The 56702-nt window shown below is 62.3% G+C and carries 53 protein-coding genes and 1 pseudogene (1 of these 54 only partly in view); 31 read left to right on the forward strand and 23 right to left on the reverse strand.

Going from position 1 to position 56702, the window contains the following annotated elements:
* Positions 1-427: 427 nt before the first annotated feature.
* Positions 428-1012: a Fe-S biogenesis protein NfuA gene (nfuA, locus tag E8F12_RS17825; RefSeq protein WP_280288860.1), complete on the reverse strand. Its 585-nt coding sequence runs from the start codon at positions 1010-1012 to the stop codon at positions 428-430.
* Positions 1013-1109: 97 nt separating this feature from the next.
* The gene (locus E8F12_RS17830) at positions 1110-3398 is read right to left on the reverse strand and encodes a fatty acid cis/trans isomerase (protein WP_280326542.1); all 2289 of its coding nucleotides are present in this window, start codon (positions 3396-3398) and stop codon (positions 1110-1112) included.
* Between the two features lie 173 nt (positions 3399-3571).
* On the opposite strand from E8F12_RS17830, the gene metH reads away from it, so the two are divergent.
* Complete coding sequence (gene metH / locus E8F12_RS17835; protein WP_280326543.1) at positions 3572-7264, forward strand: methionine synthase; 3693 nt, start codon at positions 3572-3574, stop codon at positions 7262-7264.
* Positions 7265-7655: 391 nt separating this feature from the next.
* Here the strand turns inward: metH and E8F12_RS17840 are convergent, their stop codons facing one another.
* Complete coding sequence (locus E8F12_RS17840) at positions 7656-8075, reverse strand: DUF1883 domain-containing protein (protein WP_280326544.1); 420 nt, start codon at positions 8073-8075, stop codon at positions 7656-7658.
* A 33-nt stretch (positions 8076-8108) separates the two neighbouring features.
* Between E8F12_RS17840 and E8F12_RS17845 the strand changes: the two genes are divergently transcribed.
* The 3 genes from E8F12_RS17845 to E8F12_RS17855 all read left to right on the forward strand — a co-directional run bounded on the left by E8F12_RS17845 (position 8109) and on the right by E8F12_RS17855 (position 10097).
* A complete protein-coding gene (locus tag E8F12_RS17845; RefSeq protein WP_280326545.1) occupies positions 8109-8717 on the forward strand; it encodes a hypothetical protein in 609 nt (202 codons plus the stop codon).
* 65 nt (positions 8718-8782) lie between these two features.
* Entirely contained in the window at positions 8783-9823 is a 1041-nt protein-coding gene (locus E8F12_RS17850; protein ID WP_280326546.1) for an RNA methyltransferase, read from the forward strand.
* Positions 9824-9878: 55 nt separating this feature from the next.
* The gene (locus E8F12_RS17855) at positions 9879-10097 is read left to right on the forward strand and encodes a DUF2970 domain-containing protein (RefSeq protein ID WP_280287976.1); all 219 of its coding nucleotides are present in this window, start codon (positions 9879-9881) and stop codon (positions 10095-10097) included.
* 3 nt (positions 10098-10100) lie between these two features.
* Here E8F12_RS17855 and E8F12_RS17860 read toward each other — a convergent pair whose 3' ends face one another.
* Positions 10101-11186: an ABC transporter substrate-binding protein gene (locus tag E8F12_RS17860; RefSeq protein ID WP_280326547.1), complete on the reverse strand. Its 1086-nt coding sequence runs from the start codon at positions 11184-11186 to the stop codon at positions 10101-10103.
* A gap of 450 nt (positions 11187-11636) precedes the next feature.
* On the opposite strand from E8F12_RS17860, the gene E8F12_RS17865 reads away from it, so the two are divergent.
* Together E8F12_RS17865 and E8F12_RS17870 are read left to right on the forward strand one after the other, a co-directional pair.
* Positions 11637-13295, forward strand: a complete 1659-nt coding sequence (locus E8F12_RS17865; protein WP_280326548.1) for a nitrite/sulfite reductase — start codon at positions 11637-11639, stop codon at positions 13293-13295.
* Positions 13279-13779: a DUF934 domain-containing protein gene (locus E8F12_RS17870; protein ID WP_280326549.1), complete on the forward strand. Its 501-nt coding sequence runs from the start codon at positions 13279-13281 to the stop codon at positions 13777-13779. The genes E8F12_RS17865 and E8F12_RS17870 overlap by 17 nt, the downstream gene beginning before the upstream one ends.
* Positions 13780-13955: 176 nt before the next feature.
* On the opposite strand, the gene E8F12_RS17875 is transcribed toward E8F12_RS17870, so the two are convergent.
* Positions 13956-14537, reverse strand: a complete 582-nt coding sequence (locus E8F12_RS17875; protein WP_280326550.1) for a TetR/AcrR family transcriptional regulator — start codon at positions 14535-14537, stop codon at positions 13956-13958.
* Positions 14538-14650: 113 nt separating this feature from the next.
* On the opposite strand from E8F12_RS17875, the gene E8F12_RS17880 reads away from it, so the two are divergent.
* Positions 14651-15088: a hotdog fold domain-containing protein gene (locus tag E8F12_RS17880; RefSeq protein ID WP_280326551.1), complete on the forward strand. Its 438-nt coding sequence runs from the start codon at positions 14651-14653 to the stop codon at positions 15086-15088.
* Between the two features lie 42 nt (positions 15089-15130).
* On the opposite strand, the gene sohB is transcribed toward E8F12_RS17880, so the two are convergent.
* Positions 15131-16156, reverse strand: a complete 1026-nt coding sequence (sohB, locus tag E8F12_RS17885; protein ID WP_280326552.1) for a protease SohB — start codon at positions 16154-16156, stop codon at positions 15131-15133.
* A 210-nt stretch (positions 16157-16366) separates the two neighbouring features.
* On the opposite strand from sohB, the gene E8F12_RS17890 reads away from it, so the two are divergent.
* From E8F12_RS17890 to E8F12_RS17905, 4 genes are all read left to right on the forward strand, one after another.
* Positions 16367-17077 (forward strand): histidine phosphatase family protein, encoded by a 711-nt coding sequence (locus tag E8F12_RS17890; protein ID WP_280326553.1) that lies wholly within the window; start codon positions 16367-16369, stop codon positions 17075-17077.
* Positions 17078-17136: 59 nt separating this feature from the next.
* The gene (locus E8F12_RS17895) at positions 17137-17451 is read left to right on the forward strand and encodes an SCP2 sterol-binding domain-containing protein (protein WP_077526001.1); all 315 of its coding nucleotides are present in this window, start codon (positions 17137-17139) and stop codon (positions 17449-17451) included.
* Between the two features lie 211 nt (positions 17452-17662).
* Positions 17663-18733, forward strand: coding sequence for a phosphotransferase family protein (locus E8F12_RS17900; RefSeq protein WP_280326554.1), 1071 nt, complete (start codon positions 17663-17665; stop codon positions 18731-18733).
* Positions 18734-18758: 25 nt separating this feature from the next.
* Positions 18759-19526 (forward strand): SDR family oxidoreductase, encoded by a 768-nt coding sequence (locus tag E8F12_RS17905; protein WP_280287508.1) that lies wholly within the window; start codon positions 18759-18761, stop codon positions 19524-19526.
* 144 nt (positions 19527-19670) lie between these two features.
* Here E8F12_RS17905 and E8F12_RS17910 read toward each other — a convergent pair whose 3' ends face one another.
* A complete protein-coding gene (locus E8F12_RS17910; RefSeq protein WP_280326555.1) occupies positions 19671-20321 on the reverse strand; it encodes a hypothetical protein in 651 nt (216 codons plus the stop codon).
* A gap of 100 nt (positions 20322-20421) precedes the next feature.
* Here E8F12_RS17910 and E8F12_RS17915 point away from each other — a divergent pair, with 100 nt between their 5' ends.
* A complete protein-coding gene (locus E8F12_RS17915; RefSeq protein ID WP_280326556.1) occupies positions 20422-21201 on the forward strand; it encodes a TSUP family transporter in 780 nt (259 codons plus the stop codon).
* Here the strand turns inward: E8F12_RS17915 and nudC are convergent.
* Genes nudC through E8F12_RS17930 form a run of 3 tightly spaced genes read right to left on the reverse strand, consistent with a single transcriptional unit; the run spans position 21175 to position 24540 of the window.
* A complete protein-coding gene (gene nudC / locus E8F12_RS17920; RefSeq protein ID WP_280326557.1) occupies positions 21175-22008 on the reverse strand; it encodes an NAD(+) diphosphatase in 834 nt (277 codons plus the stop codon). The genes E8F12_RS17915 and nudC overlap by 27 nt on opposite strands.
* 1 nt (position 22009) lies before the next feature.
* Positions 22010-23689: a ferrous iron transporter B gene (locus E8F12_RS17925; RefSeq protein ID WP_280326559.1), complete on the reverse strand. Its 1680-nt coding sequence runs from the start codon at positions 23687-23689 to the stop codon at positions 22010-22012.
* 38 nt (positions 23690-23727) lie between these two features.
* Positions 23728-24540, reverse strand: a complete 813-nt coding sequence (locus E8F12_RS17930; RefSeq protein WP_280326560.1) for a crotonase/enoyl-CoA hydratase family protein — start codon at positions 24538-24540, stop codon at positions 23728-23730.
* A 220-nt stretch (positions 24541-24760) separates the two neighbouring features.
* On the opposite strand from E8F12_RS17930, the gene nhaB reads away from it, so the two are divergent.
* Positions 24761-26263, forward strand: a complete 1503-nt coding sequence (gene nhaB, locus E8F12_RS17935) for a sodium/proton antiporter NhaB (RefSeq protein ID WP_280326561.1) — start codon at positions 24761-24763, stop codon at positions 26261-26263.
* On the opposite strand, the gene E8F12_RS17940 is transcribed toward nhaB, so the two are convergent.
* From E8F12_RS17940 to dnaQ, 3 genes are all read right to left on the reverse strand, one after another.
* Complete coding sequence (locus E8F12_RS17940; protein ID WP_280326562.1) at positions 26247-27608, reverse strand: amino acid permease; 1362 nt, start codon at positions 27606-27608, stop codon at positions 26247-26249. The two genes, nhaB and E8F12_RS17940, sit on opposite strands and share 17 nt — an antisense overlap.
* Positions 27609-27624: 16 nt before the next feature.
* Positions 27625-29880: an arginine/lysine/ornithine decarboxylase gene (locus E8F12_RS17945; protein ID WP_280326563.1), complete on the reverse strand. Its 2256-nt coding sequence runs from the start codon at positions 29878-29880 to the stop codon at positions 27625-27627.
* Between the two features lie 107 nt (positions 29881-29987).
* Positions 29988-30746, reverse strand: a complete 759-nt coding sequence (gene dnaQ / locus E8F12_RS17950) for a DNA polymerase III subunit epsilon (protein WP_280326564.1) — start codon at positions 30744-30746, stop codon at positions 29988-29990.
* A 125-nt stretch (positions 30747-30871) separates the two neighbouring features.
* On the opposite strand from dnaQ, the gene E8F12_RS17955 reads away from it, so the two are divergent.
* The 5 genes from E8F12_RS17955 to E8F12_RS17975 all read left to right on the forward strand — a co-directional run bounded on the left by E8F12_RS17955 (position 30872) and on the right by E8F12_RS17975 (position 37076).
* On the forward strand, positions 30872-32089 hold the full coding sequence (locus E8F12_RS17955; RefSeq protein WP_280326565.1) for a site-specific integrase: 1218 nt from the start codon (positions 30872-30874) through the stop codon (positions 32087-32089).
* Positions 32082-33716 (forward strand): site-specific integrase, encoded by a 1635-nt coding sequence (locus E8F12_RS17960; protein WP_280326566.1) that lies wholly within the window; start codon positions 32082-32084, stop codon positions 33714-33716. The genes E8F12_RS17955 and E8F12_RS17960 overlap by 8 nt, the downstream gene beginning before the upstream one ends.
* The gene (locus tag E8F12_RS17965; protein WP_280326567.1) at positions 33713-35788 is read left to right on the forward strand and encodes an integrase; all 2076 of its coding nucleotides are present in this window, start codon (positions 33713-33715) and stop codon (positions 35786-35788) included. Before E8F12_RS17960 ends, E8F12_RS17965 begins: the two co-directional genes overlap by 4 nt.
* A complete protein-coding gene (locus tag E8F12_RS17970) occupies positions 35781-36191 on the forward strand; it encodes a hypothetical protein (protein WP_280326568.1) in 411 nt (136 codons plus the stop codon). Before E8F12_RS17965 ends, E8F12_RS17970 begins: the two co-directional genes overlap by 8 nt.
* Positions 36192-36857: 666 nt before the next feature.
* Positions 36858-37076 carry a BPSL0761 family protein gene (locus E8F12_RS17975; RefSeq protein ID WP_280326569.1) on the forward strand — a complete coding sequence of 73 codons (219 nt, stop codon included), beginning with the start codon at positions 36858-36860 and terminating at the stop codon, positions 37074-37076.
* Here E8F12_RS17975 and E8F12_RS17980 read toward each other — a convergent pair.
* Positions 37073-37303 (reverse strand): helix-turn-helix transcriptional regulator, encoded by a 231-nt coding sequence (locus E8F12_RS17980; protein ID WP_280326570.1) that lies wholly within the window; start codon positions 37301-37303, stop codon positions 37073-37075. The two genes, E8F12_RS17975 and E8F12_RS17980, sit on opposite strands and share 4 nt — an antisense overlap.
* Before the next feature lie 103 nt (positions 37304-37406).
* On the opposite strand from E8F12_RS17980, the gene E8F12_RS17985 reads away from it, so the two are divergent.
* From E8F12_RS17985 to E8F12_RS18010, 5 genes are all read left to right on the forward strand, one after another.
* Positions 37407-38003 carry a hypothetical protein gene (locus E8F12_RS17985; protein WP_280326571.1) on the forward strand — a complete coding sequence of 199 codons (597 nt, stop codon included), beginning with the start codon at positions 37407-37409 and terminating at the stop codon, positions 38001-38003.
* Positions 38000-39391, forward strand: a complete 1392-nt coding sequence (locus E8F12_RS17990) for a DEAD/DEAH box helicase family protein (RefSeq protein WP_280326572.1) — start codon at positions 38000-38002, stop codon at positions 39389-39391. The genes E8F12_RS17985 and E8F12_RS17990 overlap by 4 nt, the downstream gene beginning before the upstream one ends.
* A 733-nt stretch (positions 39392-40124) precedes the next feature.
* A complete protein-coding gene (locus E8F12_RS18000) occupies positions 40125-40295 on the forward strand; it encodes a hypothetical protein (protein ID WP_280326573.1) in 171 nt (56 codons plus the stop codon).
* Between the two features lie 94 nt (positions 40296-40389).
* The gene (locus E8F12_RS18005) at positions 40390-40815 is read left to right on the forward strand and encodes a hypothetical protein (protein WP_280326574.1); all 426 of its coding nucleotides are present in this window, start codon (positions 40390-40392) and stop codon (positions 40813-40815) included.
* A gap of 189 nt (positions 40816-41004) precedes the next feature.
* Positions 41005-41361, forward strand: a complete 357-nt coding sequence (locus tag E8F12_RS18010; protein ID WP_280326575.1) for a histone-like nucleoid-structuring protein, MvaT/MvaU family — start codon at positions 41005-41007, stop codon at positions 41359-41361.
* A gap of 193 nt (positions 41362-41554) precedes the next feature.
* Here the strand turns inward: E8F12_RS18010 and E8F12_RS18015 are convergent, their stop codons facing one another.
* Positions 41555-42709, reverse strand: a complete 1155-nt coding sequence (locus tag E8F12_RS18015; RefSeq protein WP_280326576.1) for a methyl-accepting chemotaxis protein — start codon at positions 42707-42709, stop codon at positions 41555-41557.
* Between the two features lie 119 nt (positions 42710-42828).
* Here E8F12_RS18015 and E8F12_RS18020 point away from each other — a divergent pair, with 119 nt between their 5' ends.
* On the forward strand, positions 42829-42996 hold the full coding sequence (locus E8F12_RS18020) for a hypothetical protein (RefSeq protein ID WP_348532429.1): 168 nt from the start codon (positions 42829-42831) through the stop codon (positions 42994-42996).
* Positions 42997-43063: 67 nt separating this feature from the next.
* On the opposite strand, the gene E8F12_RS18025 is transcribed toward E8F12_RS18020, so the two are convergent.
* From E8F12_RS18025 to E8F12_RS18050, 6 genes are all read right to left on the reverse strand, one after another.
* A complete protein-coding gene (locus tag E8F12_RS18025; RefSeq protein ID WP_280326577.1) occupies positions 43064-43504 on the reverse strand; it encodes a hypothetical protein in 441 nt (146 codons plus the stop codon).
* A 231-nt stretch (positions 43505-43735) separates the two neighbouring features.
* Positions 43736-43909, reverse strand: coding sequence for a hypothetical protein (locus E8F12_RS18030; protein ID WP_280326578.1), 174 nt, complete (start codon positions 43907-43909; stop codon positions 43736-43738).
* Between the two features lie 263 nt (positions 43910-44172).
* Positions 44173-44979, reverse strand: coding sequence for an MBL fold metallo-hydrolase (locus E8F12_RS18035; RefSeq protein ID WP_280326644.1), 807 nt, complete (start codon positions 44977-44979; stop codon positions 44173-44175).
* Between the two features lie 625 nt (positions 44980-45604).
* Positions 45605-46738 carry an acyl-CoA dehydrogenase gene (locus tag E8F12_RS18040; protein WP_280326579.1) on the reverse strand — a complete coding sequence of 378 codons (1134 nt, stop codon included), beginning with the start codon at positions 46736-46738 and terminating at the stop codon, positions 45605-45607.
* Positions 46739-46749: 11 nt separating this feature from the next.
* The gene (locus E8F12_RS18045; RefSeq protein ID WP_280326580.1) at positions 46750-47943 is read right to left on the reverse strand and encodes an acyl-CoA dehydrogenase family protein; all 1194 of its coding nucleotides are present in this window, start codon (positions 47941-47943) and stop codon (positions 46750-46752) included.
* 29 nt (positions 47944-47972) lie between these two features.
* Positions 47973-49058, reverse strand: coding sequence for a Zn-dependent alcohol dehydrogenase (locus E8F12_RS18050; RefSeq protein WP_280326581.1), 1086 nt, complete (start codon positions 49056-49058; stop codon positions 47973-47975).
* A gap of 310 nt (positions 49059-49368) precedes the next feature.
* Here E8F12_RS18050 and E8F12_RS18055 point away from each other — a divergent pair, with 310 nt between their 5' ends.
* From E8F12_RS18055 to E8F12_RS18085, 7 genes are all read left to right on the forward strand, one after another.
* The gene (locus E8F12_RS18055) at positions 49369-50700 is read left to right on the forward strand and encodes an MFS transporter (protein ID WP_280326582.1); all 1332 of its coding nucleotides are present in this window, start codon (positions 49369-49371) and stop codon (positions 50698-50700) included.
* Between the two features lie 235 nt (positions 50701-50935).
* Complete coding sequence (locus tag E8F12_RS18060; protein WP_280326584.1) at positions 50936-51145, forward strand: hypothetical protein; 210 nt, start codon at positions 50936-50938, stop codon at positions 51143-51145.
* A gap of 152 nt (positions 51146-51297) precedes the next feature.
* Positions 51298-51672, forward strand: a complete 375-nt coding sequence (locus E8F12_RS18065; protein WP_280326585.1) for a hypothetical protein — start codon at positions 51298-51300, stop codon at positions 51670-51672.
* 144 nt (positions 51673-51816) lie between these two features.
* A complete protein-coding gene (locus E8F12_RS18070; protein ID WP_280326586.1) occupies positions 51817-53004 on the forward strand; it encodes a lipid-transfer protein in 1188 nt (395 codons plus the stop codon).
* 52 nt (positions 53005-53056) lie between these two features.
* Complete coding sequence (locus E8F12_RS18075) at positions 53057-53494, forward strand: MaoC family dehydratase N-terminal domain-containing protein (RefSeq protein ID WP_280326587.1); 438 nt, start codon at positions 53057-53059, stop codon at positions 53492-53494.
* Between the two features lie 10 nt (positions 53495-53504).
* The gene (locus tag E8F12_RS18080) at positions 53505-53921 is read left to right on the forward strand and encodes a MaoC family dehydratase (RefSeq protein ID WP_280326588.1); all 417 of its coding nucleotides are present in this window, start codon (positions 53505-53507) and stop codon (positions 53919-53921) included.
* 27 nt (positions 53922-53948) lie between these two features.
* Positions 53949-54782, forward strand: a complete 834-nt coding sequence (locus E8F12_RS18085; RefSeq protein ID WP_280326589.1) for an SDR family oxidoreductase — start codon at positions 53949-53951, stop codon at positions 54780-54782.
* 93 nt (positions 54783-54875) lie between these two features.
* On the opposite strand, the pseudogene E8F12_RS18090 reads toward E8F12_RS18085, so the two are convergent.
* A pseudogene (locus E8F12_RS18090) lies at positions 54876-55313 on the reverse strand (IS1595 family transposase); the annotation flags it as partial.
* Positions 55314-55499: 186 nt separating this feature from the next.
* Positions 55500-56702, reverse strand: the 3' portion of a protein-coding gene (locus E8F12_RS18095; protein WP_280326590.1) for a coniferyl aldehyde dehydrogenase. Its footprint extends 207 nt past the window's final position; only the last 1203 of its 1410 coding nucleotides appear in the window; its start codon lies beyond the right edge, outside the window — the gene reads right to left on this strand; its stop codon occupies positions 55500-55502.

A 56702-nucleotide genomic window follows, 5' to 3' on the forward strand; every position in this document is an offset into this window, starting at 1 on the left:
GCCACAACCTACGAACGTCTCCAACGCTTTTGTAGGTTGGGCCAAGTGCAGCGCGGCCCAACGCGGGGGCAACCTGGGCCACCAACGTTGGGCTTCGCGTAGCTCTGCCACAACCTACGAACGTCTCCAACGCTTTTGTAGGTTGGGCCAAGTGCAGCGCGGCCCAATGCGGGGGCAACCTGGGCCACCAACGTTGGGCTTCGCGCAGCTCAGCCACAACCTACGAACGTCTCCAACGCTTTTGTAGGTTGGGCCAAGCGCAGCGCGGCCCAACGCGGGGGCAACCTGGACGACCAACGTTGGGCTTCGCGTAGCTCAGCCACAACCTACCAGGCGTGCCTCCTCGCGATTGAAATCGCCCTCACAAGGAAAGCCGTGAAATGAAAAAAGGCGACCCGCAGGTCGCCTTCTTCGTGTCGCGCACGCCTTAGTAGTAGGCGTTTTCCTTGTTGCTGTGGTCGGTGACGTCGCGTACGCCCTTGAGCTCGGGGATACGCTCCATCAGGGTTTTCTCGACGCCGTCCTTCAGGGTCATGTCGACCATGCCGCAGCCCTGGCAGCCGCCGCCGAACTGCAGCACGGCAATGCCTTCCTCGACCACGTCCACCAGGCTCACCTGGCCGCCGTGGCTGGCCAGGCCGGGGTTGATCTCGGTCTGCAGGTAGTAGTTGATGCGCTCGGTGATCGGGCTGTCTTCGTTGACCATCGGCACCTTGGCGTTAGGCGCCTTGATGGTCAGCTGGCCGCCCATGCGGTCGGTGGCGTAGTCGACGATCGCGTCTTCGAGGAAGGGCTCGCTGACGCCATCGATCCAGGCGGTGAAGGCGGCCAGGGCCAGGGGGCTGTCCTCGGGTTTCTGCTCACCGGGCTTGCAGTAGGCGATGCAGGTCTCGGCGTACTGGGTGCCCGGCTGGGTGATGAAGACACGGATGCCGATGCCCGGGGCGTTCTGCTTTTCCAGCAGGTCAGCCAGATAGTCCTGGGCAGCTTGGGTAATGGTGATGGCGCTCATGGCAACTCCTCGCAAACATGGGCGCAGTGTACGCCAAAGGGGAACATGGGTTAAAGCCCTACCAATTTAGTAGGAATAATTCGCGTCCAGCTGATATTCAAAGGTTCTGATAGCGGTTCATGTCCAGCTCCCCCGCCTCCACCGGCTCGGTGTCGCGGATGTAGGCCGCCAGGTCGTGGAAGTAGAACCAGAACTGCGGATGAGTGCGGCGGATGCCCCAGCGCTGCACCAGCTTGTCGAATGCGGCACTGTCCCTGGCCTGCTCCATGGCGCCGACGAACGCCTCCACCTCCCCCGCCTTGAGATTGAAAACGAAGTTGGGGTAGCTGCTCAGCACGCCTGGATAAAGGGTCAGGGTGTCCAGCCCCGGCTGATAGCGCAACGCTTCGCCCATCATGAAGGCCACGTTGCTGTGGGCACGGTTGCGCAGCAGGCTGTAGACCTCGCGCCGGCCGTCGGCCAGTTCCACCCGCAGCAGGGTCGCTTCCGGCAGTTGCTCGATCACCTTGAGCCCCGCCGCTGGCCGGCTGACGAGGCGGCTGAAGGCCTGTTCAGCCTGCTGCAGCTCAGGAGCGATTCGCGGCCGGAAGCAGTGGGCACCCGTGCAGCGGTTGATCGGATCGGGCCGCGCATTGACGCCGGCGTAGCGCTGCAGCAGCTCCTGGGCGAACGCGCGCTGGGGGTCGCCCTCGGCCAGGGCCAGGCTGCTGGGGGTGTCCTTGTCGATGCGCTGGTAATCCAGCCACATCTTCACCTTGCCGCCGTTCTGGTACCAGTCGCCAAGCAGCGCCGCGCGAGATTCCGCCGGCATCAGGCGGAGGAAGTTGACCTCGGCACCATTGCGGATCAGGTCGAAGTAGAGCCGCGTCTGCGCCTGGTGGGAGAGGTTGCCGAACACGTCGAAGTTGACCACCAGCTGGTAATAGGTGCGCTCGAGCAACGGGTAGTCCATCCACCAGATGGTCTGGGGAATCTCGCCGATCAGGCCTTTGCGCACCGAGGCGCTGTCGTGCTGGCGGAAGATCGACAGCAGGGCGTTGTCGTTGCCGGTCCAGATGTGCGCCCAGCTGGGCGGCGGCGCACTCGCGTACGCATCCATGCGCATCGCCTCGTACTCATTGCGTTTGTCGCGGTAGGCGCGCCAGAGGCCGAGCAGGTCGCCGATCTCGTCGAACTGGCCGGGCATCGCCAGCAGCGGCGTGGCCTCGGCGCGGTACTCGGGGTCGGTGATGTAGAGGTCGTGGGCCGGGTCCTGGAACAGCGCCCAGAAGTTGTCGCGAATCACGTCGGTGGCGATTTGCCCGCGGCAGACCGGGCCACGGATGAAGGTGCGCACGAAGTACTCGGCGTTATCCAGCATGAACTGGTAACGCGCCTGGGCGGGGATGGCCTGGAAGGTCTCGAAGGGGTTGGCGCGGCGTTGCGCGCCGTAGCCGGGCACCTGCTCCGTCGCCCAGTCGCCAGAGAAGAACAGCTCCTTGACCCGCGCCAGCTTCGCCGCGCTGAGGGGATAAGTAATGTGGGTCTTGTGCACGATCACGCCCTGAATAGGCCAGAGGCGGTAATAGAAGGTGCTGCCCGGATCTTCGTTGGGCCGGCGGGTGGCGATGGGGTCGATGGGCTGGCCGCTGGGCGTGCGCGAGCGCACCAACTGGAAGAAATGGCCGGGCTCGCCATTCCCCTCGAAATACAGATGCGCGAGGAACAGGTGCTCGAACAGCCAGCGCCCGACCAACGCCTCGCGGGCGCCGGGAGCGTTCAGCAGCGCCTCCCACTGGATCACCTGGCGGGCCTCGGCCGCATTGGGCTGCACGGCCTGCTCCTCCACCTTCGCCCCCTCGGCCAGCCAGCGCTGCAGGGTCTGGTACTCCGCCTCGCTGAGGCCGGTGACGGCGAAGGGCATGCCCGCCTGGGCATGCTTGCGGGCGTAGACGTCGAACTCGCCAGGCAGGGGGCACTGGTTCTGGCGGTCGATGCCGATATCCAGACCGGCCGGCAGCTTGGCGTTGGGCGTCGGCGGGTTGGCCTTGCCCAGCTCCAGCATCCGCGCCATGAGCGCGGCCTGGGCGCCGTTACCGTCCAGCACCGAGTGAAAGCCCTTGCGCCGCCAGGCTTCTGCGCCCTGGGCATCGAAGTAGAGCCGGGTGGTGTCCTGGGCCCTGGTGCGACCGCCGTTGTAGACCGGCAGCTTGCTCGCGCCGCGCGCGGCACCTTCGGCGCTGCCCAGGTTGAGTTGGCATGGCGAGTCGTAGCAGGCGTGGCAGGCCACGCACTTCTGCGTGAAGATCGGCTGGATGTCGCGGCTGTAGGAAAGCTCGTCCGCCAGGGCCGGGCGGACCGGCAGCATGAACAAGACAAACAAGACAGCAAGCAGGCGCTGCGACATGACTCAATCCCTGAAGAGCAAATGGGCGGATTCTACTGGCTTGCAGCGCGGGACGACGAGCCCGCCCCGCCAGCAACATGAGCAGAATTCATGGAAATTGCGGACAAGCTAAAAATTACTAAGGTTTTGCTATCATCCTCGCCTTTGTTCACGCCACCCCTCAGGTAGTTCCTATGTCCGACCGCATCGCCCGCCAGCAAGCCCTGCAACAGGCGCTCAAAGAGCGCATCCTGATCCTCGACGGCGGCATGGGCACTATGATCCAGAGCTATAAGCTGGATGAGGCGGACTACCGCGGCCAGCGTTTCGCCGATTGGCCCAGCGACGTGAAGGGCAACAACGACCTGCTGCTGCTCTCCCGCCCGGACGTGATCCAGGCCATCGAGAAGGCCTACCTGGATGCCGGCGCGGACATCCTCGAGACCAACACCTTCAACGCCACCCGCGTGTCCCAGGCCGACTACGGCATGGAAGAGCTGGTCTACGAGCTGAACGTCGAAGGCGCGCGCCTGGCCCGAGAAGTGGCCGACGCCAAGACTGCCGAGAACCCGGCCAAGCCGCGCTTTGTCGCCGGCGTGCTCGGCCCGACCAGCCGCACCTGCTCCATCTCCCCAGACGTGAACAACCCCGGATACCGCAACGTCACCTTCGACGAGCTGGTGGAGAACTACACCGAGGCCACCCGCGGCCTGATCGAGGGCGGTTCGGACTTGATCCTGATCGAGACCATCTTCGACACCCTCAACGCCAAGGCGGCGATCTTCGCCGTGCAGGGCGTGTTCGAGGAGCTGGGCATCGAGCTGCCGATCATGATTTCCGGCACCATCACCGACGCCTCCGGCCGTACCCTCTCGGGGCAGACCACCGAGGCCTTCTGGAACTCGGTGCGCCACGCCAAGCCGATCTCCGTGGGCCTGAACTGCGCCCTCGGCGCCAAGGACCTGCGTCCCTATCTGGAAGAGCTGGCGAACAAGGCGGAGACCCATGTCTCCGCCCACCCTAACGCCGGCCTGCCGAATGCCTTCGGCGAGTACGACGAGACCCCGGCGGAAATGGCCGCGGTGGTCGAGGAGTTCGCCGCCAGTGGTTTCCTCAACATTGTCGGCGGTTGCTGCGGTACCACGCCGCCGCACATCCAGGCCATCGCCGAAGCCGTGGCCAAGTACCCGCCGCGGGCGATGCCAGAGATTCCCAAGGCCTGCCGCCTGTCGGGCCTGGAGCCCTTCACCATCGACCGCAACTCGCTGTTCGTGAACGTCGGCGAGCGCACCAACATCACCGGTTCGGCCAAGTTCGCCCGGTTGATCCGCGAAGAGAACTACACCGAGGCCCTGGAAGTGGCCCTGCAGCAGGTGGAAGCCGGCGCCCAGGTCATCGACATCAACATGGACGAGGGCATGCTGGACTCGAAGGCGGCCATGGTCACCTTCCTCAACCTGATCGCCGGTGAGCCCGACATTTCCCGTGTGCCGATCATGATCGACTCCTCCAAGTGGGACGTGATCGAGGCCGGCCTGAAGTGCATCCAGGGCAAGGGCATCGTCAACTCCATCTCCATGAAGGAAGGCGTCGAGGCCTTCAAGCACCACGCCCGCCTGTGCAAGCGCTATGGCGCCGCGGTGGTGGTGATGGCCTTCGACGAGGTCGGCCAGGCCGACACCGCCGCGCGCAAGAAGGAAATCTGCAAGCGCAGCTACGACATTCTGGTCAACGAAGTGGGCTTCGCGCCGGAAGACATCATCTTCGACCCGAACATCTTCGCCGTGGCCACCGGCATCGAGGAACACAACAACTACGCGGTGGACTTCATCGAGGCCTGCGCCTACATCCGCGACGAGCTGCCCTATGCGCTGTCCTCCGGCGGCGTGTCCAACGTGTCGTTCTCCTTCCGCGGCAACAACCCGGTGCGCGAGGCGATCCACTCGGTCTTCCTCTACCACGCGATCAAGAACGGCCTGACCATGGGCATCGTCAATGCCGGCCAGCTGGAGATCTATGACGAGATCCCGGCCAAGCTGCGCGAGAAGGTCGAGGACGTGGTGCTCAACCGCAGCCCCGAAGGCACCGATGCCCTGCTGGCGATCGCCGACGACTACAAGGGCGGCGGCGCGGTGAAGGAAGCCGAGAGCGAGGAATGGCGCAGCTACCCGGTGGGCAAGCGCCTGGAGCACGCGCTGGTCAAGGGCATCACCACCTTCATCGTCGAAGACACCGAGGAATGCCGCCAGCAATGCGCGCGCCCGATCGAGGTGATCGAAGGCCCGCTGATGTCCGGCATGAACGTGGTCGGCGACCTGTTCGGCGCCGGCAAGATGTTCCTGCCCCAGGTGGTCAAGTCCGCCCGCGTGATGAAGCAGGCGGTTGCCCACCTGATCCCCTTCATCGAGGCGGAAAAAGGCGACAAGCCGCAAGCCAAGGGCAAGATCCTCATGGCCACGGTGAAAGGCGACGTGCATGACATCGGCAAGAACATCGTCGGCGTCGTACTCGGCTGCAACGGCTACGACATCGTCGACCTGGGTGTGATGGTGCCGGCGGAGAAGATCCTGCAGACCGCCATCGCCGAGAAGTGCGACATCATCGGCCTGTCCGGCCTGATCACGCCGTCGCTAGACGAGATGGTCCACGTCGCCAAGGAAATGCAGCGCCAGGGCTTCCAGCTGCCGCTGATGATCGGTGGCGCCACCACCTCCAAGGCGCACACCGCGGTGAAGATCGACCCGCAGTACAGCAACGACGCCGTGGTCTACGTCACCGACGCCTCCCGCGCCGTGGGCGTGGCCACCCAGCTGCTGTCCAAGGAGCTCAAGGCCGGTTTCGTCGAGAAGACCCGCGCCGATTACGTCGAAGTGCGCGAGCGCACCGCCAACCGCGCCGCCCGCACCGAGCGCCTGGCCTATTCCGACGCCCTGGCCAACAAACCGCAGTTCGACTGGGCCGGCTACCGCCCGCAGAAGCCGAGCTTCACCGGCATGCAACTGCTGGAAGACATCGACCTGGCGGTGCTGGCCAAGTACATCGACTGGACGCCGTTCTTCATCGCCTGGGACCTGGCCGGCAAGTACCCGCGTATCCTCACCGACGAAGTGGTGGGCGAAGCCGCCACTTCGCTGTTCAACGATGCCCAGGCCATGCTCAAGCAGTTGATCGAGGGCAAGCTGATCAAGGCCCGCGCGGTGTTCGGCTTCTGGCCGGCCAACCAGGTGGACCACGACGACATCGAGGTCTACGACGCCCATGGCAGGCCGCTGGCCAAGCTGCACCACCTGCGCCAGCAGACCATCAAGCCCGACAGCAAGCCCAACTATTGCCTGGCCGACTACGTGGCGCCGAAGGAAAGCGGCATCACCGACTATGTCGGCGGCTTCATCACCACCGCCGGCATCGGCGCCGAGGAGTTGGCCAAACAGTACGAAGCCAAGGGCGACGACTACAGCGCGATCATGGTCAAGGCCCTGGCCGACCGCCTGGCCGAGGCCTGCGCCGAATGGCTGCACGAGCGCGTGCGCAAGGAGTACTGGGGCTACGCGGCCGACGAGCACCTCGACAATGAGGCGCTGATCAAGGAGCAGTACAAGGGCATCCGCCCCGCTCCCGGCTACCCGGCCTGCCCGGACCACACCGAGAAAGGCACCCTGTTCCGCCTGCTCGACCCGCACAGCAGCTCGGGCGTGACCCTCACCGAGCACTACGCCATGTTCCCCGCCGCCGCCGTAAGCGGCTGGTACTTCGCCCACCCCGAGGCGCAGTACTTCGCCGTCGGCAAGATCGAGCGCGACCAGGTGGAGAGCTACAGCAAGCGCAAGGGCCAGGACCAGGCCGTCAGCGAACGCTGGCTGTCGCCCAACCTGGGATACGAGTACTGATCCTGCGCCCTGTGCGTGCGAATTCACTCGCGAAAGGACCGCAGCGCGGTCCCGTAGGTTGGCGCTGAGAAACGAAGCCCAACACAGCGGCTCGACCGCGAACGTTGGGCTTCGCTTAGCTCAGCCACAACCTACAGGCAGGGCCGCGCGTCTGTGGGAGATTCTATGTCATTCAGCCGTAGCGCCCCGCGGGCGAATTCATTCGCGAATGAATTCGCTCACAGAAAGGCAGTCGGGCCACGGTCCGCATGTAGGGTGCGCCGCGCGCACCGAGCGGAGTTCCAGGCCGAACCTGGCGGTCCGGTTAGCGAATGAATTCGCCCCCACAAAGAGCAGGCAGCACCGAGAACGAAAAAGGCCCGCGCTTGCGGGCCTTTTTCATGCCGGTGAATCAGCTACCCGAACGGCGCACGAACTTGATCGACCACTCGAAGCTGGGCTTGCGTGTCACGCTGATGGCGCGGCGGCTCACGGTGTCGAGGGTGACGTTCCAGAAACCGGTGCTGGGCACCACGATCTTCGCCGGGAAGCGGTCGAAGGCGCCGCCGTGGTAGCTGTGCCGGCCGCCGTTCTTGAAGCTGCGGAAGTTCGCATCGTTCATCAGGCGGATATTGCAGGTCTGCGAACACTGGATGACGACCAGGTCACCCTCGTTGAGGTGCTCGCGCTGATGGATGAACTTCATGTACAGCTCCCAAATCGCTGAATCGAACAGCGCGCCAGAATAACACGGCGGACTTCGCCTACGCTGAAGTAGCCGACCGGCAAGGACGAATACGGCAGTCGGACGTCGCCCCCTCCACCCGGTCATTACCTGGAACCTGTGAGAACAAGGGGATCTCCCATGCGCAATGCCAAGCCCGTTCACGCCCTCCTGATCAGCATCGCCTTCCTGGGCGCCTGCAGCAGCCAGGCGGAAAACGATGGACTGAGCGCGACCGCCAGCGCCGCCGAAGCCTACACCCCGGGTGTGCCCGGCAGCGTCGAGTCGGAAACCGAGACGATCTCGGCGGTGGTCACGGCCGTCGATCAGCAGAAGCGGACCTTCACCCTCGAGGATGAACAGGGCAACCGCCAGACCTTCAACGCGGTGCCGGAAATGCGCAATTTCTCGCAGCTGAAAGTCGGCGACCGGGTCAATGCGGTGGTGACTCACGAACGCGTGATCCAGCTGCGTGCGCCTGGCGAAGTCCGAGAGGATGGCGCTGCCGGATTGGTGGCGAGGACTCCGGAAGGCAGCAAGCCGGGCATGCTGGTAGCCGATACCGTGGAAATCACCGCTGTGGTCAAGGCGATCGACACCACCCAGCACACCGCCACCTTGGAGTTCGCCGACGGCAGCCGCAAGGTGGTGAGGGTACGGCCCGATGTCGAGCTCAAGCCTTCGTATCTCAACCAGGAAGTGGTGATCCGGATGACCTCGGCACTGGCCATCAGCGTCGAGGCTCCCTGAGCACCGCAACCGGCTGGTCGGCGGGCCTGCCACCGCCCGGTGGACGGTGGTAGGATGCGCGCCCCATGCGTATCAGCGATATCCACCAGCATCTGGCCGAGCTCGGCGCCCTCCCCGTCCATAGCAGCCGGGTGGTGCGCGCCTGGCTGCAGGGCAAGCCCCTGGACGCCGGCACCCGCCGCCAGCACACCGAGCACTTCCTGCCCCTGAGCGTACGTGATGGCCTGCCGGCCTTGGCCGAACGCCTGGACGGCCTGGTCCGCCTGCGTTCGGAACATCCCGGAGCCGACGGCTCCGCGCGCCTGCTGGTGGCATTGAACGATGGCCAGATGGTAGAAAGCGTGCTGCTGCCCCGCGACGGCCTTTGCGTGTCGACCCAAGTCGGCTGCGCCGTGGGCTGCGTGTTCTGCATGACCGGCAAGAGCGGCCTGCTGCGCCAGGTCGGCAGTGCTGAGATCGTTGCCCAGGTCGCCCTCGCCCGCCGTTTCCGGCCAGTGAAGAAGGTGGTGTTCATGGGCATGGGCGAGCCGGCGCACAACCTCGACAACGTGCTGGAAGCCATCGACCTGCTGGGCACCGATGGCGGCATCGGCCACAAGAACCTGGTGTTTTCCACCGTCGGCGACATGCGCGTCTTCGAGCGCCTGCCTCAGCAGCAGGTCAAACCGGCCCTGGCGCTGTCCCTGCACACCACCCGCGCCGACCTGCGCGAACGCCTGCTGCCCAAGGCGCCGCGCATCGCCCCGGACGAGCTGGTGGAACTGGGCGAGCGCTACGCGCGCACCATCGGCTACCCCATCCAGTACCAATGGACACTGCTCAGGGGCATCAACGACAGCCAGGAAGAAATGGACGGCATCCTGCGCCTGCTCAAGGGCAAGTACGCGGTGATGAACCTGATTCCCTACAACAGCCTGGAAGACGACGAGTACCAGCGTCCCGAGGGCGAGCGTATCGTGCAGATGGTCCGCTACCTGCACAGCCGAGGCATCCTCACCAAGGTTCGCAACTCCGCCGGCCAGGACGTGGAAGGTGGCTGCGGCCAGCTACGCGCCCGCGCCGTGGAACTGGTCAATACCCGCCGCCTGCAGCGCCCCGCGCCCTGAGCGAACGGCCGGCATTCCCCGGCAAACGAGCTAAGCTCAGGCCAGGAGGTGTCCCATGGACGACAAGAACGACGATCAACCCCTGAGCTTTCGCGAGATGCTGCAGAGCGTGCTGGCCGCCGCCTTTGGCGTGCAGAGCGGGAAGAACCGCGCGCGTGACTTCAGCCGTGGCAAGCCCAGCCACTTCATCATCCTCGGCGTGCTATTCACTGCCGTCTTCGTGCTGGTGCTCTTCGGGCTAGTGAAGCTGGTGCTCGGCCTCGCCGGCGTCTGAGCCTCACTCGAGCAGCGGCTGCAGGGAAAAACCGTAGTCGCGCCGCCCTGGCTTGCCCAGCAGGCTGAAGGCGCGGAAGTCGAGGTCATGGCCGCGCCGCTCGATGTGCCGCAGGAGCCGCGCCGCCTTGTTCCGGTCCAGGGTCATGAACAGGCGTACCTCGCGGTCCTTGCCGCCGCGCTGGGCGAAGTCCAGGCCGGCGTCGTAGTCATGCAGCAGCACCATGGCCCAGCCGCCCAGGGTGAAGTGGCCACTGACCAGGGCGCTGACCTTGCCGTCGAGGTAGGCCCGCAGCACTTCCGGGGAATTGTTCAGGGCGGAGAAGCGCATGTCCTGCCCGGGCTTGCGGCCCAGCTCCGTAGCCGCGGCCATGGCGCCGAAGGCCATTTCGTCGTTGGCCGCCCAGACCAGATTCACGTCCGGATAGCGCGGTAACAGCTGCTGCGCCTGGGCATAGGCACGCTGGCGATTCCATTCGCTGTAGACCAGTTGCCGCAGTCGCGCCCGGGGGAACTCGGCCAGGGCCTTCATCAGACCTTGCTCGCGGCGCTTTGCGGCGGGGGTCTGCTTGACGCCCGAGAAGGCCAGCATGTCGAAAGGCTGGCCGGGCGCCACGCGCTGCTGCTGCTCCAGCAGCGTGCGCGCCATCAGGTAGCCGGCCTCCTCTTCGTTGGCCACCATGCTGCCGATCCAGTCGGGATACTTCTCACGGGTACCGCCGGCCAGGGTTTGTTGGTCCGCGGTCAGGGTGCTGTTGACGGTGAACAGCTTGACGCCGCTACCACGGGACAGGCGCAGGATCTCCGGGCCGGCGTACTGCTCGTTGACGAATACCAGGTAGTCGGGCCGATTCTCGCCTCGCAGCACTTCGCGGGCCTGGTCGAGCATGCGATGCAGGTCGCGCTCGGCATAGCGCACGTCGAGCGCCATGCCCAGGTCGTCCGCGGCCGCCTGCATGAACTGCGCATAGCTGGCCCAATAGGGTTCGTCGGTCCGCCCGGGATTGAGAAACACCACCGAAGCGGCGTAGAGCGTCTGGCTGAGACCCAGGCAGAAGCAAAGTAGAAGAGAGGCGAAGAGTCCTTTCATTCCATCACCCAGGAAAAATCGGCGGCGAAGTATAACCGCTTAGCGCAGGGTGATCGGAGGTTGCGGGGCTGGCCTGGCGAACCGGCCGGCCCCGCGCGTGCTTATTGGTGGCTGACCCAGTAAACGGCAGTCGACACAGCGATCAGGATAAGGATGAAAATGGCCCAGGCATCGACCTTGCTGTCAGGGTTCGAATTATCGGAATGTTCGTTCATGGCTCCCCCGTTGTTGTGGTTATAGGCGGCTTGCACTCCGAGTAAAGACCAGCCCCCGCCGCGCCTCAAGCCGAAGGGTTATGCCCCACCCCGCAATCATAACTTTTGGTTCTTTACATATACTCAAACATCACTTTTGCGCATAACCCCGAACTGGTATCTTCCACCGCCTCCGCGGGGAGTGCGCGGCCGTGCGCGCAGAAAAGCTGTAAGCAGCCTGATAACAGGACATTTCATGTACGTATACGACGAGTACGATCAACGGATCGTCGAGGACCGCGTCAAGCAGTTCCGCGATCAGACCCGCCGCTATCTGGAAGGCACGCTCTCGGGTGAGGAATTCCGCCCGCTGCGCCTGCAGAACGGCCTGTACATCCAGCGCTACGCGCCCATGCTGCGCGTCGCCGTGCCCTATGGCCTGCTGTCTTCCGTGCAGGTGCGCAAGCTGGCGCAGATCGCTCGCGACTACGACAAGGGTTACGCCCACATCAGCACCCGCCAGAACGTGCAGTTCAACTGGCCGGAACTGGAAGACGTGCCGGAAATCCTCGCCGAGCTGGCCACCGTGCAGATGCACGCGATCCAGACCAGCGGCAACTGCATCCGCAACACCACCACCGACCAGTTCGCCGGCGTTGCCCGTGACGAGCTCGTCGACCCGCGCCCCTGGTGCGAGATCATCCGCCAGTGGTCGACCTTCCACCCGGAATTCTCCCACCTGCCGCGCAAGTTCAAGATCGCCGTCAATGGCGCCGTGAGCGACCGCGCCGCCATCGAAGTCCATGACATCGGCCTGGAAGCAGTGAAGAACGCCGCTGGCGAGCTGGGCTTCCGCGTGTCGGTCGGCGGCGGCTTGGGCCGTACCCCGGTGGTGGGCAGCTTCATCAACGAATTCCTGCCCTGGCAGCACCTGCTCAGCTACCTCGACGCCATCCTGCGCGTGTACAACCGCTATGGCCGTCGCGACAACAAGTACAAGGCGCGCATCAAGATCCTGGTCAAGGCGCTGACCCCGGAAGTCTTCGCCGAGCGCGTCAACGCCGAGTGGGCCCACCTGAAGGACGGCCCCACCACCCTGACCGAAGCCGAAGTGCAACGCGTCGCCAAGCACTTCGTCGACCCGGCCTACAAGGCCCTGGAAGACCAGGATGCCGCCCTCGCTGCCCTGGATGCCGAGCACCCCGGCTTCGCCCGCTGGCGCACCCGCAACGTCATCGCCCACAAGAAGCCCGGCTATGCCGCCGTGACCCTGTCGCTCAAGCCCACCGGCGTGGCGCCTGGCGACGTCACCGACAAGCAGCTGGACGCCATCGCCGGCCTGGCCGATCGCTACAGCTTCAGCGAAGTGCGTAACAGCCATAACCAGAACATCATCCTGGCCGACGTCGAGCAGACCCAGCTCTTCACCCTCTGGGGCGAGCTGCGCGAACTTGGCTTCGCCACCCCGAACGTCGGCCTGCTGACCGACATCATCTGCTGCCCGGGCGGCGACTTCTGCTCCCTGGCCAACGCCAAATCGATCCCGGTGGCCGAAGCCATCCAGCGCCGTTTCGACGACCTGGACTACCTGTTCGACATCGGCGACCTGGACCTGAACATCTCCGGCTGCATGAACGCCTGCGGCCACCACCACGTGGGCCATATCGGCATCCTCGGCGTGGACAAGAAGGGCCAGGAGTTCTACCAGGTGTCCCTCGGCGGCAGCGCCGGCCGTGACGCCAGCCTGGCGCAGATCCTCGGCCCGTCCTTCGCCCAGGACGAAATGGCCGACGTGATCGAGAAGATCATCAACGTCTACGTGGAACAGCGCACCGAAGACGAGCAATTCCTCGACACCTTCCGCCGTATCGGTATCGATCCGTTCAAGGAGCGCGTATATGCAGCGAATCATTAAGAACGACCAGGTGATCGACGAAACCTGGCACCTGCTGGCCAAAGACGCGACCCTGGACGGTATCCCCAACTGCGATGACATCATCGTTCCGCTGGCCCTGTGGTGCGACCACGGCCACGCCCTGAAAGCCCGCGACGGCGGCCTGGGCGTATGGCTGGAAGCCGGCGAAGAGATCGAGGAGATCGCCGGCGACCTGGAGCACTTCCAGGTCATCGCCCTGAACTTCCCGGCCTTCACTGACGGCCGTCACTCTTCCACCGCCTATCTGCTGCGCCAGCGCTACGGGTACAAGGGTGAAGTACGCGCCATCGGCGATGTGCTGCGCGATCAGCTGTTCGCGCTGCGCCGTTGCGGCTTCGATGCCTTCGCCCTGCGCGCCGACAAGGACCCCTACGACGCCCTCAAGGCGTTCGAAGACTTCTCCGAGGTCTACCAGGCGTCCAGCGACCAGCCCCTGCCGCTGTTCCGCCGCCGCTCGGCCTGAGTGACGCGATAACGAAAAGCCCCGCATTTGCGGGGCTTTTTGTTGGGTGACGAATCGATTCTCTTGTAGGGGCGAATTCATTCGCCAACCGGACCGCAGGTTCGGCCGGCAATGAATCGAGGGCAGCTGAGCTGCCCTTGGCAAATGAATTCACCCCTACAGTCGCCCAGCCTGGCTCACGGCGCGCGGACCGCATCCCACGCCACCTGCATGAACAGCTCACGGCACTCCGCCAGGCTGGTGTGTGTGCGCCCGGCCAGCCAATTACGGGCGAAGTCCTGTGCCGGGCCTATGACCACCGAGGCGAAGCAGTCCGCCGGCATGTCCCTGAAGGCCCCGGCCTGGCGATATTCCTGCAGGGCCTCGAAGATGCGCGCATGGTGATCACGATTGGCCTCGCGCAATTGTTCGCCCACCTCCCCCGCCTCCACACGCCCGCGGCTGTGCAGGACGAAACGCGCCCAATCCGGATTGGCCACTACCCAGTCGACGTAGGCGCTGACCAGCAGCTTGACGCAGGCCTCGGCACTGGTGGCCTTGGCGAAGCCCTCTTGGAGCAATTGCGCGTACTGGCCAACCCCGGCCAGGTAGAGCGCGCCGATGATGCGTTCCTTGTTGCCGAAGTGGTGGTAGAGGCTGCCGATGCTGGCGCCGGAACGATCGCGGATCATCTCGATGGTCGTGGCACCCACGCCCACTTCGGTGAAGCACGCCAGAGCGGCCTGGAGGATCTCGTCTTTACGGGAGGAACGGGCCATGGAACTCCTTGGGAAGGCTATTAGAATAATTTTCTAGAATTGTTTTCTAATGTTCGTATACTGCAGCAGCGCGCGCTCATCTTCAATCCACAGTGACGAGAGAGTCGAAATCCATGAGCCAGATGTTGCAGATGTTCAAGCAGGCCGGCACGGAGCAGTTCAGCGCCATGATCGGCCAGGTCGCCCCCTACTTCGCCAGCATCGCCCCGCGCTTCGTCGAGCTGCGCCCGGGCTACGCCGAGGTCACCTTCCCAAAGCGCCGCGAGGTGCTCAATCATATCGGCACCGTGCACGCCATCGCCCTGTGCAATGCCGCGGAGCTGGTGGCTGGGACCATGACCGACGCCTCCATCCCAGCCGGCGTACGCTGGATCCCCCGCGGCATGACCGTCGAATACCTGGCCAAGGCCTCGGGCGATGTGCGTGCGGTGGCGGACGGCAGCGCGCTGGATTGGTCCGCCTTGGGCGACATCAAGGTCCCGGTCATGGCCTACGTGGGGGATACCGCGGTACTGCGCGCCGAAATCACCATGTATCTGAGCAAGGCCTGAAAATGGCGAGGCCCGGTTTCTACCGGGCCTCGCATCGCTGCCTTACTGCCAGAATCGTTGCTGGCTGAGGCGGCTCCACCAGTTCAGCAACACCCGGTCCAGCGCCACGCTGGCGGCGAGGCCGACGCGCTCCTGCAAGCTCTTGCGCGCGGCGAAGTGCAGATGGAACAGCTCCGCCTCCTTGGCCCGCTCGGCCAGGTAATCGTCGCTGGTACGCAGTTCGTCCACCAGCAGCTTCTCCTGCGCCGCCATGCCCAGCCAGATTTCGCCGGTGGCGACCTCCTCCATGTTCAGCTGCGGGCGGTAGCGGCCGACGAAGTTCTTGAACAGCACATGGGTGGTTTCCAGATCTTCCTGGAACTTCTGCCGGCCCTTCTCGGTGTTCTCGCCGAATATGGTAAGGGTGCGCTTGTACTCGCCGGCGGTGAGCACTTCGAAGTCGATGTCGTGCTTCTTCAGCAGCCGATGGACGTTGGGCAGCTGCGCCACGACGCCGATGGAGCCGATGATGGAGAACGGCGCGGCGAGGATCCTGTCGCCGATGCAGGCCATCATGTAGCCGCCGCTGGCCGCCACCTTGTCCACGCAAACGGTGAGCGGCACGCCGGCATCTCGGATGCGCGCCAGCTGCGACGACGCCAGGCCGTAGCTGTGCACCATGCCGCCGCCGCTCTCGAGGCGCACGACCACTTCGTCCTTGGCCGTCGCCATGCTCAGCAGCGCGGTGACCTCATGGCGCAGGTGGTCGGTGGCCGAGGCCTTGATGTCGCCATCGAAATCCAGCACGAACACCCGAGGCTTGTGCTCGGCGGATTTCTTCGCCCGCTTTGCCGCCTTGGCCTCGACCTTGCGCGCCGCCTTCAGGTGCGCCTTGTCCAGCACCGAGTGCTCCAGGCGCTCGCGCAGGTCCTTGTAGAAATCATTGAGCTTGCGCACGTCCAGATGACCGCTCGCCACGCGCCGGTTGCGGCCGCGCAGCGCGGCGATGGCCGCCAGCACCACCAGGATGGCCACCACCAGGGTCACGGTCTTGGCCAGAAAGCCTGCGTACTCGGCAAAAAACTCCACTTGTATCCCCCTTGTCTCGCCTACTGACGCCAGCCTTCCGGCGGCGCGGATAACGAGCAAGCATAACGGCGCCATCCCCGCCCCGCCAGCGGCTGGAAAGCGCTCCATAAGCCGCGGGAATGCATTCAAACAAGCGTATGTTTTTTCGTTGACAGGCCCAAGGCTTCCTCATACCCTCGCGGAACTTTCAACCTCGCGGGACGCCAGTACGTGGGCAGCATCTACCTGATTCGGCATGGCCAGGCTTCCTTCGGCGCAGACGACTACGATGTGCTGTCGCCCATCGGCATTCGCCAGGCCGAGGTACTCGGTGCGCACCTCGCACAACTGGGCCTGCGCCTGGATCGTTGCTACAGCGGCGACCTGCGCCGCCAGCAGCATACCGCCCAGGCGGCCCTCGCGCAGTTCAACGCCGCGGGCCTGGCAACGCCCCCGGTCGAGATCGATCCGGCGTTCAATGAATTTGATGCCGACGCGGTGATCCGCGCCCTGCTCCCCGACCTGCTTCCGGAAGAACCCGAAGCCCTGCACGTGCTGCGCAACGCCGCGCAGAACCGCGCCGAGTTCCAGCGGCTGTTTTCCAAGCTGGTACTGCGCTGGGTCTCGGGCGCCCATGACAAGCCCGGCCTGCAGAGCTGGCTGGCCTTCGTCGAACAGGTGCGCGGCGGCCTCGAGCGGGTCCTGGCCCAGGCGGACAGCAAGCAGAACATCGCCGTGTTCACCTCCGGCGGCACCATCACCGCCCTGCTCCACCTGGTTGCCGGCATACCCGCCGAGAGCGCCTTCGGGCTCAACTGGCAGATCGTCAACACCTCGCTCAACCGCCTGAAATTCCGCGGCAGCGAGGTGACCCTGGCTTCCTTCAACAGTCATGTGCACCTGGAACTGTTGAAGGCGCCGGAGCTCATCACCTACCGCTGAGCCCGGCCCACTGCGGCTGGAAAAGCCGCCAGAAAAAACCCTAGAAAAAGGAAAACACCATGACCAACGTTGCTGACATCGTCAAAACCATGCAGTCCAAGTTCAACGCCGGTGCCGCCGCTGGCCTGGACCTGGTATTCCAGTTCAACATCGAAGACGGCGACAACCACTACCTGGTGGTCAAGGACGGTACCTGCGACGTACAGCAAGGCGACGCCCCGAACCCGAACGTCACCCTGATCATGGACAGCGCCACCCTGGTTGGCATCATGACCGGCGAAACCGACGGCATGCAGGCCTTCATGGCCGGCAAGCTGCGCGCCGAAGGCGACATGATGCTGGCGATGAAGCTCGGCGAACTCTTCCCGGTCTAAGCTTTTCTCACGAAAGGCCATGCACCAAGAAAACCGGAGTCCCAAGACTCCGGTTTTTTTTCGCCCGATGCAGGCGGTACGGGCGAATCAGGCAGCCTGATTGTGCTGCAACACCTTTGTCTATAACGGCTCGTTCGGCTTGTGGCGCCCCCAAGGCGGCATTAGATTAACGAATAGTCTCGGGCACCCATCATAAACAGAAGGGATAAGCATGACGCTTACTGATCAGTCCACCCGCATCCGCGAAGGCGAAGAGCTCGACGCCGCCGTCATCGACCCATACCTCAAGGCGCATATCCCCGGCCTGGAAGGCACCCCGCGCATCAGCCAGTTCCCCGGCGGCGCCTCCAACCTGACCTACCTGCTGGAATACCCCAGCCAGGAATTCGTGCTGCGCCGGCCGCCCTTCGGCCACAAGGCCAAGTCCGCCCATGACATGGGCCGCGAATTCCGCATCCTCAACCAGCTCAACGCCGGCTTTCCCTACTGCCCCAAGGCCTACGTGCACTGCACCGACGAGTCGGTGATCGGCGCCGAGTTCTATGTGATGGAACGGGTCAAGGGCGTGATCCTGCGTGCCGACCTGCCGGCCGACATGCAGCTCGACGAAGGACAGACCCGCGAACTCTGCCTGAGCTTCATCGACAAGCTGGTGGAGCTGCACAACGTCGACTACCAGGCCTGCGGCCTGGGTGACCTAGGCAAGCCGGAAGGCTACGTGCAACGCCAGATCGCCGGCTGGAGCGACCGCTACGAAAAAGCCCTGACCCCGGACGCGCCGACCTGGGAACCGGTCAAGGCCTGGCTCAAGGACAAGATGCCGGCCGACCATCACAAGAGCGCCATCGTCCATAACGACTACCGCTTCGACAACGTCATCCTCGACCCGGCCAACCCGATGCAGATCATCGGCGTGCTGGACTGGGAGCTGACCACCATCGGCGACCCGCTGATGGACCTGGGCAACACGCTGGCCTACTGGATCGAGGCCAAGGACCCGGCACCCGTGCAGCTGATGCGACGCCAGCCGAGCCACCTGCCGGGCATGCTGACCCGCCAGGAATTCGCCGACTATTACGCCGAACGCGCCGGCCTGCCGCGCATCGACAACCTCGATTTCTACTACACCTACGGCCTGTTCCGCCTGGCCGGCATCGTCCAGCAGATCTACTACCGCTACTTCCATGGCCAGACCCAGGACAAGCGCTTCGCCCAGTTCATCGGCATGAACAAGCTGCTGGAGCAGATGAGTCTGCAGGTCATCAACCAATCACGGCTGTAAACCGGATCACAACAAGGGGAACCCCATGTCCAAGACCAACCTGTTCGACCTCGACGGCAAGATCGCCTTCGTTTCCGGCGCCAGCCGCGGCATCGGTGAAGCCATCGCCAAGCTGCTGGCCCAGCAAGGCGCCCATGTGATCGTTTCCAGCCGCAAGATCGAAGGCTGCCAGGCCGTTGCCGACGCCATCATTGCCGACGGCGGCAAGGCCACCGCAATCGCCTGCCATATCGGCGAGATGGAACAGATCCAGAGCGTCTTCGCGCAGATCAGCGAGCAGTTCGGCCGCCTCGACATCCTGGTCAACAACGCCGCCACCAACCCGCAGTTCTGCAATGTGCTGGACACCGACCTGTCGGCCTTCCAGAAGACCGTGGACGTCAACATCCGTGGCTACTTCTTCATGTCCATCGAAGCCGGCAAGCTGATGCGCAAGAACGGTAGCGGCAGCATCATCAACGTCGCCTCCATCAACGGCGTTTCGCCGGGCGAATTCCAGGGCATCTATTCGGTGACCAAGGCCGCGGTGATCAACATGACCAAGGTCTTTGCCAAGGAATGCGCCCAATTCGGCATCCGTTGCAACGCCCTGCTGCCGGGTCTGACCGACACCAAGTTCGCCTCCGCGCTGGTGAAGAACGACTCCATCCTCAACGTCGCCCTGCAGCGCATCCCGCTGAAACGCGTCGCCGACCCGAGCGAGATGGCTGGCACCGTGCTCTACCTGGCCAGCGATGCCTCCAGCTACACCACCGGCGTGGCGCTGAACGTCGACGGCGGCTTCCTCTCCTGAGGATTGGCGGCCATGAAGAAGGGAGCCTGATGGCTCCCTTTTTCAACTCCCCACGAATTCCCGTAGGTTGGCGCTGAGAGAAGCGAAGCCCAACATTGCCAAGTACCAGTCCGCACGTTGGGCTTCGCGGAGCTCAGCCGCAACCTACCGCCATTCCTTCAACGACTCCTTGGCCACCTGGTTCAGCGGCTGGGCCAGCAGGCCGGTGGGCGACAGGCTCACGGAATAGACCGCGCCATCGGCCATGGGCAGGTAGGTCACGCGCTGCGCTTCGGGCGCGAAGAGGAAGAAGTCGCGCTGGGCCAGGCGCAGCCAGCGCCAGAGGTCGACGCCATAGGGGCTCGAGGCCAGTTGGGCACGGGGATGCTGGGCCAGGGCCTGCTGTTCGATGGCCAGGAAGCGCCCCGACAGCCGCTCCAGGCGATAGCCCGGCTTCAGGCCGAGCAGTTCGCCCAGGCCCGTCCACTTGAAGAGGCGCGCATCCAGTTGCCAGAGGTCGCCATCCAGCAACAGCTCGCGCTCGTTGCCGCCTTCCAGCAGGGTGACCTGGTAGCTCTGCGGCGCCAAGGCCTTGAAGCTCAGGGTCACCAGGGGCTTGTCCTCGGGCAATGCGTCGTAGCTCCAGAGGTCCTTGGCGACCAACGCCACCAGCAGCGCCAGGGCGAGGAATGCCAGGCCACAGGTGCCGCGAAGCCAGCCAAGGAACCAGCTGCGGTCCCAGAGAATGCGTCCCGCCACCACCGCGACCAGCAATGCCAGGAGGGCGGTTGCCCAGGCCAGGCCGTCATACTGCATGGAGCCCATTCCTTATGCGTGAAAATGCCGGCATTATGCGCAACTCCCCAAGCCGCAGCCACAAGCCACGCGGCAGTTGTAGACACGGACCTCGTTTTCCATGCCATTCCCCTTCGAGCTGGCGGTCGATCCCGCCACCCTGGCGATTCTCGCCGCCGTTGCCTTTCTTGCCGGATTCATCGACGCCATCGCCGGCGGCGGCGGCCTGCTGACCATCCCCGCCCTGCTCACCGCTGGCCTGCCGCCGCACCTGGTGCTGGGCACCAACAAGCTCTGCGCCACCTTTGGCTCGGCCACCGCTAGCTACACCTTCTACCGACGCAAGCTGTTCGATCCGTCGAAATGGCGCAACGCCCTGATCGCCACCGCGATCGGCGCGGCACTGGGCGCGGTGATCGCCCACTGGCTGCCGGCCGCCTGGCTCAACCAGATGCTGCCCGTGGTGGTGTTCGGCTGCGGACTCTACCTGCTGTTCGGCAAGACGCCGGACGTCGCGCACAGCCAGGATGCGACCATCCCTCGCCGCCGCCAGTGGCCCCAGGGCCTGGGCCTCGGCTTCTACGACGGCGTGGCCGGCCCCGGCACCGGCGCCTTCTGGACCGTCAGCAGCCTGCTGATGTATCCCCTGGACCTGGTACGCGCCAGCGGCGTCGCCCGCAGCATGAACTTCGTCAGCAACGCCATGGCCCTGGCGGTGTTCATCGCCGCCGGCCAGGTGGCCTGGGCGCTGGGCCTCAGCATGGGGATCGCCCTGATGGCCGGTGCGTTCCTCGGTGCGCGCACGGCCATCCAGGGCGGCGCCAAGTTCATCCGCCCGGTGTTCATCCTGGTGGTCTTGGCGCTGACCGCGCGCCTAGTGTGGCAGCACTGGATCGGCTAGGCCGCGGCGCCGCGCCACATAGAGGTCGATGAGGTAACGGGCGATGGAGCGCGACGCGGGCAACGGTGGCAGCGCGTCGATGGAGAACCACTGGGCGTCTTCGATCTCGCCCGGCTGCGGGACTATCTCGCCACTGCGGTACTCGGCGTGAAAGCCAAGCATCAGCGAATGCGGGAAAGGCCAGTTCTGGCTGCCCATGTACTGGATGTTGCCGATCTCCACGCCGACCTCTTCCCGCACCTCGCGCGCCACGCAGTCCTCCACCGACTCACCCGGTTCGACGAAGCCGGCGAGGGTGCTGTAGACGCCGCTGACGAAGCGCGGCGAGCGCGCCAGCAACAGCTCATCGCCGCGCGTGACCAGCACTATCATGCTCGGCGACAGGCGTGGGTAATGGTGGACTTCGCAACTCGGGCAGCGCATCGCGCGCTCACCCGCCACCTGCTCCATACGCGAGCCACAGCTGCCGCAGAAGCGGTGCTGTTCGGCCCAGGTGCCGATCTGGCTGGCGAAGCCGAGCAGGCGGAAGATATCCGCATCGCCCTGCAGCATGAACTGGCGCAGGCCCTGCCAGAAGCAGCCGTCCACCTCGGCCGGATGGGCCAGCTCCAGCAGGTAGATGGGGTCGCCATCGAAATGGCCGATGCCGTGCTCACTGAGTACCGGCAACTCCTGGCGCTTCAGCCATTCCCGCGGGAAGAGGACGCCATTGCTGTCGGCAAGGAACTGCTGGCGGCAATGGGCAACCGCCCAACCCCCGGGCTGGGAAGCATCGAGCAGTCCGGACTGCCAGCGCTCGCCAGCCATCTCAGGCCGCCACCGGCAGGCCCAGGGCCCGCACGCTGTTTGCCGCCAGGTCCAGTATGTCGTCCTGGAAGCCACGGCGCATGCCGGCACCGCCTTCCAGGTAGTACTCGAGGCTGGTCAGGGCATCGGCCAGGGTTTCCAGCATCTGCTCCGAAGGTATGAGAGAAGACTCCAGCATCTGCTGCTGGATGTATTCGCCGCAGGCGCCCACCAGGAACGCGGCGCGCTCCTGGCCGAGGAACCAGAGGCCACCGCGAACCGCCTGCAGGCTGACCGGCACATTGGCCAGGTGCGGCTTGTCGCCGTTGGATTCCAGATAAGACGTGATGGCGCGCTTGGCCAGGGCCAGGCCTGCCTGGGCTTCATCGAGCACCACGATGCGGGCTTCGGCCAGTTGGTGGTTGGCGAAGGATTCCGCCTCGTGCCCCGGTTCGACCAGAGGACGCGGACCACGACGCTCTCCGCTGTCGAGGCCGGCCACCATGCTTTCGACATAGAGCACGGCATCGGCCAGCTTGAGCAATTCGTTGGACTCCACCGGATCGTGGGCGCTCCAGGCAGCGACCATGGACAGCTGCCCCTGCAGGGCGTTGCCCGGAGAGTTCAGGCCGACCATGACCAGGGTCTTGGCCAGTTTGCCGAGCAGGGCATGCAGGGTGCCGAAGGACCCGACCGGCGCAGTGCCGCGCTCGATCAGGTCGATCATGTCCTTGACGCTGTTGAGCTCCTCGAAAATGGCCGAGGACAGCGAACGCATCACTGCCTGCCCGGGGCCGGAGAGGCGCTGGTATTCCTGCTCGAGGAGCTGGTCGGTGAAGGGCAGCGCGGTCATGCCGAAGACCTCGCAGACGGCGCGGGCACGCGGCCCCCGACTGTCGGCCAGGGCCACTAGGTAGAGCAGCTCCTTCAGCAGGCTGCGCGGCGCTTCGTAGGTTTCGTTGGCCAGCAGCAGCTTCAGTTCGCGATCCAGGCGGGAGAACAGTTGCTTGCGCGACTTGCGCGCCAGCAGCTGGCCCTCCAGCTGCGACTCGATGGCGGCGGCGCCGATCCAGCAGAGGCGGCCACGGGGCTGGCTCGCATATATACGCTCCAGACCGCCGAGGGCGCGCTCCATCACGCGCAGTGCGCTGGGCGCCTTGTCGCCACGCAGGAAGCCGAGCAGCCCCTGCTGGTAGATCTGACGGAAGCGCCGGGCCAGGGCTGCCGGGTCGACACCCTCCTGCAGGCGGGCCGCCACGACGTCCTGGCGCGCCTGGTCCAGGCGCACGCCGAAGAAGTAGCTCTCCGGCAGAGGGGGCTGGCCGCCGGCCTGGCGCAGGTCGTTGATCGCCGGCAACAGCAGTTCGGGCATTTCCTGGCGATGCAGGTCGAGGTTTTCCAGGTAGCGGCGCAACACATACAGCGCATTGCTCAGGGCCGACAGCTGCACATCGCGCTCTTCGCCGGCACCGGTGGGAATGTCGGTGGCCTGGTCCAGCAGTTCCTGGGCCAGCAACTCGGCCCCGGTCAGCTCGATCAGGTTAAGGGTGCCGCGCACCTGGTGCATGGCTTCCACGGCCTGCTGCAGCAGGCTGCCGTTCTGTCGTTCGGCGATGAAGTGCTCGAGGCTCTGCTCGGCCTGTTCCATGGTGGCGAACAACTCGTCGCGCACCAGGCCCAATGATGTGACTCCGGTGACCATGCCTTAATGCGCCTCCCGCGCGTGGGTGCGGTACAGCATCAGTCAGCGAACTCTGGCTTCTGTTTGCTCATGTGGGCCGTCATGGCCACACGCAGGTCGGCGGATTGCAGCATGGCTGCGTTCCAGGTGGCGACGTATTCGAGGCCGTCGTCGACCCGGTGGTCGCGCATGTAGCGGATCATTTCCTTGGTGCCGCGCACGGCGATGGGCGACTTGGCGGCGATCTGGTGGGCGATGCCGAAGACGCCGTCGAGCAGGGCGTCCTGGTCGGCGTAGGTGCGGTTGACCAGGCCCATGCGCTGCGCCTCTTCACCGCCGATGCTGCGGCCGGTGTAGGCCAGCTCGCGCATCATGCCGTCGCCGATGATGCGCGGCAGGCGCTGCAGGGTACCGACGTCGGCGGCCATGCCGATGTCGATTTCCTTGATGGCGAATTGCGCGTCGACCGTGGAGTAGCGCATGTCGCAGGCCGAGATCAGGTCGATGGCGCCGCCCAGGCAGTAACCCTGGATGGCGGCGATGACCGGCTTGCTGCAGTTGTCGACGACGTTGAAAGACTCCTGCAATTCGAGGATCTTGCGCCGCAGGGTGCGCGCGTTGCGCCCGGCGTCCGGGCCCAGCTGGGCGCCGACCGAGGCGAGCAGCATCAGATCGATGCCGGAGGAAAAATGCTTGCCGGCGCCGGACAGCACCACGACCCGCACTTCGTCGTTGTCCTCGATCTCGCGAAAGATCTCGACGATCTCCTTCCAGAAATCGGCATTCATCGCGTTGATCTTTTCGGGACGGTTGATCTGCACATGGGCGATCTTGTCTGCCAACTCTACGCGGAAGGCTTTGTAGTCGAGCACGGGTCGATCCTCGGCGGGCGCCATAGATGAAGGGTCATTCAGGAAGCCCGGCAACTATAACAAGCGCGAAGTAAAAGTCGATGCCGCCCACTGTGACGCAGGCCACGCCATGTAATTGCCATCTCTCCACGAAATCCCCGGCACAAACGCTTGATCTACCGGGACCGGGCTGGCACCTTCCCTGCGCCCTCCAAACTATGACAAGACCAAGGACACCCCGATGCCCGCCTCGCCCGCCGCAGCCTTCGGCCACAATTTCCTCGGCAGCTCGCCCCGCTGGTACAAGCTGTCGATCATCGCCTTCCTGGTGCTCAACCCGCTGGTGCTCTGGCTGCTCGGTCCGGTGGTCTGCTCCTGGCTGCTGGTCGGAGAGTTCATCTTCGCCCTCGCCATGGCCCTGAAATGCTACCCGCTGCTGCCCGGCGGCCTGCTGGTGGTGGAGGCGCTGCTGTTGGGCCTGGCGACGCCTGGGGCAGTGTACGAGGAGTTGCAGCACAACTTCCCGGTCATCCTGTTGCTGATGTTCATGGTGGCCGGCATCTATTTCATGAAGGACCTGCTGCTCCTGCTGTTCTCCCGCTTGCTCCTCGGGGTACGCAGCAAGGCGCTGCTGTCCCTGCTGTTCTGCATGCTGGCGGCCTTCCTCTCGGCCTTCCTCGATGCCCTTACCGTCACCGCGGTGATCATCAGCGTCGCCCTCGGTTTCTATGCCGTGTACCACCGGGTGGCGTCCGGCAAGGGCATGTGCGACGAGCACAGCCACGACTCCGACAATGAAGTGGCGCATCTGCACCGCGAAGACCTGGAGGATTTCCGCGCCTTCCTCCGCAGCCTGCTGATGCACGCCGCGGTGGGCACCGCCCTGGGTGGCGTCTGCACCCTGGTCGGCGAACCGCAGAACCTGCTGATCGGCCATGAGGCCGGCTGGCACTTCAAGGAATTCTTCCTGCGCGTGGCGCCGGTGTCGATGCCGGTGCTCGCCGCCGGCCTGCTGACCTGTGTGCTGCTGGAGAAGCTGCGCTGGTTCGGCTACGGCACCGAGCTGCCCGACAACGTGCGCCAGGTCCTGGCCGACTTCGCCCGCGAAGAGAACGCCCGGCGCACCCAGGCCCAGCGCCTGGCGCTGATGGTGCAGGGCGCGGCGGCGCTGCTGCTGATCCTCTGCCTGGCGCTGCATGTGGCCGAAGTGGGCCTGATCGGCCTGATGGTCATCGTGCTGATCACCAGCTTCAACGGCATCACCGACGAGCACCAGATCGGCCGCGCCTTCCAGGACGCCCTGCCCTTCACCGCGCTGCTGGTGGCCTTCTTCGCAGTGGTGGCGGTGATCCAGCAGCAGCACCTGTTCAGCCCCATCATCCACGCCGTGCTGGCAATGCCGACGGAGCAGCAGCCGGGCATGCTGTTCATCGCCAACGGCCTGCTCTCGGCCATCAGCGACAACGTCTTCGTCGCCACCATCTACATCACCGAGGTGAAGCAGGCGCTGGCCGCCGGCAACATGACCCGCGAGCACTTCGACACCCTGGCCGTGGCCATCAACACCGGCACCAACCTGCCCAGCGTGGCCACGCCCAACGGCCAGGCGGCTTTCCTGTTCCTGCTCACCTCATCCGTGGCGCCGCTGGTACGCCTGTCCTACGGGCGCATGGTCTGGATGGCGCTGCCCTACACCATCGTCATGGGCGTGCTCGGCTGGTGGGCGGTCAGCCATTGGCTCTGACGGCTGCGTCCGCCTGCACACGGTTGCGCCACTGGCGCCAGGTGTAGAGCGGAATGCCCGCCATCAGCACCAGGAAGCCCCAGAAGATGGCCTGCTCGCCGGTGCCGTAGAGCGCCCAGATGGAATAGATGAAGCCCAGCACGCCGATGGACGCCAGCCGGCCGCGCTCGCGGTCGGAGAAGTCGCCGGGCTTCACCGCCAGTTGCTGCAGCAGGGCCGCGGTGCAGAAGGCGTAGGGCACGACACCGGTCATGGTGCCGAGCAGGATGATCACATTGAACACATCCACCAGGTCGCCCTGCCCGTCCACCAGCACCAGCGCGGTGACCAGCACCCCGGACACCAGCAGGCCGTTGGCCGGCACGTCGTACTTGTTAGTCCGCGCCAGGGATTCCGGCAGCAGGCCGTCACGAGCGGTGGCCATGGGAATTTGCCCCTGCAGCAGCACCCAACCATTCAGCGCGCCGAGGCAGGCGATCACCGCGCCAGCCGCCACCAGGTGGTAGCCCCACTCCCCCACCAGCACCCGCGCGGCATCGGCGAAGGGCGCGGTGGAGCGCATCAGCACCTCGGGCGGCAGCACGCCTTGTACAGCAGTGATGGAGAGCATGTAGACGCCGGCCGCCACCAGGGTGCCGAACACCGTGGCGCGCGGGATAGTGCGCCTGGGATTGTCGACGTGGTCCGCCGGCACAGTGGCCGACTCCAGGCCGATGAAGGACCAGAGCGTCAGGGCCGCCGTGGTGGCGATGGCCTGGGCATAGCCGACACCGCCCGGCAGTTCGCTCGGCTCGGGAATGCGCAGGTACTCGGGGTTGAAGGAGAACCAGCCAAGCACGCCGACCAGCAGCAGTGGCACCAGCTTGAGCACGGTCAACAGGTTCTGCGCCAGGCCGAAAGCGCCTATGCCACGCAGGTTGATCAGGGTGCAGAGCCAGATGGCACCGATGGCGGTCGCCACCATCAGCACCGGGTCGCGCAGGGCCGGGATGAAGACTTGCAGGTAACCCACCAGGGTCACCGAGATGGCCGCATTGCCGATCCAGGCGGCCTTCCAGTAGGTCCAGGCGCAGAGGTAGCCGGCGAAGCTGCCGAAACCGTCGCGGGTATAGGCGTAGGGGCCGCCGGCCGAGGGATTGAGCCGGGCCAGGCGGGCGAAGGTCAGGGCCAGTATCACCGCCCCGGTGCTGGAGATCAGCCAGCCGAACAGGCTCAACCCACCATAGGCGGCCAGGCTGGACGGCAACAGGAACACCCCCGAGCCGATCATGTTGCCCACCACCAGCGCGGTGCAGGTCCAGAACCCCATGCTGCCGCGCTGCTTCACCGCTTCTCCTTGCGCCATCGATATCCCCGCTTGGCTATTCCTTGATGCAATCCACGGTATAGCAGCGCCCCGTGGGGCTGTCCTGATAGTGCAGGCCGTGCACGTCGATATCGAAGCCCGGGAAGCTCAGGTCGAAGGTGCGGGCGAACTCCAGGTAGTCGATGATCGCGCGGGTCTCCCGGGTGAAACGCTCGCCCGGCATGATCAGCGGAATGCCCGGCGGATAGGGCACCAGCATCACCGCGGCGATGCGTCCCGGCAGCAGGTCCAGGGGCACCGACTCCACCTCGCCGCGCACCAGCTTGTCATAGGCATCGGCCGGCTTTATGGCCAGTTCCGGCAGCTTGGTGTACATGCTCTTGAGCGCCTTCGGCGTGGCGCTGTTGCGGTAGCAGGCGTGCAACGCATCGCAGAGGTCGCGCAGGCCCATGCCGGCGTAGCGCGGTCCATGGGCCGCGGCAATCGACGGCAGGGCCTGGGCCAGGGGCTGGTTGGCGTCATAGCCGCGCTTGAACTCCAGCAGTTCGGTGAGCAGCGTGCTCCATTTGCCCTTGGTGATGCCCATGGAGAAGAGCACCAGGAAGGAATAGAGGCCAGTCTTCTCCACCACCAGGCCGTGTTCCCAGAGGAACTTGCTGACCACCGCAGCGGGAATGCCCTGCTCGCCCAGCTTGCCGTCGGCGCTCAGGCCGGGGGTGATCAGGGTGACCTTGATCGGGTCGAGCAGCACATAGTCGTCCGCGACATTGCCGAAGCCGTGCCAGTCGGCATCCCCGCGCAGCAGCCAGTCAGAGGTGGTGACGGCCGCGGCGCCCTCAGCCAGCGGCGGCTGCCAGATGCTGAACCACCAGTCGTCCGCCGCCTGGTTCCCGCGCACGTTGGCCAGGGCCCGGCGGAAGCGCAGCGCCTCGTCGAAGGTCTCCTGGATCAGCGAGCGCCCGGCCGGCCCTTCCATCATCGCGGAGGCCACGTCGAGGGAGGCGATGATGCCGTATTGGGGCGAGGTAGAGATGTGCATCATGAAGGCTTCGTTGAAGCGGTGCCGGTCGAGCTGGCGGGCGCCGCCATCCTGCACATGGATCATCGAGGCCTGGCTGAAGGCCGCCAACAGCTTGTGGGTGGAGTGCGTGGTGAACACCAGGGGCGAGCGTTCCTCGCGGCGAGTGCACATGCCGTACCGCCCGGCATAGAACTCATGGAAGGCAGCGTAGGCGTACCAGGCCTCGTCGAAGTGCAGCACCTCCACCGAGTCGCCCAGGGCTTGCTTGATCAGCTCGGCGTTGTAGCAGAGGCCGTCGTAGGTGGAGTTGGTCACCACGGCCAGCTTGACCTTGGGCGCACGCCCCTTGGCCAACGGGCTGGCGTCGATCTTGGCCTGGATCGACGCGGGGCTGAATTCGCTCAGCGGGATGGGTCCGATGATGCCCAGCTCGTTGCGCTCAGGCGTCAGGTAGAGGGGGATGGCGCCGGTCATGATGATTGAATGGACGATGGACTTGTGGCAGTTGCGGTCCACCAGCACCAGGTCGTCGCGGCCGACCATGGAGTGCCAGACGATCTTGTTCGCGGTGGAGGTGCCGTTGATCACGAAGAAGGTGTGATCTGCGCCGAAGTTCTGCGCGGCCCTGGCCTCGGCCTCCGCCAGCGGGCCGGTATGGTCCAGCAGCGAACCCAGTTCAGGCACCGACACCGACAGGTCCGAGCGCAGGGTGTTCTCCCCGAAGAACTGGTGGAACGCCTGCCCCACCGGACTCTTGCGATAGGCCACACCGCCGCCGTGGCCCGGCGTGTGCCAGGAGTAGTTGGACTGCGCGGTGTGCTCCACCAGGGCACGGAAGAATGGCGGCAGCAACCCTTCCAGGTAACTGCGCGCGGCCCGGGCCACCTGGCGGGCGAGGAAGGGCACCGTGTCTTCGTAGAGGTAAAGCAGCCCGCGTAGCTGGTTGAGGTCGGCCATGGCCTCGGCCGGCGCGTTCTCGATGGTCACCTGTTCGCCCAGGGCGAAGATCGGCAGCTGTGGCGCCCGCACCCGGGCGACCCGGATCAGCTCCACCATGTCCTGCAACAGCAGTTGGTTCTCCCCGGCGCCTTCGGCGGCGACCAGGATGCAGGCGAGGCCATGGTGGGTGGAGGCGACTATGCGCCCTTCGGCGGAGCTGGCGGTGGAAAGAATGGTGAAGCCGTCCTGCTCCAGTTCGCGGGCGATGCCGCGCACCCGCTCGCCGGCAACCGTGTCGGCCTTGATATCGCGATGGACGATGAGGATGGGGAACTTGAGCTCTTTGTACATTGTGGCCCCCTGAGGAGGCGGGCCCGGCCCACCTATGCCCTCAGGGTAGAAGCTCGATCGCGGGGGCGGTACCCCCCGCAGCCACAGGCTGTACGTAAAGGTCGCAATCAGGAAGCCGGCGGCGCGTCCATCTGCACCCAGAGCGCCGGCGCGCCGGCGGACTTCTCGATGGCCGCGAGGCGCGTGGCATGGGCGGCCAGCTCTTCATCGCTGGCACGGATCACCCGGCCGCGCGGGCGCTCGGCCGCCAGGCGACGGACCGGGCTGACATGGGCGCGGCCGCTGCCGTCGTCGCCACCGTCACCGGCCAGGGACAGGTTGGTCTGGCCACCGGTCATCGCCAGGTAGACGTCGGCGAGGATCTCGGCGTCGAGCAGTGCGCCGTGCAGCTCTCGGTTGGAGTTGTCGACGTCGTAGCGCTTGCACAGGGCGTCCAGGCTGTTGCGCTGGCCCGGGTGGCGCTCGCGGGCCATCATCAGGGTGTCGAGCACCGTGCAGTAGTCGCTGACGTCACTGCGCTCGGACTGCCCCAGCAGGGCGAATTCGTTGTTGATGAAGCCAACGTCGAACGCCGCGTTGTGGATGATCAGCTCGGCGCCCTTGATAAATTCGAAGAACTCGTCGGCGACGTCCTTGAAGCGCGGTTTGCCCACCAGGTATTCGTTGGTGATACCGTGCACCGCGATGGCGCCTTCATCCACTTCGCGGTCGGGCTGCAGGTAGACATGGAAATGACGCCCGGTCAGGCGCCGGCCTTCCAGTTCGACGCAGCCGATCTCGATGATCCGGTGGCCATCGGTGACCGGCATGCCGGTGGTTTCTGTATCCAGTACTACTATACGGCTGCCTGAAGATTGTCCACTCATAAAGCCCTGACTCTCTCTTAACTCATTGAAAATAAAGGGGTTCCAGTATCATTACTGGCTGCTCTAGCTATGGGCAGTGTGTAAACAGCCTAGGCGTTCCAAGCAAACTAACCAGATTTGTAAAAATGACATACGTAATTAGAACCTTCATTAGCAACGATGGCGAGCGCTTCTCCCAGCTCTACGACGAAGCGGCTAGGGGATTCCCTCTCTACTACCCGACAGCGTACATCGCTCGCACGGTCCGCCGCGACCGTACGCATGAGACACAGAAGGTTTACCTGGAAGCGATAAAGCGCGTGTGCGAGTGGGAATCAACTGATCGGATCGATCTTGTTGCCCGTTTCCAGAGCCACCAGTTCCTGCGTCCTGCAGAGATGGACAATCTAGATCGGCATCTCGGGGCAGCGCGCAACGGTCGGAAAGGAGAGGTCATAGGTCGCAGCAAGCACAATACGTACATGCGCTACGCCGCCGAATATCTGTGCTGGCTAGCCGGTGAAGTAATCACAGAATCCAATCTTCCACATGTTAAGGAAGCAATCGAGGCTCAGCAGCACGCCCTTTTGTTAAGAACCGCGCGTAAGAGCGGCTCCAAATCCGCAATGCGCCAGAGGATTGCAGCTACACGGCTGCCCGAAAATGCAAGGCATGCACTCAGAAGGCTATTTGAAGCACCCTTTATTGGGGTCAATCGGGAGGCCGACAAGGGGCCGCGCCTAAGGAATGCTGTGATGCTTCGTATCCTCTACGAGACGGGTATGCGCCGAGGCGAGTTACTGAGTCTGAAGCTTGGAAGTTTCGAGGAGTCTGGTGGCGGCGAAGGCGCCTTCCTAAAGATCAAGCGCAATCATCACGATGAATTCGACACTCGCTTGCGGCAACCCGTCGCCAAGACGTTAGGTCGCATAGTACCAATCTCAGACGAGCTTGAGGCGCAGCTTGTGGAATATCGAGATAACTGGCGTGCCGAAATTCCCGGAATCGGCTTCTCGAAAAACGACTTCCTGTTTGTCAATCACCGGGCCGGGCACTCTCAGGGCTCTCCTACTACAGACACTGCATTCCACTCTGCCCTGCAGCAACTCAAACGGCACCTTAAAGAAATTGAGCCAGTGCACCCCCACCTCCTCCGCCACGACTGGAATTATCGTTTCTCGGAAATGGTTGATGCGGAAGGTTGGGATTTTGAGAAAGAGAGGTCGGTACGCGAAAGCCTGATGGGCTGGAGGCCAGGTTCTGACATGTCATTGCTCTACAACCAACGACATATTCAAGAAATGGCCAACGAGATCGGGAAAAGGATTGCAGAGGACACAAAAAGGAAGCGCAATCATGAATAATCCCCAAGAACTGAACGCAATCCTGAACGACGATCTATATCGAACGCAGCGGCCTGACGATACAGTTTCTGAATTCTTCTGGGATGAAGACATCCTTCGAAATATTAACGGCACCAACCTGGACATGACAGGGGAGCTTTCCGCGCTAACTGCCAGCTTAAAAAGCTCTTTCAAAGCAGCAGCCATAAAGTTCTCAGCAAAAGGGGACTACTCACCCTCCACCCTCGACAGGTGCTTTTCCCTGATTCGCCTTTCACTTAGACACCACCCCGCAAGCGAATTCAACTCAACATGGACCGCCACTCTTCTAGGACTACGATCCTACGCAAAAAAAATCAACCCAATTAGAAGGTTCTTCATATTCTGGAAAGAACAAGACCCCTTAGCAATAAAAGAAGACGCACTACAACTTCTGATAAAATCAAAACCAAGAGGCGACAAATCTTGCAATGTTCTGTCTGACGACCCTGAGCTAAGCTGGCTAACTGACAGCGAATACGACTCACTGACCACTAAGATCTGGCGCTACTACGAAAACAAAGTATTTAGCGCACAACGAACGCTCATTTTACTTCTATCCATGCAGTACGCACGCCGCCCCATTCAACTCGCCCAGTTAAAAATCGGAGATTTCCGCATCGCCATAGCTGGAGACCCATCCGGACTGACAGGATTTGTTGTGGATTTTCCCGGCGTCAAAGATATAACAGCCAAAGATTCGTTTCGCGATAGCAAAATTGAAACCCACCCCTTGCCGGATCATCTCTGGAGTCTTTTCGAAACTCATCGCCACACACTTCAACAACTATACAACGACAAACTTGGAATACAATTGACAGGCAGCGACCTCAAAAAACTTCCTGCATTCACAAAAGCGAGTCGCATAGGCGATGCCATAAACACTTTAGCCAATCACTACTCCATCGACTGGAAAGACCAACTCGACCACAAAGCGTTTCATCTCCTGGGCCGTTCCATAACAAAAATAACCTCATGGAGGACGGCTGATCGCGATAATTCGAGATGGGAATTACCAATCAGTGAACGAACCGGGCTTCCTCTTGTTGTCAATGCCACACGTTTGCGGCACACCCGCGCGCGTCAACTCGCGCGCAAAGGCGTTCCCCGGCATGTAATCTCCCATTGGTTAGGCCACACAAGCGAGAAAAGCCTTAGTTCCTACTACAACGATCCAGCCGAAGACGCACGCCAATTAGACGAAGCGATGGCTCCTGTCCTAATCCCAATTTCAATGGCCTTCGCTGGAAACCTGCTTGACAGAGAAGAACAAGCGAGCCGTAAGGACGACCCAACTAGTCGACTTGAGTTCGCAGCGGATGGTGAACTGAAGTTTGTCGGAAATTGTGGAAAGCACAGTTTTTGCGCAACAACCTCAGTCCCTATTCCTTGCTATCGCTGCAAGCACTTTGAGCCCTTGATCACGGCCCCGCATTACGAGGTTCTGAAAGCTCTCCACTTTAGACAGGCGGAAGAGAAGCGAGCATTACGCATTGGAGGATCAAGAGTTCTAATGGTACCTATTGATTTAACATCCGACATACGAGCCGTGGAAAACTGCATCAACCGCTGCGAGAATCGAAAGTCCGAATTGGGAATTAAGAAATGACGCAGATCATTCAATTCACACCAAGAAAAGAGTTGTCTGCGCGGCGAAACCTCCAGAATCTTATAATCCTTGCCAAAGATCATCTAACCTTGTGGGCCAATCTTCCAGGCTTCACGTGGAAAGACAGTATCTGGCCCACCACTCACCACGGGGTCAGATTCACCAACCATGAGAACCGATTACTACATCCGAGCAAAAAACCTGAACCAGATCAGTTAATGCATCCAGATTTTTCTGATTTCGCCAAGGCTTATCTACGCTATCGACACACTATTAGCCCACACCGAAACATCCCTCGAGAAATGCAGGCTCTGCGAGTGATGGAAATGGTCCTTAGGCAGGACATGGCGATTCCTGAGATCACCAAGTTCAATCAGCGCCATTTCGATCAAGCCATCACGGAAATAAGTGTATTCAGCGGAGCACAGAATATCGCCACGGAACTATTAAATATACTAAAAACACTCGCCGACTTTTTTATCGTTACACATCGCACACACTATTGGAAACACCCCTACGTTGGAACGGCCTCGTATGATTTTAAAAATGGCGCACATGCAGACTTTGACACCAAAGAAGCAAAGTTACCGGATCAAGACTCACTTTTAGCAATTGCGGAGATTTTTGCGAAAGGTTACGAGGAGAGACTCGAAGATTCGGACACAATGATCACGAGCACTACATGCCTATTTCTATGCGCACCGATGCGTATAAACGAAACACTCCGACTCCGTGTAAACTGCCTTGACGACGATCTTGACAAGTATGGAAATAGCCAATCCTACCTCAAGTACTGGGTTCCAAAAATAAGTCTATTCAATCGCAAGCCCATACCTACTACCATGGCGACGCATGCCATTGAAGCAGTAAAGCGACTAAAAAACATTACGAATGAGGGACGTAAACTCGCGCTCTACATGGAGGGAAATCCGACCAAATTCTATCGACATGAGAATTGCCCAGACGTCCCAGATGATCAGCTCCTAACACGAGACCAAGTCGCACAAGCACTGGGCTACGCAAACGCACAAACTTGCCAAGATTTCGTTCGTAGGAGTACAGGAACTGGTTCCCTGATCGGATTCACGCTCGATTCTCTGTGGCAGGTTGTATTGGAAGAACATCGTAGGCAAAACCCACACTTTCCGTATCAAGAACCTGCCACCGATCTAGTGAAGCTTCCACTTAAAATGTCGGAATCTCTCTATTGCTTCCGACGAAATCAGTTTGGTATCAAAATTGGTGCAAGCCCCGTCCTGCTTACCCCTTTTAATTCAGACTATTTCGTAAAACGCCTCGATGCGTCAATAAAATCTGGACGTAAAAGCCAGCGCCCCTTGTGCTTTTTCTCCCGGCATGGATATAGGGCTACCAAGCTCAAATCACACAGTCTACGCCATTTTCTCAACCGTTTAGCCCGTCGCAGCGGCGTTTCCATCGAGACCATTACGGCTTGGAGTAGCCGCGCATCCTGCAAGCAAACACGTACCTACCTAAACGATGACCCCAAGGAAGCAGCAAGCAAGGTAGCAACCTTGATGGGTATGCACGAAGAACAGAAACCCAAGACTCCAATTACCGAAGCTGAGGCAGAGCTTCTTGGTCAAGGGCCAATTCACAGGAGTCGCTACGGCCTCTGTCGTCGAAGCTGGCGCTCAGGGCCATGTAACCGTTTTGCCGACTGCCTAAACTGCTCAGAGTTGCTCATGTGCAAAGGTGACAAGTTGGCAGCTGAAACCGTAGCAGCGGACCGAGAGCACCTAATTAACACCTATCGCGCTGCCATGGCAGCTATCGAAAGGGGTGAACGCTCGGCGTCTCGCTGGGTACAGGGAGCAGCCCTTCAGATTGAACGACTGACCCAACTACTCGAAATTCTCAATAATTCAGATATCCCTGATGGCAGCCCGATTGAGATCGCAGGCACCGACTTCAGCCATGAGCAAGTACTTGTTGAGGAGAAAGCTGCAGCAGCGGGCGTGAAGCTACTGAATCGGGGTGATTTGACCATTGAATACGGAAGCGAACTGATCGCGTGCCTTGATCTACTGAGGACTCCAGAATATGCCTAAGGCAATCACCCAATCGGAAACCAGCAAGATCGCGAAAATGATTCGTGAATGGCCACAAGAGGACGCGCTTACGTGGAACAATATCTGCGAGGGCTCCAAGAGCATCCTTGGGTATACACCAACCCGCCAAGCATTGTCCGGCAAGCCAATGCTGAAGAACGCTTACCAAATCAAACGTGAACACCTCAAGCGCGAGCTAGAGAAATTTAAGAATATTCCGCGACCACGAAACATGGTGGACGCGATGAAAAAGATTGAGCGCTTGCAAGCAGAGAATGACCTGCTTAGAGCAGAGTTAGCGAAGATGGCTGAAATAGCTCAGCGATTCATCCATAATGGCAGTAGCGCTGGCCTATCTCCAGAGAAACTTATGGCCCCCATTCCCAAGATTCAACGCACATAACATAAGAAGCTCCTGCTAATAACAGCTGAGCGGTCTGTTGATGGACTTCGAGTCCGTGCGGGAACGTCAAGTAAGTTTCAAATCCTTAATGGTTCCTCTGCAGATTCGCTCAGAAAGCTTTCTTTTTTCTCTGCCCCAAACGCCTGGAAAGCCCCGGAAGGCTGTAGTATTCACGCAGTGCTAAAAAGCTGCAATAGCCCTCGGTGCCCGCCAGACATAGCATGCGACTTGGCTTCAGCACACAGCCACTCTGCGACGTGGGAAGGACGCGCGGCCCACTTTGAGCAAAATTGGCCATAAAAGTTAGCGCCAAGATTTCCAAGATAGCCTGGGTTCTCGACAGTAAGGTCATGGACCTAACATGGCGCTAGCTGTAGGAGTCGCCTTGGAATTTTGCGAAAGTCTTAACTTACTGAATCTTTATATTTTATAACAAGTGTCAATTTACACTCCTTTTCTTTCAATAGAAACCGCTCGAATTGGCCAAGATTGGAACCGAGTGATCTACAATGCAACCCTTGCAGGTCTTTCACGACAGCGGCTGATAGCACCGCTACAGGCCATTCGTGAGCCGCAGAATAAGTCCAGGAGCGGGTAGGCCCGCCCACCAAAAGCATTCGGCCGAGGCCTGGAGGAGTTGGAAGTATGGAATGTGAGGAGATGGGTATGACAATGCCGCGTGAGCGCACTCGCTCAATCATTCAAACCCGAGAATTTCTGGTCGATTTGTCCAGTAACCAAGAGTTACCTGAGGCTGTCCGCAATGAGGCCCGTCGTCTATTGCGCCACTACCCAGCTGCCAATGAAGTGCTACTTGCCGGGAAAGTAGAGGAGCAGCGCGGAAGTGGCTTTCCGTTTGTTTTTCCGAGCGCCAGCATCGACTAGCCCGTCTGCAGTTCCGTTACGGGAGGCAGAAGAGAAGCTGGCTCGCAGGCCAGCACGCTGGCAATGCGGTACAGCTTCTCGACAGTGATGTTCATTTCACCGCGCTCGATGCGCCCCATGTAGCTGCGGTCAATGCTGCAGGCAAGCGCTAATGCATCCTGAGAAAGCCGACAGGCCTTTCTCTGCATCCGGATGCGTTTCCCCAACGCTTTCGCCAACTGATCCATGACCGCCTCAACTCCACTTGAGGCGGAACTATCTTGTGTTTACTGACGCACAAACCACGGATTATAATCCGCATTTTTACGCTACGACTCCTCGGGTACCCGCATGAAATCTGCCTCGTTCATCTTCGACAGGCGGCTGTATGAGCTGCTTCAGGAGGACGGGCGCACGCAGTTCACAACCCGTGACCTGCGGGATGCCTACGCCAAGCACCTGGAAGGCTTGAACTTTCGTCTCGGCGATGTGCGCCGGTATGTCTACGAGCAGATCCGTCGCATGCTCCGGGTGGGTTGGCTCGTGCCTGACGAAGAGCGCCGCACGCGAGGACAGATCTACCACCTGCAGCCAATCCCTGCGCATCTGCAGCTGGAGGTGATCGATAACGGATTCGAGAGCAGCCTTAAGACTGCGTGTGAGCGAGAGCGGGAGCGGGAGCCGTCAGTGCCCGAACTGAAAAACGTACCGTCCGAGCCTTCGTCCGATGCGGAACAGCATCTGGAGTCTCTTCTCAAAGAGATCCGAATGGACTTCCTGTCCTCGATGGGCGAGGCAGAGCGATACAAGCAGCTCCTCGATGAATTGCCACATCTCCGGGAAAAGGTCGAAGGTGAGTACCTAGAAGCCAGAGACCGCAGCTCGCGCCTGCTGGGACACCTCCGTGCCGTCGAGAAGACGCTCACAACACTTGCCTCTGCACGATGACCTCATCGCTGCGAGACTGGCAGCGCCGCTGTATCGAGACGGCGCTGGAGCACTTCATTACCACGCCGCACTTCTTCTGCCAGGCAACGCCGGGCGCCGGCAAGACGCGTATGGCGGCAGAGCTTGCACGCAGCTTGCTGGGGCAAGACAAGATCGACTTGGTGCTCTGCTTCGCGCCATCGTGCCAGGTCGTGGACGGTTTTCGCGCGACCTTTGCTGCGATACTCGGCAGGCGACTGGACGGTCTGCTCGGCGCTGTAGGGGCCGCGTACACCTACCAGGCCATGGATTACCGTGACGAGGAGTTCTGGCGGCTCCTCGATGACTACCGCGTATTCGCCGTCTTTGATGAGATCCACCACTGTGCCGGTCATGATCCGCTCCTGAGCAACGCCTGGGGGCAGCAAATCCTGCAACGGATACAGGATCGTGCCGCTTTCACCCTGGCCCTTTCCGGCACACCATGGCGATCGGATGACCGGGCCATTGCCTTGGCACGTTACTCGTCGCCCGAGGGGCATCTGATCTGTGACTATCGCTATGGTCTGAAGGAGGCCATTGCGGACAGGGTGTGCCGCTCCCCCCGCATCGTCCTCCTCGACAACCAGAGGGTGAAACTCACTGAAGAACTAGAGATCGAGAGCACCGTCAGGCTGTTTCCCAGCATCGCCAAGCTACTGGGGGAATCTCCCGTCACCTACGAAGACCTGCTGCGCCATGACGAGGTGATTGATCAACTGCTTGGCCTGGGATGCAACAAACTGGACGAGCTTCGCCGGATCAAGCCGGATGCTGCTGGCCTAGTGGTCGCCACCGATATCGAGCATGCCCAGCAGATCGCCCAGTCCCTGGAAGCCAGGGGTGAAAGTTGCCGGGTCGTGACCAACCGAACCCCGGATGCCCAACAGGTGATCAATGCGTTCAGGCACAGCGATTGCCGCTGGATCGTCGCCGTGGGAATGATCAGCGAAGGCACGGACATCCCTCGTTTGCAGGTGTGCTGCTACCTCAGTCGCATCCGTACCGAGCTGCACTACCGGCAAGTGCTGGGACGCGTACTGCGGCGCATGGGCGAGCCCGATGACCAGGCTTGGCTGTTCATGCCGGCGGAGCCCACGCTCAGACGCTTTGCAGAGCGCATTGCAGATGATCTGCCGGATGACCTGGCGGTGCTGAGCCAAGTTCAGACGCCTGCTGCTACGTCTGGCGCGACGTTTGGTGGAGTGGCAAATGCCCACAATGTCGATGGCAGCGGTGGTAGTGAGGCTGGGCAGGCTCTTGGGGCAGGCTCGGCGGGTATCTGCTCGCTAGGTGATTTTGCCGCTGAGCCGAGCTATCAAATCAGTTTCTCGCAGCACTACCGACAGTTGTTGTTGGCTTGTTTTTGACGGTCGATTTGTAACGGAATCAAATTGAACGCAGCCGGCCACTCGCTGGCATACAGATGTCCATGGAAGGTGGCCCGACTGATGCAGGACGCGCCTCGGCTCGCGAGCCTTGGCGCCACGGCGCGACTCCTCGATCCTGGCGTCGCTCATGGCTTAACTCCGCCCCGATAGGGAGCCAAGGATGATGGTTCAACAAGCACCCCAGAGCGCTCGATACCAACCTCCGGTCTACCGCAATTGCTACTCGACGGTGATCAGGGCGGTTGATGCACGGTATGACATCCGTGGTTATCTGTTGGCGGAGTTGGTGATGTTATGCCTGAAGAATCGAGCGACAGTTCCCCTGTCCAGGCGCGCCTACTACGAACGCTTCGTTCAGCCGTAGGCCCTAACGTACCTGGAGCATTTCACAGCCCGCCTATTGTTTGGCCCAGGTGGACGATTTTCCTCCCACGAATACCGCTACATGGCCAGCGTCAGTTCCTATTGAACTGCTGAGCGACTGCATGTTTCGCCATCTGGTCGGAGCGCAACTAGACAGAAGCAGTCGTCGAGATAGCATTCAGGGCTTGTCACCGCCATTCATTCTCTCTCGGTACCGATCCTGGCGTCGCTCATGGCTTAACTCCGCCCCCGATAGCCGATAGCCGTCTGCAGTTGCTGAAATGCAGTCACTATGGGCATTGTCGTGTTGATGAAATACTCCCAATATCCGCCGCTGAGGAAATCGCTCATGCAACCCAAGGACCGTCAAGCTCTACTCTCGGCAATCGAGCAGTATGAAGCTGAAGCCCGTCGACTGGCCGGACGAGTCTCCGAGAATCAGCGCCACTTCCTTAAGGTCGCTCTGGAAAAAGGCAAAGAACTCGCACCAACTGGCAGGATGGCGGGCCCACGCATCTGAGCACTGTAAGGAGAGGGCCACGCCAAAACAGAAGCGCACATCTTCATGTGTCTTGTAGCGTGGGTACACGCCTCCCTTGTCAAATGGCACGCCTATGAAACTCAATACGGATCACACGGCGGCACAGATGCTGGCCAGGGCCAAACAGGGTGTACTGGAAAGCACTCGGTGGCTTGCTGCAGCGGAAATTGAGAGTCTTCGTGGTTGCCACGGCAAGGGCGCAGCTGATCAGACGTCGGGGTGGCTGCGGGAAGGGCGGATTTTCTCGATCCACCTCGATGGTGGCGAGTATTTTCCGTGCTATGCACTGGATGCGCTGGCCGACTATAGGCCATTGAGAGTTGTATCCGATGTCTTGGCAGCCTTTGGCACTACGAAGGACAGCTGGGGGGTTGCCTTCTGGTTTGCTTCAGCAAATAGCTACCTGGGCGGAAAACGACCTCAAGATCTACTAGTCACACAGCCAGACCAGGTAGTCGCTGCGGCGTATGACGAACTGCAGGGAGTCGCACATGGTTGAGGTCAGATCGATCTGACTCCATCTTGAGTAAAGTCCAACAGACTGGTTTTGATGCTGCCTATTAGCGTCCGATCAGATGCTTCGTTTGGGAGGAGTTCGAGTTGCGCTAACGGATTGCCCCGCCCTTTTTCTGAGCAGGCGGTTCTCTAACTGATAGACTGCGTCGAGCAAATACCATTAGGAGCAACAATGAGCAAACTCGCTGAATTCAAACGATTGGAAGCACAGCTGGCGGAGCAACTTGCCGCCCTGGACAGCCTCAAGAACGATTCGCAGCTCAAACGTGAAATTGAGTTCGAAACCAAGCTCAAGGCTCTTCTTGCCGAATACAACTTCGGTCTCAAGGCGGTTGTTGGCATCCTTGACCCGAAACAGTCCCGCCCCGCGCTTGCTCCATTGGACGGGAGACGTCGTGAGCGAGCAGTGAAGCGTTACAAGAACCCTCACACGAATGAAGTCGTTGAAACGAAGGGTGGTAACCACAAAACGCTCGCGGCATGGAAGGCTGAATATGGAGCAGAAGCCGTTCAGTCGTGGCTGCAGTAGGCACCGGAATCTGAAGGCTGCGACTTCGCTTGTAAGGGCCATCGAATGCGGCCCTTACAAGTACCCCATGTGCAGTCAGTTAAACTCCCCAAGCGATCCAGCAAGCCGCTTGCCAGCCCGCCATCAGGCCCATCCTCTCCCCCAATTCCCCTATTGGCGTTTGCCAGCCCCTCCCGATGAAACCTCGCGACCATCAGGACAGCGTGAAGTGCTGAAGCACGACCCTCAGCTGCTCAGCAAGCTGCTCCAGCTCCCGTGAAGCTTGAAGCAATTGGTCGCTCCGCTGTCTCCCCTGCTCGGTAGCATCCCGAACACGCGCCATGCTTCGGCCGACCTCCCCGGACACGTGACTCTGCTCTTCAGTGGCAGCCGCCACTTGCAGATTCATAGCGTGGATGGTCGACACATCCTCGCTGACTTGGGCCAACGCCGCGCTGGCTTTAGCGGAGTGTTCCCGAGCTCGCTCCGACTCCTCTCGAGCACGTGCAACTCGACGCAGCCCATCTTTGCTCTCGCGCTGCAGAGCCTCGATCATCTCGGCGATCTCTCCCGCCGATGCTTGAGTCCGATTAGCAAGATTGCGGACTTCATCGGCTACGACGGAGAATCCACGCCCCATTTCTCCTGCCCTCGCCGCCTCGATCGCGGCGTTCAATGCCAGCAGATTGGTCTGTTCCGCGAGCCCCCGAATTACCTCCAGCACACGGCCGATTCGTTCGCTCTGCACATCCAATTCACCCATTCCGCGGCTCACTTCTTGGATTTGCTCGTTCAGTAGATCCACTTGGCGCATCACCGCCTGGGCACTCTCGCTGCCACCCTGGGCCTCATGTCGAGCCGAGTTGGCTGCACTGGATGCCTGGTCGGTGCGGTTTGCGACCTCACTGAGCGATGCGCTCATCTGCAGCATCGCAGTCATGACCTGATCAGCTTCAAGGGATTGTCCTTCGGCGCCTTGGACCAGGTCCTCGGTTACACGGGCCAGTGAGCCGGCGGCGCCTTTGAGCTGCGCACTCCCCTGCTCGATTCGACTGACGATGCCATGAAGGCTCTCCTTCATCCGGCGCATGGCGTCCAAGACTAGTCCGAGCTCATCGCTGCGAACGATCTGAACTGCATGGTTCAAACGACCATCAGCGACATGCCCCACCACCGAAGCGGTGTAGCGCAACGGCGTAATAATCTGGTTCCGGATCACAAGCGCGGCACTCGCACCAAGAGCGATGATCACAGCTGTCATGATCATCAGCCAGATGTAAGTGTCTCGGTTGAGGCGCTGCTGCTCCTCGGTCACCATCTGCCGTGCCCTACTGGAAATTTCCATCATCTCCCCGGCGATACGCTCCATCTCCTGCTCGGTGTCTCGGCTGATGACCGTACTCGCCCGGTACTCCTCGAACGCTGCGCGATAGGTCTCCAGGGAGCTGACTCAGTATCAACGCGGATGCTGCCACCAACAGAAAGGCGCTGGACAGCTGGATAAACAAGCGAGGCCAAGCAGTCCATCGCTCCAAGGTTGCCTCAAATGGCAACCCGCCGGCGCATCTGGTTCGGCGCGAAGAATTGGAAAAGATCATCCGGTTTTTAAGAATGCTGGTGGAGAAGACCGATCAGTACCTAGATGAGAAGAGGTAGTTCTTGGCTCCTGGAGGCGGGTGCTATCTGCCAGATTGAGGCCGCCCCATTCATTAGATCGTCCGCCTCACGCGCCCTTCCTCGCAGTCCAATCAGCCTCAAACCTAGCTCGGTGTCTGGCCTCGTTGGCCTGGCAAACCTCCACCATGCGCTGGGACTCCGGGATCTGGCAACGCTGAGTCGGCGTAAAGAACTTCGACCAGGCTTCTTCCTTCCGTTGGTCTTGAACTGCAGCCTCGGCACGCTCTGCGGCGATCCTGCGATCTAGCTCAGCTTGATGGCGCGCGGCTTCTTTGCGACCCGCCAACTCCTCGGGAGAGAGTTGAGGTGGCACTGGCGATTGAGGGGCTAGGTTGCGCTGCATCTGCTGCTGGATGCTGGTCATGAAGTGCTCCATCCGCAGCTCGCCTTTGTGGTGGCGCAGCTGGTAGTAAACGAGCGATGTAATCACTGCAATCACTACCCCGGCCGCCCATTGAGCAAAGGTTTTTGGTCTACGTCGGCCCATCTACTTCTTCCTTGTGTTTAGGGGAATCATCTGACACAACCATGTGCCAATGCCCTGTGCCGACAATGGAAACCTGCCACTCGGGACAGCATACACTCGCCAGGAACTGCGAGTGCTCAGCAGCTACCAGATTATCTGGCGATCAGCCATCGATAACGTCAAGCAGTGCCCACGGCCGGCAGCCGGTCGCACGTGCGGCCTTTTCAGCCTCAAGAATTGCTTCGGTCCTGCTCAGGGAGCGAAATCGATGCTCGTACCTGAATGCTGGGCCCCGTCACCTCGAGCACTCATAATGATCAGATAGCCGCGCATTTGATTGCTTGCTTCAAGGGTGGGTTTTAGCCGCTTAGCCGCGACTCCCAGCGCTTCTCGCATCTGGTGTTCAAGATCTTCGGTCTCGTTCATTCAGTGGGTTCCCAATGGTGGAAGCCAAAGTCTATCTGATTGCAGGAAATCATCATTCAGGCTCTCCTTTCCTTCTTCAGAAATCAGCGCGACCCAATATCAGGCGGTTACCAAAGTTTCCAAAGCCACAGCCACTCACGATCTAGGCGACTCGCTGAAATGGCTGCCACGCGCTTCTTACCGCAGTCACTATTTTCATCCAAGGCTCCTGATGAACGGGCCGCGAAGACCGAACGCCCTTGGCGGGACCTTGGGGGATGGGTTCAGCTGTCCAGCCGGCGTAGGGAAACATGGCTGTCGAAGGGTTTGTAGCGCGCCTGCCGGTCACGCATGACCTTGATCATCGCCACACCGGGGTCACGGGACAGCAAGAGGCGCCCACCATTGGCTACCAGGTAGTCAAACAGGCGTTCCTTCTCCTCGATGAGGCACTCCGGATTACGATCGAAGGCCGTGGTCACGTCGAGCTGCAACCACTGCACGGCGGGCACTAGGTCGCCAGCAAATACGACTGGACCGCCGGGCATGTCGATCTCCGGCAGCAATTGGCCGGGTGTATACCCGTCGCTGACATGGAAACGCCAACCGGGTCCCAGCCGCGGGCTACCCCGGTCATCCAGCAACTCCAGGCGGCCGCAGCCGTCCAGTTGGCGGATGATCTGTGGCACGAATAGGGCACGATCGCGAGGGTGTGGGTGCCGGGCCCGCCTCCAGTGGCGCCACCCCGTGAGGTAGCGCGCAGTGGGGAACAATAAGCGGGGAGTATCACCTTCATTGACAGCTTCGCGGATGTCGGCCGGCAGCATGGCATGCAGATGCGTGAGCACCACTAGATGAATCTGGCCTTCACCCAAACCATGTTGGGCGAGGCCATCCAGCAACCCGTGGGTGGGCAGCTGACAACGGCACGTGCGCGGCGGAGGTGCCAGTAGTGCGTCGGTACCAGCCAGCACGAGGATATTCTGGCCATCCTGTTGTACCAACATGGCCCGGGTCGCCAGCTCTACCTGATTTTCGTGATCAGGATGGATCCATTCGACCCAGTCACGACGTGGCGTACTGCCGAACATCGTGCCTCCGTCAAGCTTGCGGCTTCTTCCGGTAAGGGTTGAAATGTTTCGACTCACTGCATAGGCCTCTTCGATTTCCCCTTGGGAATCGGCCAAGGGCATCTGGTCCTGACAGGTTATTGTAGGACCGCCGCGTTTTCCCCTCCCTGTAAAGGGTGGATCCGATGGGGTCGGTCACGCCGTGGGGATGCCAATACCAGCAGAATGGCCATGGACTATTGCGTGGTTTCCCCGGGAAGCTGGAAGCAGCCTGCAGTGCGTTGGTCGGCGACCGCATAGATGTCCAGGTTGCCCACCACCATAACCTAGCGGGGACTGTTGACCAGCAGGCTTGCTGCTGCATCGCATCGCGGGCCCAGATTGTCAGCATGCTCTTCTCGATGCCGACATCCCTCAACCGACTGGGCAAGCCGCAGCGACTGTAATGTTTCGATAAAGGCCGCCCTTTCCATGCCGATGGAAAGCCTGGCTGTGGCAGCGGGACGGCCGGCGCCGACCCCGGCGGCAAAGGATGCTGGTGTGCCAGTACTCAATCCCCGGCGATCACCAGGTTGGCACCTGCCGCCATCTCCCCGGAAAAAAGCCGGTCCTTACAGGCCCCGGCAACGGAGGGTGACGCTAGGCATCAGGCGACTTGCATAAGCCGGCTGAAAGTTTGCAGGTGGTGGTCGTCATCGCCGAACTGGCGGGCGACCATCAGCAGGTGCTTGGCGTGGTGGGACAGCACGTACTCCCAGGTCAGACCGATGCCGCCGTGGAGCTGGATGCTCTGGTCGGCAACGAAGCGCGCCGCCCGGCTGACGATGAACTTGGCCGCGGCGAGGCTGCGGCTGCGCGCATCGCTGTCGGGCTCGTCGGCCACGCAGGCGGCCAGGATCGCCATGGAAGTGGCCTGGTCCAGTTCGATGCTCATGTCCACCATGCGGTGCTGCAACGCCTGGAACTTGCCGATTGGCTGGCCGAACTGCTGGCGGGTCTTGAGATAGTCCAGGGTCAGCGCGCAGGCCGCCTGCATGCTGCCAACGGCCTCGGCGCACTGTGCGGCGATGGCGCGACCCTGCTGGTAGCGCAGCGCGGCCAGGGCCTGTTCCGGCTCACCCAGGAGCAGCGCCGGGGCCTTGTCCAGATACAGGTCGCAGGCCTTGCGGCCGTCGATGGTCGGATAGGCGCGGCGGCGCACGCCGTCTTCCCGCGGGTCGAGCAGGAACAGGCTGATACCCTCTTCGTCCCGCGATCCGCCGGCGGTACGTGCCGAAACCAGGACCAGGCCGGCGCTCTGCCCGCCCACTACCACGGACTTGCGCCCGGAAAGCGTCCAGCGGCCCCCGTCCAGGGTGGCGTGTGTCTCGACGTCGTGGAGGTTGTAGTGGCTTTGGGGCTCGTCGAGGGCGACCGCTAGCTGCAGCGATGCGCCGGCGACCTGAGGAAGGAGGTCCGCCTTCTGCGCCTCGCTGCCAAGCTGGGCGATTAGCCCGCCGCCGAGGATCACCGAGTGCAGGTAGGGTTCCAGGCACAGACCCCGACCCAGTTCAGTCATCACCAGCTGGCATTCCACACCGCCGCCCGCCATTCCGCCGTATTCTTCGGCGAACGGCACGGCGGTCAAGCCCAGCTCGCCGAGCCGCGCCCAGAAGCCAGTGCTGAAGCCGGCCTCGCTCTCGCGATAGCCTTCCCGCTGTTCGAAGCCGTAGGTATCGCGTACCAGGCGGGCGATGGTGTCCTGCAGCATCTGCTGCTCTTCGGTCAGATTGAAGTCCATGGTCGTTGCCCTTACAGCTCAAGGATCATCTTGGCGATGATGTTCTTCTGGATCTCGTTGGAACCGCCGTAGATCGAGGTCTTGCGCATGTCCAGGTACTGGCAAGTCGGCGTGGCGCTGTATTCGCCGTGGAGCGGTTCCAGGCTGCCGCCATAGCCCAGCTCATCTTCGAGGAACGGCATGGCGTAGGGGCCGATGGCCTTGTTCAGGAGATGGGTGATGGCCTGGCGGATCTCGCTGCCGCGGATCTTCAGGAACGAACTTTCCGCCCCCGGGGCCCCCTCGGACGCCTGGGCCAGGGTGCGCAGGTTGCTCATCTCGGCGGCCATCAGTTGCATCTCCACTTCCGCCACTTGGGCGCGGAACAGCGGCTCCTCGATCAACGGCCTGCCGTCGCGCAGTTCGCGGCTGGCGATGGCCTTCAGGCGCCCGAGCATGGCCTTGGCCGAACCGATGCCGGCGATGCTGGTGCGTTCATGGGTGAGCAGGTACTTGGCGCAGGTCCAGCCCTTGTTCTCCTCCCCCACCAGGTTCTCCACGGGCACGCGCACGTTGTCGAAGAACACCTCGTTGACTTCGTGTTCGCCGTCCAGGGTGATGATCGGCCGCACCGTGATACCCGGCGTCTGCATGTCGATCAGCAGGAAGCTGATGCCACGTTGCTGCTGGGCCTCGGGATCGGTGCGTACCAGGCAAAAGATCCAGTCGGCATGCTGGCCGGTGGTGGTCCAGGTTTTCTGGCCGTTTACGATGTAGTGGTCGCCGTCGCGCACCGCGCGGGTCTTCAGCGAAGCCAGGTCGGAACCCGCACCCGGCTCGGAGTAGCCCTGGCACCACCAGTCCTCGCAGGACAGGATGCGCGGCAGGAAGTGTGCCTTCTGCGCCTCGCTGCCGAACTTCATGATCACCGGGGCGACCATCTGCACGCCAAACGGGAGAATCCAGGGCGTACCGGCAAGGGCACATTCCTCGTCGAAGATATGCCGCTGCACGCTGCTCCAGCCGGTCCCGCCATATTCCACCGGCCAGCTGACGCCCAGCCAGCCACGCTCGTTGAGCAAGCGCATCCAGGTGACCTGGTCGCTCTTGTCGAAACCCTTGCCCTGGCGGCCGCGGGCCTTGATCGCCTCAGGTATCCGGTCGCGCAGGAATGCCTGCACTTCCTCGCGGAAAACCTGTTCGGCCGGGGTGAAATGGATATCCATCGAAAGGAACCTTCTATTGCGTCAGCGGTTTACTGGTCGAAGACGATCACCGAGCGGGCCAGTTCGCCACGGCGCAGCTGATCGAACCCCTCGTTGATCTGCTCCAGGCGGATGCGCTGGGAAATCATCTGGTCCAGCTTCAGGCGGCCCTGCAGGTAGAAGTCCACCAGCACGGGGATGTCCACCGGGAAACGGTTGGACCCCATGCGCGAACCCTGGATGCGTCGCTCGCCGAGCATTGCGTAGGGGTCCAGCTCCAGCTTCACCCCGGGCTTGATCACGCCGACCAGGGTGGCACTGCCGCCCCTGGCCAGCATGGCGAAGGCTTGCTCGGCGGTCTGCTTGAGGCCGATGCACTCGAAGGAGTACTGCACTCCGCCGCGGGTCATCTCCAGCACCTGCTGGACCACATCGCCCTCCCGGGCATCGATCACATCGGTGGCACCGAACTGCCTGGCGAGTTCCAGCTTGGCGGGAACCATGTCGATGGCGATGATCCGCCCGGCGCCAGCCAGGGCCGCACCATTGATCGCCGACAGGCCGATGCCGCCGCAGCCGATTACCGCCACGGTTTCGCCGGGGCGCACCTTGGCTGTGTTGATCACCGCGCCGGCGCCGGTGGTCACCGCGCAGCCTATCAGCGCCGCGCGGTCCAGCGGCATGTCCTTGCGGATGGCCACCAGGGCGTGCTCGTGCACCAGCATCTGTTCGGCATAGGACGACAGGTTGACGAACTGCATCATCGGCTTCTGCACATAGGTCAGGCGTGGCGCCTCGTCGCGCCCGCGCTGGGTTTCCGGCGATTCGCAGAGCGCCATGTGGCCCGTCAGGCAGTGCGGGCAGTGGCCGCAGTAGACGGAAAGACAGGTCACCACGTGGTCACCGGGTTTCACCGTGCGCACGTCGCTCCCCACCGCCTCGACTACGCCCGCGGCCTCGTGACCGAGTACCAGGGGGCCGGGATACGGCAGCATGCCGTCGACTATGTGCAGATCGGAGTGGCACATGCCAACCGCGACGGTACGCACCAGGACCTCGCGCGGGCCGGGCTTGCTGATGCCGATCTCCTCGATGGTCAGGGGAAAACCCGGCTTGTGGAAGACAGCTGCTTTCATGGGAACACCTCGAATTCTTGTTATCGGTGGAGCCAGCGAGGGCTAATGAGTAAGCCACGGAGCCGACGAGTTAGGCCCCGCTCCACCGCAGGCCGTCGAACGTTAATGAGCCGCCCCACCAGGATGCCCACCCCGATGTGGGTAGGTGGCCGTCTTCCAGCCGCCCACTCAGGACAGCCCCTCCCTTATTCGGGTAGGGACATTCGCTAGCGCAATCGGGATGGTGAAAGAAATGGCCAAACGCACTCCCGGCACCTCGCCCGGAACGTTCGCCACCAACAAGAAGAACGCACAGCGCCGGAGACATTCCATGACCCAATCAGCCGAACACTTCATGACGGCAGCCACCGACCACAGACGCGAAGAAGCCGGGGCGGTGTTTCGCAAGGCGCTCTGGAGGCTCCTGCCGTTCCTCTTCCTGGGCTACGTGATCAACACCATCGACCGCGCCAACGTCGCCTTCGCCAAGCTGCGCATGGCCGAGGACATCGCGCTCAGCGACGCCGCCTACGGCCTGGGCGCGGGCATCTTCTACCTGGGCTACATCCTCTTCGAAGTGCCCAGCAACATGGTCATGCAGCGCGTCGGCGCCCGCGCCACGCTGACTCGGATCATGGTGTTGTGGGGGCTGGTGACAGTCGCCACAGCCTTCGTCACCACGCCGAACCAATTGATCATCGCGCGCTTCTGCCTGGGCGTGGCCGAGGCCGGTTTCTTCCCAGGGGTAATCCTCTACCTCACCTACTGGTTCCCTGCCACGCTGCGCGCCCGCATCACCGCTGTGCTGCTGATGGCAGCGATGACCGCCGGAATGGTTAGCGGTCCTTTGGCCGGGTGGATAATGACCCACTTCCACGACTGGATGGGGCTGCGGGACTGGCAGGTGCTATTCATCGTGGAAGGCGTCCCGGCCATCCTGATGGGTGTGTTCGGCTGGTTCTGGCTGACCGACCGGCCGTCCGAGGCGCGCTGGCTGAACGAGCGGGAGAAGCGTGTGATCAGCGCAGCCCTCGCCGCCGGGACCACGACCGACGCGCCACACGGCCGGCTGCGAGACGTGCTTCGCGAGCCACGGGTATACATCGCCGGGCTGGTGTTCTTCTGCATCTACAGCGGTTCGAACACGGTGTCCTACTGGATGCCGACACTGATCCGCGGCTTCGGCCTGGAAGACCTCAAGACCATCGGTCTGATCTCGAGCCTGCCCTACATCTGCGCGGTGATCGGCATGTACCTGCTGGCGCGCAGTTCCGACCGGCACCTGGAGCGCCGCTGGCACGTGGCCCTGACCATGCTGGCCAGCGCCGCCTGCTTCCTGCTGCTGGGGCCCGCCCAGGGACACCTCACCCTCTCGGTGGTGCTGATGAGCGTGGGCGCCGCGGCCGCGCTGTCCGCCGTAGCACTGTTCTGGGCCATCCCCCCTGCCCTGCTGAACCCTTCCACGGCGGCCATCGGCATCGCCGCGATCAGCTGCATCGGCGGGCTCGCGGGGGTCATCAGCCAGGTGGTGGTCGGCGCCATCAAGACGGCGACCGGAAGCCTCTACCCGGCCTTCGACGTGATCGCTATCACCCTGGCCGTCGGCGCCCTGCTCCTGCTGGTGGGCATCCGCGCCACCCACCTCGCCGATCGCCGGCATTAAAATCCCACCCCCTTCAACAAGAGGACTGCTGCACCATGAGACGCAGAGGAAACTAGCCCTCGCGGCATCGCTGCTAAGCGGTGTGGCAATGGCCAGCGCGACCGACAAACCTAACTTCCTGGTGATCTTTGGCGACGATATCGGCTACTTCAACCTGAGCACCTACAACCGGAGATGAGGGGTTACGAGACGCCCACCATCGACCGCATCGCCAAGGAGGGCTCGCTGCTCACCCATGCCTACGGCATGGGTCGAGGACACCGGACCGCTGACCCGCAAGCGCATGGAAACCATCGACGACGAGCTGCTGCAGGCCACCGAGAACTTCATCGACAAGGCGCACAAGGCCGACAAGCCCTTCTTCGTCTGGTTCAACAGTACCCGCATGGATGTCTGGACCCACCTGAAGAAGGAATCCGAGGGCAAGACCGGCATAGGGCTCTAACTGGATGGCATAGTGGGACACGACAGCCAGATCGGCCAGTTGCTGAAGAAGCTCAATGACCTCGGCATCGCCGACAACACCATCGTCGTCTACAGCACCGACATCGGTGCGCAGAAGTTCAGCTGACCGGACGGCGGCACCTCGACCTCGATGTGACCCGCTCGAAGGAGTGGCGACTCAGCTTCACCGGTATGGATGGCGACTTCAGCACAGCTTCGCGCAAGGTCACCAATGTGCCGTCATTGACCAACCTGTTGGCCGCCTCCTTCCAGAGCGCGCGGGACGAGTCCAACATGTACCAGCGCTGGGCCGGCGACCAGGCCTGGCTGATGGCGCCCATACAGACGAAGGTCAAGACCTTCCTCGCGACGCTCTCGCAATACCCCTTCCAGGAGGCGTCAGCCTCACGTCGGCAACATCAACTACCAGAGCCTTTGCCTGAAGAAGCCCCTGGCGAACCTGCAACAGGGCAGGCAACCCACCGCAAACTGATGGTTCTGAGCGTTTCGTACAAGGGCAGCCAATGACTGCCCTTGTGCGTTTTCGTCCCCACCGAAACCGCCTACCCACTGTTGGGAGGTCCCCGCACCAGGCCGCTTTGCCAGCATTGGGATACGGCGGGGCGCCGCCCTGTGCGAACGCCCCGAACCCATTGAGAACCAGGAGTTAGCATGAGCGAGAAGGTAGTGGTTGCCGGTGTCGGCATGATCCAGTTCACCAAGCCCGGGGCTAGTCCGAGCTATATCGAGATGGGCGCCGACGCGGTGCGCCTTGCCCTGAAGGATGCCGGCCTGGAGTACAACCAAGTCCAGATGGCTTTCGCCGGCTACGCGGTGGGCGACACCACCTGCGGCCAGGCCGTGCTGTACCGCGTGGGTCGCACCGGTATTCCGGTGTTCAACGTCAACAACGCCTGCGCCAGCGGCTCCTCCGCGCTTTACCTGGCCCGTTCCGCCGTAGAGAGCGGCCAGGTGGAGTGCGCCCTGGCGGTGGGCTTCGAACAGATGTACGCCGGCCCCACTCGGTCGGCCTTCCCGGACCGCCCGTTCCCCCGTGCCGACGTGCAGCACATCCAGGATGAGCTCTGCGCCGATGCCGGCGAAATCCCGCGCAACCTGATCACCTTCGGCGGAGCCGGTCGCGAGCACATGCAGAAATACGGCACGCGCATGGAAACCTTCGCCGCGATCCGCGCCAAGGCCAGCCGCCATGCCGCCAACAACCCCCTGGCGCTGTTCAAGAAGGCGGTCAGCACCGAGGACGTGATGAACGACACCCTGATGTGGCCGGGGGTGATGACCCGCCTGATGGCCTGCCCGCCCACCTGCGGTGCAGCGGCGGCGATCATCTGCTCGGAAGACTTCGCCAAGCGGCGCGGCCTGCGTAGCGACGTGGCCATCCTCGCCCAGTCGCTGAGCACCGACCCGGATGACTCCTTCGAACCCAAGTCGATGATCAGTCTGGTGGGTTTCCACATGGCCCAGTCCGCCGCCCGGCAGGTCTATGAGCAGGCCGGCATCGGTCCGGGCGACATCCGCGTCGTGGAGTTGCATGACTGCTTCGCCCACAACGAGCTGCTGACCTATGAGTCCCTCGGCCTGTGCCCGGTGGGCGGCGCCGAGAAATTCGTCCTCGACGGCGACAACACCTATGGCGGCCGCGTGGTCACCAACCCATCCGGCGGCCTCCTGTCCAAGGGCCACCCGATCGGCGCTACCGGCCTCGCCCAGTGCTATGAGCTCACGCACCAGCTACGCGGCACCGCTGACAAGCGCCAGGTGGACGACGTGAAGATCGCCCTGCAGCACAACCTCGGCCTCGGTGGCGCCTGCGTCGTCACCCTGTACGGCAAGAACTGATTCCCTGACCCGGCGCGCTCCGGTGAGCGCGCACCCAAAAGAGGAGTGAAGCATGATCGATAAGAGTTTGATCGGGCACAAGCTCGGCACCTTCAACGTCGATGTTGAAAAAGGTCGCCTGCGCTTTTTTGCCAAGGCCACCGGCCAGGATGACCCGATCTATACCGACGAATCCGCCGCCAGGTCCGCGGGCCACAAGGGCCTACCGGTACCGCCGACCTTCCTGTTCTGCCTGGCGGGCGAAGGCATCGACCGTATTCAGATGCTGAAGCTGCTGAACTGGGACCTGGGCCGCATCCTCCACGCCGAGCAATCGTTCGACTACCACGGGATGGCTTATGCCGGTGATGTGCTGACCTTCGACACGCGCATTTCCGACATCTACGAGAAGAAAGGCGGCGCCCTGCAGTTCATGGTCCAGGAAACCCGCGTGACCAACCAGGACGGCATGCACATCGCCGACGTCCGCTGCTCGCTCGTCCAACGCTAAGGAGCCCGCCATGACCACGCAATTTTCCGATATCCAGGTCGGCGACGAGATCCCCCTGCTCAAGCTGCAGCCGGTCAACCGCACCACCCTGGCCCTCTATTGCGGCGCTTCCGGCGACCACAACCCGATCCACATCGACATCGACTTTGCCCGCAAGGCGCGCCAGCCCGATGTCTTCGCCCACGGCATGCTCTCGGCCGCCTACCTCGGCCGCCTGCTCACCAACTGGGTGCCCCAGCAGCAGGTGCGCAACCTGTCGATCCGCTTCACCGGCATCACCCAGCTCGGCCACATCCCCACCTGCACCGGCAAGGTGGTGGAGAAATTCGAGGCAGACGGCGAAAAGCGCGTCCGCCTGCAACTGCGCTGCGGCAATCAGTACGGCGAAGAAAAACTCGCCGGCGAAGCCGTCGTCGCCCTCAACTGACAACTCCAAAGCACCAGGAACAGCCCCATGAGCAAGCTCCAAGACAAAGTCGCCCTGATCACCGGTTCCGGCCGTGGCATCGGACGTTCTATCGCCCTGAAAATGGCCTCCGAAGGCGCCCGCGTAGTGGTCAACGACCTCGACCGTGAGCCGGCCGAAGAAGTGGTCGCGGAAATCATCGCCGCCGGGGGCCAGGCCGTGGCCTGCGTCGGCAGCGTCACCGCGCCGGACTTCGCCGAGCGCTTCGTCAAGACCGCGGTGGACAACTACGGCGGTATCGACATCATCGTCAACAATGCCGGCTACACCTGGGACAACGTGATCCAGAAGATGAGCGACGAGCAGTGGTACGCCATCATCGACTGCCACCTGACCGCGCCGTTCCGCATCCTGCGCGCCGCCCAGCCGATCATCAGCGCCCTGGCCAAGAAAGAGGCCGCCGAAGGCAAGGAAGTGCTCCGCAAGATCGTCAACATTTCCTCCGGCGCCGCCGCCGGCAACCCGGGCCAGGCCAACTACTCCTCGGCCAAGGCCGGCATCCTCGGCATGACCCGCACGCTGGCCAAGGAGTGGGGCCGTCTGAAGGTCAACGTCAATGCCGTGGCTTTCGGCCTGATCGAAACCCGCCTGACCCAGGCCCTGGCCGGTGAGGACAGCAAGACCGTCAACATCGAGGGTCGCGAGATCAAGGTCGGCGTGCAGCAGGCCATGCTCGACGGCGCAGCTCGCAACATTCCCCTGGGCCGTGCCGGTAAGCCGGAGGAAGCCGCCGGCGCGGTGTACTCCCTGTGCACCCCGGAAATGGACTTCGTCTCCGGCCAGGTGATCTATTGCTCCGGTGGCGTCATCGCCAGCCTCTGAGTCCAGCACTCTCGGCAAGGCCGGCATACGGAATCCGTGTGCCGGCCTTTTTGTTTGCGAACAGACCTGCGGCCTGCTTGGTGAGTGAATTGGCTATGTCTGCGTTAGTTGTTGCGGCGGGTACGACCCGAGCGACTCTCTGATGCGAATCAATGGCTTGATATCGTCTCCATAACGTTCGAGAAGACGTCGCCAGCCCAGGTAATTCACCCGGTACTTGGTCATCTCGCCATGGAAACGCCTCATCCAGGCCTTCAAGCGGCCGTGGTAGACGTGGACGTTCCGGATGTGGACAGCCCCGTCGACACGTCGCTTCTGGCGCAGGTTCACGCGATGGTGGGTAATGCCGTCGGCCTTGGCAAAGCTGTGGTAGATCGCCGCGCTGTCGGTGCACAGCACGGCTTCCGGATCCAGCTGTGGGCGTAGCGCGGCCACCACCTGAGCCGCATTAGCTGTTTCAGGTGGAAACCGCGTGCTGTCGCTGCGGTCACGCATGACCAGAACGGGAATCTGCTCGGCGGCGAAGCCCTTGCAAGGCTCCGATGGTGGATCGATGAAGCATGAACCACCCGCTACGATTCCCGGTCGTGCCTAGTGGAAGTATTTCAATCGCGAACGGATTCGCTCCCCACAGGAAAAGTCCCGGCGGACTCCCATATACAAGAACGCCCGCCGGATCTCTCCGGCGGGCGACTCAGGGGGGCTGACGGACAACCCTCAGCGCTTGATCATCGCCGCCACCATCTGGCGTACCTGCTCGTTGAACGGCGGCCGCGTCAGGTCCGGACCGTCCTCGGTGCGGTACACCGGCTTGGGATGGCTGAAGGTGACGAACCCGGCATGGCCCAGGTAGGTGCCCATGCCGCTGTTGCCGACCCCACCGAACGGCAAGCCCACGCCGGCATGCTTCGCCACGTCGTTGAGGGTCACCCCACCGGAAACCGTTCGGTCCAGAACGAATTTCTCCTCGGCCGCGTCGTTGCCGAAGTAATACAGCCCCAGCGGCCGCGGATGGGCGTTGATGTAGCTGACTACTTCCTGAATACGCCGGTAGGGCTTGGTTGGCAGCAGCGGGCCGAAGATCTCGTCCTGCATCACCTTGAGTTCATCGCCCGGATCCAGCAGCAGGGTCGGTGTGAGCTTGTGGTGCGGCTGCCGGGAAAAGTCCTCGCCGGCGGGGTTCAGTTCGACCAGCTCGACACCTGCCTCACGTGCTTCGCGCAGGTAATCCCGGAGGCGCTCGAAGTGGCGGGCATTGATCACCGAGGTGTAGTCCGGGTTGTCCTTGAGGGTCGGGTAGTGCCTGGCCACCACCTCGCGGGCGGCGGCGATGAAGTCCTCCACCATTTCCTCGGGCACGAACACATGGTCCGGCGCCAGGCAGACCTGGCCAGCGTTCATCAGCTTGCCAAGCATGATCTTGGTCGTCGCCGCCTTGAGGTCGGCGGAGCGCGAAATGATGGCGGGCGACTTGCCGCCCAGTTCCAGCGTCACCGGCACCAGGTTGTCGGCGGCGGCCCGCATCACGTGCTTGCCGATGCTCGAGGCGCCGGTGAACAACAGATGGTCGAACGGCAGACCGCAGAATGCCTGGCCGACTTCCGGACCGCCGGTGATGATGGCGATCTCGTCTTCGGCGAAGGTGGCGCGGAACATCCGCTGCATCAGCTCGGCGCTCTTCGGGTTGTACTCGGACACTTTCACCATTGCCCGGTTTCCTGCCGACAGCGCACTGGCCAGGCCCATGATCACCATGCTGACCGGGAAGTTCCAGGCCGTGAGGATGCCGACCACGCCCAGCGGCTGGTAGTGGATCCAGGCCTCGCCGCGCTCGGTGGGATGCTGCTTCGGCTTCATCCATTCGGCGATCTGCGCCCGGGTCTGCTTCAGCAGACCCAGCGGCCCCAGCACATCCATGAG

The organism is Pseudomonas sp. BN102, from assembly GCF_029871245.1.
Lineage (GTDB): Bacteria > Pseudomonadota > Gammaproteobacteria > Pseudomonadales > Pseudomonadaceae > Metapseudomonas.

Bases quoted from the DNA above. Each gene is read 5' to 3' on its own strand.
- nfuA (WP_280288860.1), bottom strand. From the start codon at position 1,012: ATGAGCGCCATCACCATTACCCAAGCTGCCCAGGACTATCTGGCTGAC.
- E8F12_RS17830 (WP_280326542.1), bottom strand. From the start codon at position 3,398: ATGTCGCAGCGCCTGCTTGCTGTCTTGTTTGTCTTGTTCATGCTGCCG.
- metH (WP_280326543.1), top strand. From the start codon at position 3,572: ATGTCCGACCGCATCGCCCGCCAGCAAGCCCTGCAACAGGCGCTCAAA.
- E8F12_RS17840 (WP_280326544.1), bottom strand. From the start codon at position 8,075: ATGACCGGGTGGAGGGGGCGACGTCCGACTGCCGTATTCGTCCTTGCC.
- E8F12_RS17845 (WP_280326545.1), top strand. From the start codon at position 8,109: ATGCGCAATGCCAAGCCCGTTCACGCCCTCCTGATCAGCATCGCCTTC.
- E8F12_RS17850 (WP_280326546.1), top strand. From the start codon at position 8,783: ATGCGTATCAGCGATATCCACCAGCATCTGGCCGAGCTCGGCGCCCTC.
- E8F12_RS17855 (WP_280287976.1), top strand. From the start codon at position 9,879: ATGGACGACAAGAACGACGATCAACCCCTGAGCTTTCGCGAGATGCTG.
- E8F12_RS17860 (WP_280326547.1), bottom strand. From the start codon at position 11,186: ATGAAAGGACTCTTCGCCTCTCTTCTACTTTGCTTCTGCCTGGGTCTC.
- E8F12_RS17865 (WP_280326548.1), top strand. From the start codon at position 11,637: ATGTACGTATACGACGAGTACGATCAACGGATCGTCGAGGACCGCGTC.
- E8F12_RS17870 (WP_280326549.1), top strand. From the start codon at position 13,279: ATGCAGCGAATCATTAAGAACGACCAGGTGATCGACGAAACCTGGCAC.
- E8F12_RS17875 (WP_280326550.1), bottom strand. From the start codon at position 14,537: ATGGCCCGTTCCTCCCGTAAAGACGAGATCCTCCAGGCCGCTCTGGCG.
- E8F12_RS17880 (WP_280326551.1), top strand. From the start codon at position 14,651: ATGAGCCAGATGTTGCAGATGTTCAAGCAGGCCGGCACGGAGCAGTTC.
- E8F12_RS17895 (WP_077526001.1), top strand. From the start codon at position 17,137: ATGACCAACGTTGCTGACATCGTCAAAACCATGCAGTCCAAGTTCAAC.
- E8F12_RS17900 (WP_280326554.1), top strand. From the start codon at position 17,663: ATGACGCTTACTGATCAGTCCACCCGCATCCGCGAAGGCGAAGAGCTC.
- E8F12_RS17905 (WP_280287508.1), top strand. From the start codon at position 18,759: ATGTCCAAGACCAACCTGTTCGACCTCGACGGCAAGATCGCCTTCGTT.
- E8F12_RS17910 (WP_280326555.1), bottom strand. From the start codon at position 20,321: ATGCAGTATGACGGCCTGGCCTGGGCAACCGCCCTCCTGGCATTGCTG.
- E8F12_RS17915 (WP_280326556.1), top strand. From the start codon at position 20,422: ATGCCATTCCCCTTCGAGCTGGCGGTCGATCCCGCCACCCTGGCGATT.
- nudC (WP_280326557.1), bottom strand. From the start codon at position 22,008: ATGGCTGGCGAGCGCTGGCAGTCCGGACTGCTCGATGCTTCCCAGCCC.
- E8F12_RS17925 (WP_280326559.1), bottom strand. From the start codon at position 23,689: ATGGTCACCGGAGTCACATCATTGGGCCTGGTGCGCGACGAGTTGTTC.
- nhaB (WP_280326561.1), top strand. From the start codon at position 24,761: ATGCCCGCCTCGCCCGCCGCAGCCTTCGGCCACAATTTCCTCGGCAGC.
- E8F12_RS17940 (WP_280326562.1), bottom strand. From the start codon at position 27,608: ATGGCGCAAGGAGAAGCGGTGAAGCAGCGCGGCAGCATGGGGTTCTGG.
- E8F12_RS17945 (WP_280326563.1), bottom strand. From the start codon at position 29,880: ATGTACAAAGAGCTCAAGTTCCCCATCCTCATCGTCCATCGCGATATC.
- dnaQ (WP_280326564.1), bottom strand. From the start codon at position 30,746: ATGAGTGGACAATCTTCAGGCAGCCGTATAGTAGTACTGGATACAGAA.
- E8F12_RS17955 (WP_280326565.1), top strand. From the start codon at position 30,872: ATGACATACGTAATTAGAACCTTCATTAGCAACGATGGCGAGCGCTTC.
- E8F12_RS17960 (WP_280326566.1), top strand. From the start codon at position 32,082: ATGAATAATCCCCAAGAACTGAACGCAATCCTGAACGACGATCTATAT.
- E8F12_RS17965 (WP_280326567.1), top strand. From the start codon at position 33,713: ATGACGCAGATCATTCAATTCACACCAAGAAAAGAGTTGTCTGCGCGG.
- E8F12_RS17970 (WP_280326568.1), top strand. From the start codon at position 35,781: ATGCCTAAGGCAATCACCCAATCGGAAACCAGCAAGATCGCGAAAATG.
- E8F12_RS17975 (WP_280326569.1), top strand. From the start codon at position 36,858: ATGACAATGCCGCGTGAGCGCACTCGCTCAATCATTCAAACCCGAGAA.
- E8F12_RS17980 (WP_280326570.1), bottom strand. From the start codon at position 37,303: ATGGATCAGTTGGCGAAAGCGTTGGGGAAACGCATCCGGATGCAGAGA.
- E8F12_RS17985 (WP_280326571.1), top strand. From the start codon at position 37,407: ATGAAATCTGCCTCGTTCATCTTCGACAGGCGGCTGTATGAGCTGCTT.
- E8F12_RS17990 (WP_280326572.1), top strand. From the start codon at position 38,000: ATGACCTCATCGCTGCGAGACTGGCAGCGCCGCTGTATCGAGACGGCG.
- E8F12_RS18000 (WP_280326573.1), top strand. From the start codon at position 40,125: ATGCAACCCAAGGACCGTCAAGCTCTACTCTCGGCAATCGAGCAGTAT.
- E8F12_RS18005 (WP_280326574.1), top strand. From the start codon at position 40,390: ATGAAACTCAATACGGATCACACGGCGGCACAGATGCTGGCCAGGGCC.
- E8F12_RS18010 (WP_280326575.1), top strand. From the start codon at position 41,005: ATGAGCAAACTCGCTGAATTCAAACGATTGGAAGCACAGCTGGCGGAG.
- E8F12_RS18015 (WP_280326576.1), bottom strand. From the start codon at position 42,709: ATGGAGCGTATCGCCGGGGAGATGATGGAAATTTCCAGTAGGGCACGG.
- E8F12_RS18025 (WP_280326577.1), bottom strand. From the start codon at position 43,504: ATGGGCCGACGTAGACCAAAAACCTTTGCTCAATGGGCGGCCGGGGTA.
- E8F12_RS18030 (WP_280326578.1), bottom strand. From the start codon at position 43,909: ATGAACGAGACCGAAGATCTTGAACACCAGATGCGAGAAGCGCTGGGA.
- E8F12_RS18035 (WP_280326644.1), bottom strand. From the start codon at position 44,979: ATGTTCGGCAGTACGCCACGTCGTGACTGGGTCGAATGGATCCATCCT.
- E8F12_RS18040 (WP_280326579.1), bottom strand. From the start codon at position 46,738: ATGGACTTCAATCTGACCGAAGAGCAGCAGATGCTGCAGGACACCATC.
- E8F12_RS18045 (WP_280326580.1), bottom strand. From the start codon at position 47,943: ATGGATATCCATTTCACCCCGGCCGAACAGGTTTTCCGCGAGGAAGTG.
- E8F12_RS18050 (WP_280326581.1), bottom strand. From the start codon at position 49,058: ATGAAAGCAGCTGTCTTCCACAAGCCGGGTTTTCCCCTGACCATCGAG.
- E8F12_RS18055 (WP_280326582.1), top strand. From the start codon at position 49,369: ATGACCCAATCAGCCGAACACTTCATGACGGCAGCCACCGACCACAGA.
- E8F12_RS18060 (WP_280326584.1), top strand. From the start codon at position 50,936: ATGCCTACGGCATGGGTCGAGGACACCGGACCGCTGACCCGCAAGCGC.
- E8F12_RS18070 (WP_280326586.1), top strand. From the start codon at position 51,817: ATGAGCGAGAAGGTAGTGGTTGCCGGTGTCGGCATGATCCAGTTCACC.
- E8F12_RS18075 (WP_280326587.1), top strand. From the start codon at position 53,057: ATGATCGATAAGAGTTTGATCGGGCACAAGCTCGGCACCTTCAACGTC.
- E8F12_RS18080 (WP_280326588.1), top strand. From the start codon at position 53,505: ATGACCACGCAATTTTCCGATATCCAGGTCGGCGACGAGATCCCCCTG.
- E8F12_RS18085 (WP_280326589.1), top strand. From the start codon at position 53,949: ATGAGCAAGCTCCAAGACAAAGTCGCCCTGATCACCGGTTCCGGCCGT.